Raw genomic sequence first — 50028 nt, 5'->3', positions numbered from 1 at the left:
GGTTCGAGGCTCGCTGGCGCTCGCACCTCAACCACCGGGGTTGACAGGGGGCGGGCGTGGTTTCGAGGCTCGCTGGCGCTCGCACCTCAACCAGCGAGGGCAAGCGTGGGGCCGGCGTGGKTTCGAGGCTCGCTGGCGCTCGCACCTCAACCACCGAGGGTTGACAGGGGGCAGGCGTGGTCTCGAGGCTCGCTGGCGCTCGCACCTCGACCACCGAGGGGGATGGGATGGGGGGTCTCGTGACGGGACTGCGTCCCTCCTCGAGCAACGCGGGCCTCGCGCCAGCGGCGGGGCGGTGGATCTGGGAGGGTCGGAGGATGGCTGGGGTGATACGAGTGAAGGCGATGCTGGTGGCGCCGGACGCTGAGGGGCGGACGCATGCCGTGAGCGTCCTGCCGCCGACGGCCGAGAACCCCCACGGCTTCCATCGGCTGATCGGCGGGAACGTCGAGCTCGGGGAGACGCACCGGGAGTGCATCGTCCGGGAGGTGCGTGAGGAGCTCGGGGCCTCGGTCGAGGACCTGGTGCTCGTGAGCACGATCGAGAACATCTACCGGCTGGACGGCGAGCTGGGGCACGAGGTCGTCTTCGTCTACACGGGCCGGCTCGATCCTGAGCCCGCGCGCGAGGGTGCGACGTTGACCGAGGCGGACGGGAACGTCGTACCCGTGGTGTGGCGGCCCTTCGATGACGCGGCCGAGCCGCTGCCGCTGTTCCCGCTCGGCGCGGCTGGAGCCGCGCGGGCGCGGCTACGGTGACGGCATGTCTCGAGCGATCCACCACCTCGACCTGTGGGTCGACGACGTCGAGAGGGCCGAGGGGGAGTGGGGGTGGTTGTTGGGGTGGTGCGGCTGGCAGCGCGAGGCCGGCACGGTGTCGTGGGTGCACGACGACGGGACGTACCTCTTCATGGAGCACTCGCCGGACCAGCACGGCGCGCACGACCGGCTGCTGCCCGGCATCAACCACCTCGCGATGGTCGTGACGACGCGCGAGGGGCTCGACCGGATGCGCGCGGAGTCGACGGAGCACGGCTGGCACGAGCTGTACGCCGACCGCTACCCGCATGCCGGAGGGGACGGGCACGTCGCGCTCTACCTCGAGAGCTCCGAGGGGGTCGAGGTCGAGGTGGTCGTCGGCGAGTGACGCCCGGAGGGGTGGTCGCGCGCAGCGGTCGGCGGGTCTAGGTTGTCGGGTGGCCCAACTGAATCCCGCCCCCACCCTCGGGAGGTACGCGTGTCGTCCGACACCCTGATCGACGCATCCTGGCTGGACTACCTGCTCGTCGCGATCTACTTCGGCTTCGTCCTCGGCATCGGCGTGATGGCGCGCCGGTCGGTCTCGGACTCGATCGACTTCTTCCTCTCGGGGCGTTCGCTCCCGGCGTGGGTGACGGGCCTGGCGTTCATCTCCGCCAACCTCGGCGCCGTCGAGATCATGGGCATGTCCGCCAACGGTGCCGAGATCGGCCTGCCGACGGTGCACTACTTCTGGGTCGGTGCCGTGCCGGCGATGCTGTTCCTCGGCGTCGTGATGATGCCGTTCTACTACGGCTCCAAGGTCCGCTCGGTCCCCGAGTTCATGTTCAAGCGGTTCGGCACCGGCGCCCACCTGGTGAACGCGATCAGCTTCGCCGTCGCCCAGCTGCTCATCGCCGGCGTCAACCTCGCGCTGCTCGCCGGCATCGTGCACGCCCTGCTGGGCTGGCCGATCTGGGTCGCCCTCGTCGTCGCCGGCCTGATCGTGCTGTCCTACATCACGCTCGGCGGCCTCAGCGCGGCGATCTACAACGAGGTCCTCCAGTTCTTCGTCATCGTCGCCTCGCTGCTGCCGCTGACGCTGATCGGACTGCACCGCGTCGGTGGCTGGGACGGGCTCACCGACAAGATCACCGCGGCCGCCGACAAGGCTCCGGCCGACGCCGCCGTGGCCCCGGCCGCGCAGCAGCTCGAGTCCTGGCCGGGCCAGGCGCTGTCGGGCTTCGACTCGCCGCTCCTCTCGGTGATCGGCATCGTCTTCGGCCTCGGGTTCGTGCTCTCCTTCGGCTACTGGACGACGAACTTCGTCGAGGTGCAGCGCGCGATGGCCTCGGACTCCATCTCGTCGGCCCGCAAGACGCCGGTGATCGGCGCCTTCCCGAAGATGTTCGTGCCGTTCATCGTGATCATCCCCGGCATGATCTCGGCGGTCCTCGTGCAGGAGATGATCGACCTCAAGAACGGCGGCAGCCCCGCGGGCGGTGCCTCCGGCGACGGGGTGGCCTACAACGACGCGCTCCTCCTGCTGATGCGCGACGTGCTGCCCAACGGCCTGCTCGGCCTGGCGATCGCCGGCCTGCTCGCCGCCTTCATGGCCGGCATGGCGGCCAACATCTCCGCCTTCAACACCGTCTTCTCCTACGACCTGTGGCAGCGCTACATCCGCAAGGACCACACCGACGACTACTACCTGCGCATCGGCCGCCTCGCGACCGTCGCGGCGACCGTCATCGCGATCTTCACCGCCCAGATCGCGATGGGCTACGACAACGTCATGAACTACCTCCAGACGCTGTTCGGGTTCTTCAACGCGCCGCTGTTCGCCACCTTCATCCTCGGCATGTTCTGGAAGCGGATGACCCCGACCGCCGGCTGGGTCGGCCTGGTCGCCGGCACGCTGTCGGCCATCGCGATCGACCGCCTCGCCGCGGCCGGGGTGATCGACCTGCCCGGTCAGGGAGCCGCGTTCCTCGCCGCGTCCACCGCCTTCGTCGTCGACATCGTCCTCAGCGTGGTCGTCTCGCTCGTGACCGAGCCGAAGCCTGCCTCCGAGCTCCGCGGACTCGTCTACTCCGAGACGCCGCGCGAGGACCGCACGGACCCGGAGGAGGCCTCCATGCCGTGGTACCGCCGCACGGTCCCGCTCGCCGGCATCGCACTCGCGATGGTCATCGTCCTCAACATCGCCTTCTGAGCCCGAGACAAGGAAGGGGAGCCACCATGTCCGACACCGACACGACCGACACCAGCCGCAAGCCCCACAAGGCAGGCGCCTTCGACATCCGCAACATCATCGGCGCGCTGATGGGCGTCTACGGCGTGATCCTGACGCTGGCCGGCCTGTTCGGCGACAAGGAGCTCGACAAGACCGGCGACGTCAACGCCAACCTCTGGACCGGCATCGCCCTCATCGCCGTCGCGGCGTTCTTCCTCGGCTGGGCGCGCCTCAAGCCGATCGTCGTGCCCGCCGACATCGACCGGCCGGACGACGACCCGACGCGTCCGGCGCCGCAGCGCAAGCGGCCGCCCACCCACTGACCTGACGCACCACCACCCTCTGGCGGTCTAGTGTCCCTGCATGGACAGCCGCTCGTCGGGCCTCGCCGACCTCATCGGTGGGATCACCGCTGAGCTCGACGAGCGCCTGGCGGGCGCCGACGCCGACCTGGCCCGCCACTACCCGGGCGCGCGACCCGGCCGCCAGCCGGTGCACACCGTCTACGTCCCGGCCGACCGCTTCCACGCCAGCCTCGTGCAAGAGCACGCAGACGCCGCGCTCGCCGCTGTCGCGGAGCACGAGCCGGTGCTGCTCGACCTGCTCGGCGGCGACCGCGGCCTGCTCGACCGGGTCCGGGCGAAGCTCGCCGCGGAGCCCGTCGAGGACCTGCGCATCGACCTCGAGGACGGCTACGGCACCCGGCCCGACGACGAGGAGGACCGCGACGTCGTACGCGCGGCCGGGGAGCTGCGCACCGCCCTGGACGACGGCACCGCGCCGCCCGGCACCGGCATCCGCTTCAAGAGCCTCGAGGCGCCGACCCGGCGCCGCGGGGTGCGCACCCTCACCCTCTTCCTCGAGCGCCTGGCCCGGGGCCGAGGGCTGCCGACCGGCTTCGTGGTGACGCTGCCGAAGGTGACCGCGGTGGAGCAGGTCGAGGCACTCGTCCACGCCGCCGAGCGGCTCGAGGCCGCACTGGGCCTGGGCGACCGGGCGCTCGCGTTCGAGATCCAGGTGGAGACCCCGCAGTCGATCCTCGGCCCCGACGGCACCGCGCTCGTCGCGCGGATGGTGCACGCCTCGGACGGCAGGTGCACCGGCCTGCACTACGGCACCTACGACTACAGCGCCTACTGCGGCGTCGCCGCTGCCCAGCAGAGCCTCGAGCACCCCGTCGCCGACCACGCGAAGGCCGTCATGCAGGCCGCTGCCGCGGGCACCGGCGTACGCCTCTCCGACGGGTCCACCAACGTGCTGCCGGTCGGCGGGGCCGACGAGGTGCGGGCCGCCTGGGCCAACCACCTCCGGCTGGTACGCCGCTCGCTCGAGCGCGGCTACTACCAGGGCTGGGACCTGCACCCGGCCCAGCTGCCGACGCGCTTCGCAGCCACCTTCGGCTTCTACCGCGACGGCTGGACGGCCGCCGCCCAGCGGCTGCACACCTACGTCGGGCGCCGGGAGTCCGGCGTCCTCGACGAGCCCGCGACGGCGCGGGCTCTCGCCGACTTCCTGCTGCGCGGGCTCGACTGCGGGGCGCTGACGGCGGCGGAGGTCGACGAGGCGACCGGGCTCGACACGCGGGCCCTGGCGACACTGGCGCACCGCGCCGGGGGAGAGGCAGGCTGAGCCGATGGGGATCGTCCTGGGGCCGAACCAGTACGGCAAGGCGGAGACGCGCGTGGTCCGGATCGTGCGCGACACACCGCGCCACGAGATCCGCGACCTCACCGTGTCGACGTCGCTGCGCGGCGACTTCGCGTCGGCGCACACCCACGGCGACCAGTCGCACGTGCTGCCCACCGACACCCAGAAGAACACCGCCTTCGCCTACGCGAAGAAGCACGGCATCAGCTCCCCCGAGGACTACGCGATCGCCCTCGGCGCCCGGCTGCTCGAGGCCACGCCCGCCGCGGAGGGCGCGCTCGTGCAGGTGCAGGAGCACGCCTGGGACCGCATCGAGGTCGACGGGCAGGGCCACGACCACGCCTTCGTCCGTCGTGGTGGCGAGGTCCGCACCGCCCGGGTCGACGTGACGCGCGAGCGCACCGAGGTCGCCGCCGGCGTCGAGGACCTCGTCGTCCTGAAGTCGACAGGCTCGGAGTTCAAGGGGTTCCTGCGCGACGACTACACGACGCTCCCCGACGCCGACGACCGGATCCTCGCCACCGCCCTCCGCGCCGAGTGGCGCTACCGCCACGGCGCGGACATCGACTGGAACGCGACCCACGACGCCGTGCGGGCGCTCCTGCTCTCCACGTTCGCGACGACCTACAGCCACGCCCTCCAGGAGACCCTCTACGCGATGGGCCGCGCCGTCCTCGAGGCCCACGACGAGGTCACCTCGGTCAGCATGACGGCGCCCAACAAGCACCACTTCCTCGTCGACCTGCAACCCTTCGGGCTGGACAACCCGGGCGAGGTGTTCATCGCCGCGGACCGGCCCTACGGCCTGATCGAGGCGACGGTCCTGCGCGACGACGAGGCCCGATGAGCGGCACGGAGTCCGCCCTGGCGGCGTTCAACGAGCTGCCCGCCGACGACGCGCGGGCCCGACTGCTGGTCTGCCTCGACGCACCGCGGTGGGCCGAGGCCGTCACGCTCGCCCGGCCCTACGTCGACGTCGGCGAGCTCGAGGACGCGATGGTCGCCGCCGCGGCCGTGATCACCGACGACGAGCTCGAGCAGGCGCTGGCCCGGCACCCCCGCATCGGCGAGCGCGCCGACGCGGCGCAGCACGACGCCGAGCACTCGACGCGCGAGCAGGCGGGGGTCGACCGCGGCGACGCCGACGTCGTACGCGCGCTCGCGGAGGGCAACCGTGCCTACGAGGAGCGCTTCGGCCGCGTCTTCATCGTCCGCGCGGCCGGGCGCAGTGGGCCGGAGATCCTCGACCACCTGCGGCACCGGCTCGACAACTCCGACGAGCTCGAGCGGGCCGCGACGATCGACCAGCTGGCCCAGATCGCCGTGCTGCGGATGAAGGAGGCGTTGTCCTGATGGCGTCGTTGAGCACCCACGTCCTCGACACCGCGAGCGGACGCCCGGCCGCGGGCCTGCGGATCACCCTCGAGTCGGCCGACGGCAGCATCCTCGCCGAGGGGCTCACCGACGCCGACGGGCGGATCGGCGACCTCGCCGCCGACCTGGTCGCCGAGGACCACGTCCTGCGCTTCGACACCGGCGCGTGGTTCGCCGCCCAGGGGACCACGGCCTTCTACCCCGAGGTCGTGGTCACCTTCGCCGTCGGTGACGACGAGCACTACCACGTCCCCCTGCTGCTGAGCCCGTTCGGCTACTCCACCTACCGGGGCAGCTGAGCGTGGCCGCCGACCTCCTGCTCCGCGCCCCCCGCGCGGTCGTCGGCGACTCCGAGGTCGCCTGCTCCGTGCGTGTCCGCGACGGCATCGTCGTCGCCCTCGGGGCGTACGACGACCCGGCGGGGGAGGCCGACGTCGTCGAGCTCGCAGCCGACGAGGTGCTGCTGCCCGGAATGGTCGACACCCACGTGCACGTCAACGAGCCCGGCCGCACCGAGTGGGAGGGCTTCGCCAGCGCCACCCGGGCCGCGGCCGCGGGCGGCGTCACCACGATCGTGGACATGCCGCTCAACAGCATCCCGCCCACCACGACGGTTGCCGCCCTCGAGGAGAAGCGCGCCGTGGCACGGGGCCAGGTGTTCGTCGACGTCGGCTTCTGGGGCGGCGCGGTCCCGGGGAACACCGCTGACCTCGCCGAGCTCCACGAGGCCGGCGTCTTCGGCTTCAAGTGCTTCCTGCTCGACTCGGGTGTCGAGGAGTTCCCCCACCTGGCGCCGACCGACTTCACCGAGGCGATGGCGGAGACCGCGCGGCTCGGCGCGCTGATGATCGTGCACGCCGAGGACGGCGACGTGGTCGGCGACTGCGCCCACGGGGCGGCGTACGCCACGTTCCTCGCGAGCCGCCCCGATGCGGCGGAGGAGCAGGCCATCGACCTCGTCGTCGCCACGGCCCGCGCCACCGGCGGACGGGCCCACGTCGTCCACCTCAGCGCGTCCGGTGCCGTCCCGGCCCTGCGCGAGGCCCGCGCCGGCGGGGTCGACGTGAGCGTGGAGACCTGCCCGCACTACCTCGTCTTCGACGCGGGCTCGATCCCCGACGGCGCGACCGAGCTCAAGTGCTGCCCGCCGATCCGCGACTCCAGCAACCGCGACGCGCTCTGGGCAGCGCTCGCCGCGGGCGACATCGACCTGGTGGTCAGCGACCACTCGCCGTGCACCGAGGACCTCAAGCGCCGGGACTCCGGCGACTTCGCGGAGGCGTGGGGTGGCATCGCCTCCCTCCAGCTCGGGCTGCCCGCCGTGTGGACCGCGGCGCGCGAGCGCGGGGTGCCGCTGACCGACGTGGTGCGCTGGATGTCGACCGCGCCGGCCCGCCGGGTCGGGCTGGTCGGCAAGGGCGACCTCGCGGTCGGCGCCGAGGCCGACTTCTGCGTCTTCGCCCCCGACGAGCCGTGGACCGTCGACGTCGCACGGCTGCACCACAAGAACCCGGTCTCGCCCTACGCCGGGCGTACGCTCGCCGGCACCGTGCGCGGGACCTGGCTGCGTGGCGCACCGATCGACCTGGCCGCCGACCCGCGCGGCCGCCTGCTGAGCAGGGAAGGGGTACGTGCATGAGCTACTGGGTGCCGACCGGAGGCCTGCCGGGGCAGACCGACCTGACCACCGGGGAGTCGGGCCGCGCGGTCTTCACCGAGGCTTACGCCGTGCTCCCGCGCGGCACCATGCGCGACATCGTCACCAGCCGGCTGCCGCACTGGGACGACACCCGGCTGTGGGTGATCGCCCGTCCGCTGTCCGGCTTCGCCGAGACCTTCTCCTGGTACGTCGTCGAGGTCGCGCCCGGCGGCGGGTCCGAGCGGCCGGACGACGACCCCGAGGCGGAGGCCGTCCTGCTCGTCGTCGGCGGCACGGCATCCCTGACGCTGGGGAGCGTGGAGCACCGGGTCGGCCCGGGTGGCTACGCCTTCGTCCCGCCCGGCACCGCCTGGTCGCTGCGCAACGACGCCGACGAGCCGGCGACGTTCCACTGGATCCGCAAGGCCTACGAGCGGGTCGACGGCGTCGACGTGCCGGAGGCGTTCGTGGTGCACGAGGACGACGTGGCGATCGAGCCGATGCCCGGCACCGACGGTGCCTGGGGCACGCAGCGCTTCGTCGACCCGCTCGACGTACGCCACGACATGCACGTCAACATCGTCACCTTCGAGCCGGGCGGGGCGATCCCGTTCCCGGAGACCCACGTGATGGAGCACGGGCTCTACGTCCTGGAGGGCAAGGCGGTCTACCTCCTCAACAAGGACTGGGTCGAGGTGCAGGCCGGCGACTTCATGTGGCTGCGCGCCTTCTGCCCGCAGGCCTGCTACGCCGGCGGCCCCGGCCGGTTCCGCTACCTGCTCTACAAGGACGTCAACCGCCACCCGCGGCTGCGCCTCAATTCCTCGGCATTGTGACCCGCGTCACGTACGATGGCACTGACAGGTCGTCGTTCTGCATGGACAACCGGCGGCCCATGACTCCCTGAACCATGCACGGAGGGGAGTGCCGTGTCCGAAGCGCAGATCACCGTCAATGGTCAGCCGCGCCCGCTCGCCGGGGTGCCCGTCCACACCAACGCGCTCGACCTCCTGCGCGGCCTCGGCCTGACCGGGGCCAAGGAGGGCTGCGCCGAGGGGGAGTGCGGCGCCTGCGCGGTGCTCCTCGCCCGGCCCGACGGCGCCGGCACCCGGTGGACGCCGGTCAACGCCTGCCTGGTGCCCGCGGCCGCGCTCGACGGCCAGGAGGTCGTCACCGCCGAGGGGCTCGGCAGCCCCGGACACCTGCACCCGGTGCAGGCCGAGCTCGCGGTGCGGGGCGGCTCGCAGTGCGGCTACTGCACGCCCGGCTTCGTGTGCTCGATGGCCGCCGAGTACTACCGGACCGACCGCGCGGCCCCTGCGGGTCCGGCCGCCGGCCCCGACCCCGAGCACGGCCCCAACGGCTTCGACCTCCACGCGATCGGCGGCAACCTCTGCCGCTGCACCGGCTACCGCCCGATCCGCGACGCCGCGTGGGCGCTGGGGGAGCCCGCACCCGGCGACCCCCTCGCCGAACGGCAGTCGGCCCCCGCGCCGGCACCCGTCGCGACCCGGCTCGACGGCTTCGCGCGGCCGGCCGACCTCGCCGAGGCGCTGTCCCTGCTCGCCGAGCACTCCGACGCCACGGTCGTTGCCGGCTCCACCGACTGGGGCGTGGAGGCCAACCTGCGCGGCCGCCGGGCGTCGTACGTCGTCGCGGTCGACCGGGTGCCCGAGCTGCGGGCACTGTCGACCGACGGGCCCGGCGGGGCCGTGGAGATCGGCGCGGCGCTCACGCTGAGCGAGGTCGAGCGCGGCCTCGGCGACGCGGTGCCGCTGCTCGCGCAGGTCTGGCCGCAGTTCGCGTCGCGGCTGATCCGCAACAGCGCCACCGTCGGCGGCAACCTGGCCACGGCGTCGCCGATCGGCGACCTGGCCCCGACCCTGCTGGCGCTCGAGGCGCGCCTCGTGCTCGCCTCCGCCGACGGCGACCGCGAGGTGCCGCTGGCGGAGTTCTTCACCGGCTACCGCACGACCGTCCTCCGTCCCGGCGAGCTCGTCCGGAGCGTCCGGGTGCCGAGGCCGCTCGCCGGGCTGACGACGTTCCGCAAGGTCGCCAAGCGGCGCTACGACGACATCTCCAGCGTGGCCGTCGCAGCCGCCGTCGATGTCGTTGACGGCACGGTGGTCCGGGCCCGGATCGGCCTCGGCGGCGTCGCGGCCACACCCCTGCGCGCGCGGCGGACCGAGGCGGTCCTCGAGGGCCGGGCGTGGAGCGCGGAGACCGTCGCGGCGGCCGCGACGGTGCTGGCCGCCGAGGGCACCCCGATCGACGACCAGCGGGCGAGCGCGGCCTATCGCTCGGCGATGCTCGGCAACGCGCTGCGCGCGTGGTGGGAGGAGGTGGCGCGATGAGCGTCGGCCAGCCGCTGCCCCACGAGAGCGCGGACCTCCACGTCACCGGACACGCGCTCTACACCGACGACCTGGTCCACCGGACCCCGCGCGTGCTGCACGCCCACCCCGTCTGCTCGCCACACGCCCACGCCCGGGTCACCGGGCTCGACGTCACCCCGGCGCTGGCGGTCGAGGGCGTCGTCCGGGTCCTGACGGCCGACGACGTGCCGGGCGTCAACGACGCGGGCGTCAAGCAGGACGAGCCGCTGTTCCCCGAGATCGTGATGTTCGTCGGCCACGCGGTGTGCTGGGTGCTGGGGGAGACGCTCGAGGCCGCCTGCCTCGGCGCGACCGCGGTGCGGGTCGACTACGAGCCGCTGCCCGCCATCGTGTCCCTCGCCGAGGCGATCGACGCCGAGAGCTTCCAGGGCGGTCGGCCCGTCATCGAGCGCGGCGACGTCGAGCAGGGCCTGGCCGAGGCGACCCACGTGTTCAGCGGGGTCACCGAGATGGCGGGGCAGGAGCACTTCTACCTCGAGACCCATGCCGCCCTCGCGCTGGTCGACGAGGCGGGCCAGGTGTTCGTGCAGAGCAGCACCCAGCACCCCACCGAGACCCAGGAGATCGTGGCGCACGTGCTGGGCCTGCACAGCCACCACGTCACCGTGCAGTGCCTGCGCATGGGCGGCGGCTTCGGCGGCAAGGAGATGCAGCCGCACGGCTTCGCGGCGGTCGCAGCCCTCGGCGCGACACTCACCGGACGGCCGGTGCGACTGCGCCTCACCCGCACCCAGGACATGACGATGACCGGCAAGCGGCACGGCTTCCACGCCCAGTGGCGGGTCGGCTTCGACGACGCCGGCCGGTTGACGGCGCTGGAGGCGACGCTGACCTCCGACGGCGGGTGGAGCCTCGACCTCAGCGAGCCGGTGCTCGCGCGCGCCCTGTGCCACGTCGACAACGCCTACTGGATCCCGCACGTGCGCCTGCACGGTCGGGTGGCGCGCACGCACAAGACGTCGCAGACGGCCTTCCGTGGCTTCGGCGGACCCCAGGGGATGCTCGTGATCGAGGACGTCCTGGGCCGCTGCGCCCCGCTGCTGGGGATCGACCCGGGCGACCTGCGGGCCCGCAACTTCTACGTCGAGGGCCAGGCCACGCCCTACGGCCAGGTCGTACGCCATCCCGAACGTCTCGTCGCCGTGTGGGAGCAGGTGCTGGCCGACGGCGAGGTCGAGCGCCGGCGTCAGGAGATCGCGGCCTTCAACGCCGCGCACCGCCACGTCAAGCGCGCCCTGGCGGTGACGCCGCTGAAGTTCGGGATCTCCTTCAACTTCACCGCGTTCAACCAGGCCGGTGCGCTGGTGCACGTCTACAAGGACGGCTCGGTGCTCATCAACCACGGCGGCACCGAGATGGGCCAGGGCCTGCACACCAAGATGCTCCAGGTCGCCGCGACCAGCCTCGGCGTCCCGCTCGAGCGGGTCCGGCTCGCGCCCACCCGCACCGACAAGGTGCCCAACACCTCCGCCACCGCCGCCAGCTCCAGCACCGACCTCAACGGCGGCGCGGTCAAGGACGCCTGCGAGCAGGTCCTGGCCCGGCTGCGCGAGGTCGATGCCGGGCGCGGCCTGCCCTGGGACGAGCTGGTGCGGGAGGCCTACTTCGGCCGGGTCCAGCTCTGGGCCGCCGGCTTCTACCGGACCGAGGGCATCCACTGGGACTCCACCGCGATGCAGGGCCACCCGTTCAAGTACTTCGCCTACGGTGCCGCGGCGGCGGAGGTCGAGGTCGACGGCTTCACCGGCTCCCACCGGACCCGTCGCGTCGACATCGTCCACGACGTCGGCGACAGCCTGTCCCCCCTGGTCGACGTCGGCCAGATCGAGGGCGGCTTCGTGCAGGGGATGGGCTGGCTGACCCTCGAGGACCTGCGGTGGGACGAGTCCGATGGCGCCGGCCGCGGTCGACTGACGACGCAGTCGGCCAGCACCTACAAGCTCCCCAGCGTGGGCGAGCTGCCCGACGAGCTCAACGTCGCGCTGCTCGAGCACGCCCACGAGGACGGCGTGGTCCACGGCTCCAAGGCGGTCGGCGAGCCGCCGCTGATGCTCGCGTTCTCGGTCCGGGAGGCCCTGCGTGAGGCGGCCGCGGCGTTCGGGCCGGCCCGGGTGAGCGTCGAGCTCGCCTCGCCGGCCACCCCCGAGGCGGTGTTCTGGGCGGTGGAGCGATCGCGCCGGGCGGCAGCCGACCACGTCCTCGATGGCCTGCCGGGCCGGGTGCCCGATCCGCCCGACCCGTCGGCGCCACGCCTGCACCCGGAGTCCGAGCAGGTCGACAACACCGCGGGGAGGTCCTGACGTGCACTGGCTGGCGGCGGTCCAGGCGCTCCGCGACGAGCGGCAGGCCGGCGTGCTCGTCACCGTCGCCGACGTCCGCGGTCACGCACCCCGCGACGCCGGCGCCAAGATGGTGGTCGCGCACGGACGGTCGTGGGGGAGCGTGGGTGGCGGCAACCTCGAGGAGACCGCGGTCGAGCGGGCGCGCGCGATGCTCACGACCGGCGTCGTCGAGCCCGAGCAGCTCACCCTCGGCCTGACCGACCGGGCCCGCACCGACCACGGCCGCCAGTGCTGCGGCGGCGAGGTGACCCTCATGCTCGAGCCGCTGCCCGTCGTCCCCGCCGTCGCCGTCTTCGGGGTCGGGCACGTCGGGCTCGAGCTGGCCCGCATCCTGGCCGGCCACGACCTCGACCTGCACCTCGTCGACTCACGGGCCGACCAGCTGGGCACGGAGCGTCTGGCTCCCGTCCGGGCCGGGGAGGCGCGCGTTCGGGTCCACCACGCACCCGTCCCCGAGCTCGCGCTCGGCTCCGTGCCCCCCGGCACCCACGTCCTGGTGATGACGCACGACCACGCCGAGGACTTCGCCCTCTGCGACGCGGCGCTGCGGTGTGCCCACCTGGGCTCGATCGGGCTCATCGGGTCGGCCGCCAAGTGGGCGCGCTTCCGCACCGGACTCACGGTCGAGGGGCACGACGACGCGACCGTCGGCCGCATCCGCTGCCCGATCGGGCTGGCCGGGCTGCCCGCCAAGGAGCCCGCGGCGATCGCGGTGTCCGTCGCCGCCGAGCTGGTCGGCCTGTTCGCCGCCGACCGCGTCCGGACCGGCCCTTGACCACCCCGGTGAGCGGCACCCGGGTGCTCTACCGGGCCCGCGCCTTCGACACCCCCGACGACCCCTTCGACCCGGCGACCGCCGGTCCCGGCTTCCGTCACGACGACGACCTCGGCCTGCTGGTCTCCGACGACGGCGTCATCCGGGCCCGCGGCCCGTTCGCCGCGGTGGCGGCCGCCCATCGCGACGCGGCCGTGATCGACCTGCGCGCGGGACTGCTCCTGCCGGGGCTGGTGGACACGCACGTCCACTTCCCCCAGGTCCGGGTGATCGGCGCGCTCGGCATGCCGCTGCTCGAGTGGCTCGACCGCTGCGCGCTGCCCGAGGAGCAACACCTCGCCTCACCGTCGTACGCCGCCACGATCGCCGGCGAGTTCGTCGCCGGCCTGGTCTCGGCCGGGACGACCACGTCGCTGGTCTTCGGATCCCACTTCGCTCCTGCGGTCGACGCGCTGCTCGCCGAGGCGGAGCGCTACGGCCTGCGGATGACCAGCGGCCTCGTGGTGAGTGACCGGATGCTGCCCGACCCGCTCCTCACCACGCCGCAGCGGGCCTACGACGAGGCGCTCGCGCTGGCTTCGCGCTGGCACGGTCGCGAGCGGCTGCGCTACGCCGTGACGCCTCGCTTCTCGCTGTCGGCCTCCGACCCGGTCCTGGCCGCCTGCCGGGCGGTGCTCGACTCCGTGGACGGTGCCTGCTTCACCTCCCACGTCAACGAGAACAACGCCGAGGTCGCCACGGTCGCGGGCCAGTTCCCCGACCGCGCGCACTACGTCGACACCTACGACCACCACGCGCTGCTGGGGTCGTTCGCCGTGCTGGCCCACAACGTGCACCCCACCGACCCCGAGCTCGCCGTGATGGCCGCGCGCGGGACGGCGGTCGCCTACTGCCCGACGAGCAACGCCGCGCTCGGGTCCGGGATGTTCCCGCTCACGCGCCACCTCGCGGCCGGGGTGCGGGTCGCGCTGGGCAGCGACGTCGGTGCGGGCACCGGGTTCTCGATCTTCAAGGAGGGCCTGCAGGCCTACTTCCTCCAGCACCTGATGGGGGACCAGGGGATGCCGCTCGGCGCAGGGCACCTGCTCCACCTGGCCACCGCGGCGGGTGCGGCAGCGTTGGGCCTGGGGGACACCGTCGGCGACCTGTCCGAGGGCAAGCAGTTCGACGCCCTCCTGCTCCGCCCACCGCCCGGCACCGCGCTCGACATCGGGCTCCGGCACGCCGAGACCCCCGAGGCCGCGCTGGGCAAGGTCTTCGCGCTCGCCTCCGACGCCGACGTCGCCGACGTGTGGGTCGGCGGCGAGCAGATCGCGTCGGGCGGGTTCGTGCGGCCGGTCACTCCCCGCGCGCCAGCAGGACGTCGTACGCCCGCAGGGTGAGGAAGTCGGGGAAGTCCTCGTCGAGCGCGCAGTCGACGAACAGCCGCCTGGCTTCCTCGTCCAGGTCAGTGCCGGCCTCGCGGAGCGCGGCGTGCTCCTCGGCGACGATGCGCTCGACGAGCCCGCGGGTGACCACCTCGCCGGTGTCGAGCCGGGCACCGTTGTAGACCCACTGCCACACCTGGGAGCGGGAGATCTCCGCGGTGGCGGCGTCCTCCATGAGGTGGTCGATCGCGGCGGCACCGTTGCCCGACAGCCAGGCGTGGAGGTAGAGCATGGCGATGCGCACGTTGGCGCGCAGTCCTGCCTCGGTGCGCTCGCCGGGGGTGGCGGACACGGCGAGGAGGTCCTCGGCGCCCACCGCGACGTCGTCGCGCGTGACGTCGAGCTGGTTGTCCCGGCCACCCAGCACGTCGTCGAACACCTCGGCACACAGCGGCACGAGGTCGGGGTGGGCCACCCACGAACCGTCGAAGCCGGCGCGGGCCTCGCGGGTCTTGTCCTCGCGGACCTTGGCGAAGGCGCGCTCGTTGACCTCGGGGTCACGCCGGCTCGGGATGAACGCCGCCATCCCGCCGATGGCGAACGCCCCGCGGCGGTGGCAGGTCCGCACCAGCAGGTCGCTGTAGGCCTGCATCATCGGCGCGGCCATCGTCACCGCGTTGCGGTCGGGCAGCGTGAAGGCCCCGCCCGCGTCGCGGAAGTTCTTGATGATGCTGAACAGGTAGTCCCAGCGACCCGCGTTGAGCCCGGCGACGTGGTCGCGGAGCTCGAAGAGGATCTCGTCCATCTCGAAGGCGGCGGTGATCGTCTCGATCAGCACGGTCGCGCGCACCGACCCGTGGGGGACCCCGAGGGTCGCCTCGGCGTGGGTGAACACCTCGTCCCACAGCCGCGCCTCGAGGTGCGACTCCGTCTTGGGCAGGTAGTAGTAGGGCCCGCTGCCGCGCTCGAGGAGCGCCCGCGCGTTGTGGAAGAAGTGCAGGCCGAAGTCGACCAGGGCGGCGACGACCGGACGCCCGTCCCGCGTGAGGTGGGCCTCGTCGAAGTGCCAGCCCCGCGGTCGGGGCAGGACGACCGGGGCGGACGCCGGGTCGGCCACGGCGTACGCCTTGCCGTCGGGGGAGGTGAAGGTGAGCTGCCCGCCCACGGCGTCGTGGAGCGTGAGCTGGCCGCCCACGACGTTGCGCCAGTGCGGGGTGTTGGCGTCCTCGAGGTCGGCCAACCACACCCGGGCGCCGGAGTTGAGGGCGTTGATCGCCATCTTGGGCTCGGTGGGACCGGTGATCTCCACGCGGCGGTCGCGCAGGTCGGCGGGCACCGACGCGACCGTCCAGTCACGGGCGCGCACGTCGGCGGTCTCGGGCAGGAAGTCGAGGGTGCCGGTGCGCGCGACCTGCTCGCGACGGGTGCGCCGGGCCGCCAGCAGCTCGTCGCGGCGGTCGTGGAAGCGGGCGTCGAGGTCGGCCACGAAGGCGAGCGCGTCGGGTGTGAGGACCTCCTCGGAGCGCGGCACGGACGGGGCTGCGACGACGAGGCCGGACATGCCGGTCACGATAGCCTCGAGGCGATGTCACGCGCCCGCTTCCTCCCCGTCGCGCTCGCCCTCCTCGCACCCCTGCTGACGTCGTGCGCCGAGGACGATCCGACCATCGCGCTGCTCGTCGCGGACCGCTCCGACAGCGCCTCCCGCTCGGTCGACGTGCAGGCGTTCACCGACCGGGTCGAGGCGACGTGCGACGAGTGCCGCGTGACCGTGTACGACGCCGAGGGCGACGTCGAGACGCAGAAGAGCCAGGCCCGCCAGGCCGAGGCCGCAGCCGTCGGCGCGCTGGTGGTCGTCCCGGTCGACGGGGACGCCCTGGCGTCGGTGGTCTCCGCCGACCTCCCCGTGGTCTCCCTCGGGGATCTGGTCCCGGGCTCGGACCGCTTCGTGGGCCTGTCCGGCGGGGCGGTCCCCGTCCAGCGCGGCTCGGACGTCGAGGCCGCCCGTGAGGTGCTGATGGGCGAGGAGCAGTCGATGACCTACGTGCCCACCCGGGCGATGACCGAGCAGGCGGCCGACGTCGCCGTCGCCTTCCTGGCCGACACCGTGCCCGAGGGCGGCGAGGACGTCGACGGTGTCCGGACGTGGCTCTACGACGACGTCGAGGTCACCCTCGACACCCTCACCTCGGTGCTCGTCGCGGACGGCGCGATCACGCTCGACGACCTCTGCGCGGGCACGACGGCGAAGCGCTGCGTACGGTGGGGCCTGCGATGATCGAGATCCTCACTCCAGTCCAGGTCGACCGGGCCCGCCGCACGGGTGCGCTCGTGGCCGACATCCTCCAGACGCTGCGCAGCCGCAGCCAGGTCGGCACCAACCTGCTCGACCTCGACCGCTGGACCGCCGAGATGATCGCGGCCGCCGGCGCGGAGTCCTGCTACGTCGACTACGCCCCGTCCTTCGGGCGCGGCCCGTTCGGCCACTACGTCTGCACGGCGGTCAACGACGCCGTCCTGCACGGCCGCCCGCACGACCAGCGGCTCGCCGACGGCGACCTGCTCACCCTCGACCTCGCCGTCCGCCTCGACGGCATCGCCGCGGACTCCGCGATCAGCTTCATCGTCGGCGAGAGCCGCCCCGCGGAGTCGGTCGAGCTGATCGAGGTGACCCAGCGCGCCCTGGCCGCGGGCATCGCCGCAGCCCGCCCCGGTGCGCGGATCGGCGACCTCTCGCACGCCATCGGCACGGTGCTCCACGAGGCCGGCTACCCGATCAACATGCAGTTCGGCGGCCACGGCATCGGGACGACGATGCACCAGGACCCGCACGTCTCCAACGACGGGCGACCCGGCCGGGGCTACCAGCTCCGACCGGGCCTCCTGCTCGCGCTCGAGCCGTGGATCATGGCCGACACCGCCGAGCTCGTCACCGACGAGGACGGATGGACGCTGCGCAGCGCCACCGGCTGTCGGACGGCCCACAGCGAGCACACCATCGCCATCACCGAGGACGGCGCGGAGGTGCTGACGCTGCCGACCGCCTGACCCCCGCGGGTCAGTGCACGGTCTCCAGCGGGGCCTCCGCCTCCGCCTCGGTGAGCGGGGTGTCGGCCGAGTCGAGCTTGCTCGGCCACCAGATCTTTCCGCCGAGGTCGAGGTTGAGGGCGGTGACCAGCACCGACCGGACGACCAGGGTGTCGAGCATGACGCCGAGCGCCACGGCCACGCCGAGCTCGGCCAGGAACACCAGCGGCAGCGAGCCCAGCACCAGGAACGTCGCGGCCAGCACGATGCCGGCCGAGGTGATCACGCCACCGGTGGAGGCCAGGCCGATCAGCGAGCCCTTGCGGGTGCCGTAGGTCGCGGTCTCCTCCCGGACCCGGGTCATCAGGAAGATGTTGTAGTCGATGCCCAGCGCCACGAGGAACACGAAGGCGAACAACGGGAATCCCGGATCGGACCCGGCGAAGCCGAAGACGTACTCGAAGAGCAGCGCCGAGATGCCGAGCGCGGCGCCAAAGGACAGCACCACGGTGGCGATGAGGATCAAGGGTGCGAGCACCGCACGGAGCAGGCCGATCAGGATCAGCAGCACCACGCCGAGCACGAGCGGCATGATCACCTTGCTGTCACGCTCGGACGCGATCTTGGTGTCGAGGTAGAACGCGGCACCGCCGCCGACCACGGCGTCGGCCCCCGACACCTCGTGGACCGCCTCGCGGCTGGCCTCGACGATGTCGGCGGCCTTCGTGGAGGAGATGTCGGCGTTGACGGTCGCCTCGAACCAGACCCGGTCGTCGCTGATCGGCTGGGCCTCGCCCGGCGTGCCGAGCCCGTCGATGCCCTGGAGCGACGCGGCGACAGCCTGCGCCTGGTCGGGGTTGGTGACCACCTGGATGGTGTTGGAGTTGTCGGCCAGGTCGTGCTCGGTGAGCAGCTTCTGGCCCTTGATGGAGTCGAACTCCTTCGTGTAGGTGTCCTCGGTCGACAGGCCGGACGCGTCGAGCCGGAACAGGCCCAGGCAGGCGAGCAGCAGCAGGCCGGTCGTCGTCAGCCAGACCCGGCGCGGGCGGTGGCTGATCGCGCGCCCGACGCGCGCCCACAGGCCGTTGGCGGTCGGCTCGGCGCTGCGGTAGGTCGGGCGCTTGGGCCAGAAGACCCAGCGTCCGCAGATCACCAGCAGGGCCGGCAGCAGGGTGATCATCACCAGCATCGTCACCGCGACGCCGATGGCGAGGACCGGGCCGAGGCCGGCGGTGGAGTTGAGGTCGGCGAACGACAGGCACAGCATGCCGACCGCGACGGTCGCGGCGCTGGCGAAGATCGCGGGCGCCGCCCGGTGCAGGGCGAACGCCATCGCCTCGTGGCGGTCCTCGTGGCGACGGAGCTCTTCCCGGTAGCGGGCGACGAGCAGGAGGGCGTAGTCCGTTCCTGCGCCGATGACGAGGATGCTCAGGATGGCCTGGCTCTGGCCGTTGACGGTGAGGTCGGCGTACTTCGCCAACAGGTAGACCAGGCCGGTGGCGATGAAGTTGGCCGACACCGCGCACAGGATCGGCAGCAGCCACAGGATGGGGCTGCGATAGGTGAAGAGCAGGATCACGATCACCACGGCGAGGGTGGCGAAGATCAGGTTGGTGTCGATGCCCTCGAAGGCCTCCGCGGAGTCGGCCGCCTGGCCGCCGTAGCCGGCGAGGTGGACCTCGCCGCCGTCGAGCGTGGAGATGTCCCGGATCTCCGCGGCGGCGTCGGGGATGTCGTTCCACCCGTTGGTGCCGAAGTTGAGCACGAAGTAGAGGTAGGCGACGTCGCCGTCCTCGGAGACCAGCGTCGGCACGGGTGCGCCCTGCGCCTTGGCGGCCTCGGCGGCGGCCGGGGTCAGCACGCCCTCGTCGGTGACGCCGTCGAGCGCGGCGATCTCGGGGCCGTCCTCCTCCATCGCGGCGAGGTCGGCGTCGGTCAGCCCGCCGTCGCGGTGGTAGACCACGAGGGTGGGGATGTCGTTGGGGTCGACGGTCTCGGACAGCTCCTCGAGCACCTGGGTCGACTCGGCCGACTCGGGCAGCCACGACGACGCCTCGTTGTTCTGGACCGAGGTGAGCTTGGCCGAGAAGACCGCCATGAAGCCGGTCAGGACCAGCACCGCCCCGAGGACGATCCACTTGGTCACACGGCCGGTGAGCGAACCGGCGATCTGTCGATGCATGCGCCCAGTCGAACAGCACGGTCCGACATCGTGCATCGGTAAAAACCCTGAGGTCTAGACCGGGAGCTCCCCGGTCGCACGCTCAGCGGGTCTGCAGCCGGAACGGCGACGGGGCGTCCATCGAGGCGGTGCGGGGCGCGACGGCGTACTCCATGGAGCCGTCCACGCCGAGCCGGACCACGGCCCACTCGCCGTCCTGGAAGGTCACCACGAGCACGTGCTCCGCGTCCTCCCACACCTCGTCGAAGTACGTCGCCGAGTGCCCGTTGCGGGCGTAGGTGAAGGTGCGGGTCACCGAGCCGTCGGCCGTCGCGAGGACGCCCAGGACCTTGGGGCCGAACCCGTCGGCGTACGCCGGCGTGCCGAGGACGTGTCCGTTGTCGGGCGCGATGTCGGACAGCTGGTTGTCGCAGGTGCGCCACTTCACCCGCGAGCTGCGCATCATCACGCTGCACGCCCCGAAGTCGCTCAGCGAGGTGATGCCGCCGAGCCAGCGACCGCGACCGGTGGTGGCCAGCCGGACGTGCGGGACGCGGTCGACGATGCCGTGCGAGGACGTGTAGAACGCGCGGTGCGGCCCGTTCACGACGATCGAGCAGCCCGTGCCCGGGTCCCCCTCGCCCTCCTTGCAGTTCTCGCCTGAGACGGCGACGGCGTGGGCGGTGCCCGTGACGGGGGCGGGGTTGAAGCGGAACACCCGGTCGCCCTCCTGGTCGATCGTCCACACCTTGCCGGCGCGGCCCGCGAAGGCGACCACCTCGCCGAGCGGCGAGACGGCGAGGCCGTAGCCGGTGCGCCACTCGCGTCGGCCCGGCGTGCCGTCGGCGGCGACCCAGCGCACCGTCGCCGGACGGTGGAGCGCCGTCTGCACGACGAAGCCCGACCCCATCGGCGCGAGGGCGACGACGTTGTTGGGCACGGGTGTCGTGGTGCCCTCGGCGCCGTGGATGACCGTCCGGCCCGAGCGGCGCTCGGTCCAGGCGATCGCCGGTGGCGCGCCCTGCGACAGGTGGCGCACGTCGAGCACGGTGCGCGGTGCCTTCGCGCGGGCATCCGTGCCCGCCTGTGCGGTCACGGCCGGCGCGGACGGGACGAGGGCGGCGACCGCGAGCGTGGCCGCGGCCAGGACCGTGGTCCGGGAGAGGGTCTTCATGATGGGGAGACGTCTCGCGTCCGGGGTTGGTTGCGTCAGCCGCCGGGAGACGCCGCCGGCACCTCGAGGCCCTCGGCGGCGAGCACCTCGCGCAGCCGGTCCGGCCGGTTGGTGATCAGCCCGTCCACGCCGAGCCGCACCAGGTGGCGCTGCGTCGCCTCGTCGTCCACGACGTAGGGGATGACCGCCAGCCCGACCGCGTGGGCGCGCCCGACCAGGTCGGCGGAGGCGAAAGGGACGTAGGCCGGGTCGTCCACGCCGGCCAGGAACGGCGAGCCGTGGATCGGGGAGATCGCCGTGAACCCCTCCGCCGCGGCCGTCCGGACGAAGTCGGCGTCGACCGCGATCCCGTCGAACCAGGGCGACGGGGCGTCGGCGCGTGCCTTGAGGTACTTCGGCGAGACGAGGAGGTTGCGGGCGAGAGCCGGCTCCGCATCACCGACGCGGGTCAGCACGCCCCAGTCGAAGCACTGGATGCTGGTGCGCCCGACGAGCCCGTCGATCCGCAGCGCCTCGACGACCTTCGCGACGAACGCCTCGCGCGTGGTCAGCCCCGCGGCGTCGAGGGCGTCGTACTTGATCTCGAGGTTGATCCGCACCGTGTCGGCGTCGCGCTCCTCGAGCAGCGCGGCGACCTGGCGCAGCAGCGGCATCGACGGCGGCAGGTCGGCACGGGTGAGCTGCCGGATCCGCCGCGCGTCGGCCAGGGCCGGGTCGTGGGCGACCACGACGTCGTCCTCGGCCGTGAGGTGCACGTCGAGCTCCAGCGTCGAGACGCCCAGCGCGAGGGCGCGGCCGAAGGCCTCCAGGGTGTTCTCGGGCCAGAGCCCGGCGCCGCCGCGGTGCGCCTGCAGGTCGAAGAGCCTCACCCGTAGAGTCTGTCGACCACGTCCGAGTACTTGGCGTTGACCACCCGCCGCTTGAGCTTGAGGGTCGGGGTGAGCTCCTCGGACTCGGCGGTCCACTCGGCCGGCAGCAGCTCCCACGCCTTGACCTGCTCGGGGCGGGAGAGCCGCTCGTTGGCGGCGTCGACCGCCGCCTGCGCCATGGCCCGGATCTGGGGCTTCTGGGACAGGTCGGCCAGGTCGGTGAACTCGATGCCCATCTTGGCGGCCACCAGCGGCGCGATCTCGCCGTCGAGGGTGAGGATCGCGACGACGTAGGGCTGGTTGTCGCCGATCGCCATGGCGTGACCGACGATCGGGGACTCCTTGAGGTAGTTCTCGATGTTGGACGGCGCGATGTTCTTGCCCGCCGAGGTGATGATCAGCTCCTTCTTGCGGTCCACGACCGAGTAGAAGCCGTCGTCGTCGACGGTGCCGATGTCGCCGGTGTGGATCCAGCCGTCGTCGTCGATCAGGGCACGGGTCGCGGACTCCTGGCGGTGGTAGCCGGGGGTGTTGACGGGGCCGCGGCACAGGATCTCGTTGTCCTCGGCGAGGCGCACCTCGATCCCAGGGTTGGGCCGCCCGACGGTGCCGAGCTTGAAGTGGCCGGGGCCGTTGGAGGTGAAGGCGCCGGTCGTCTCGGTCATGCCGTAGACGTCGTAGACGTGCAGGCCGAGGCCGCCCATGAAGCGGGCGACCTCCAGCGGCATCGGGGCCGCCGCGCTGGCCGCCCACCTCACCTGGTCGAGGCCGAGCAGCAGCCGCAGGAAGCCCAGGATCGCGGTGTCCGCCTGTTGGTAGGCCTCCTCGACCTCCGGCGTCATCTCGTTGCCGTACTCGTGGGCCTGGGTCCAGGCCAGGCCGGCGGCCATCGCGTCGTGGACGAGCTTCTGGTTGGCGGGGTCCGGGTCCTCGGCGAGCTTGGCCGAGATCCCGGTCTTGATCTTCTCCCACACCCGCGGGACGCCGAAGAACGCCGTCGGGTGGACCTCGCCGAGGGCGCCGAGCAGCCCGGCCGGGTCGGGGATCGCGTGCACGTGGTTGCCCAGGAACGGGGGTCCGTACGTCGCCAGCACCCGCTCGGCGATGTGCGCGAGCGGCAGGTAGCTGATCGTGCGCTGCTGGCCGCGGAGGCCGGCCGCGTCGAGCGTGGAGACGGCCTCGTACATGACGTTGTGGTGGGTGAGCACGACGCCCTTGGGGTTGCCGGTCGTGCCCGAGGTGTAGAGGTAGGTGGCCGGCAGGTCGGGGGTGATCTGGTCCATCCGCCCCTCGACACCGGACGTGTCGGCGCCACGGGCGAGGAAGTCCTCCCAGGTCATCACGCGCGGGTCGTCGACGCGGTCGGCGTCGGCGAACATCACGACGTGGCGGATCGAGTCGACCTCGGCCAGCGCGCTCTCCCAGCGCTGGTAGCGGTCGTGGTCCTCGAGGATGACCACGACCGGCTGGGACTCGCCGGCGATGAAGGCGACCTGGTCCTGGGCGAGGGTGTTGTAGATCGACATCGGCACGGCGGCCGCGGTCATCGCCCCGTAGTCGGCGAGCGTGTGCGCCGTCCGGTTCGAGGCCATCAGGGCCACGGGGTCGCCCTTCTCCACGCCGAGGTCCATCAGCGCCGCCGCGACCTGCTGGGTGAGCTCCCACGTCTCGGCCCAGGTGATCGTGGACCACGTCTCGCCCTCGGGCACGTCGAACCGGTCGGAGAACGCGGGCTCGTCGCCGAACCTGCCCGCGGCCTGGCGCACGGTGGCCGGCATGTGCAGGCCGAGGATGCGCGCCTCGTACTCCTCGCGCGCTGCCGCGACCTCGGCGGGGATCTCGTACGCCATCTCGTCGGCCATCTGGTGGCTCCTGCCTGTCTCGCACATGTCTCGGGCCATGTGGCGGGGGTCACATCATGGCGGCGACTCCTGCGGATGGCTAGGTCCGCCGCGCCCCGGATGGACCACTCGTGCAGCACGCCGGACTGGCTAGGGGTCGGGGACGTGTACAGCGACTACGCGAAGTGCTCCGTGTGCGGCTCCGAGGTCCGGCCGCGTGACACCTACCCCCTGGCCGGGAGGCGGTGCAGGGTGACGTCGTGCAGCGCGCCGTCGTACGTCGTCGCGGTCAGGTAGGTGCAGTGCGGCTGCCGCCGGCGGTCGGTGGGTGAGCCCGGGTTGAGCAGCCGGAGGCCGGACTCCGCGGTGGTGTCCCACGGGATGTGGCTGTGCCCGAACACCAGCACGTCGAGGTCGGGGAAGGCCTGTGCCATCCGCTCCTCGCGCCCCTTCGCCTGACCGGTCTCGTGCACGACGCCGATCCTCACGCCGTCGAGCTCGACCCGCGCAACCTCGGGGAGCCGCTCGCGCAGCACGCCGTGGTCGTTGTTGCCGTGGACCCCGACCAGACGCTGCGACCGTGCCTCGAGCTCGTCGAGGAGGCGTATGTCGACCCAGTCGCCGGCGTGGATGACCACGTCGGCTTCCTCGACGGCCGCCCACACCTCGGCCGGCAGGTCCATGGCCCGCTTGGGGAGGTGGGTGTCGGCCAGCAGGAGGAGTCGGGTCGGCATCGGTCCAGTCAACCGGACCGGCCCGTGCCATCCGACGGACACGGTGCAGGCAGTTCGCGTGCCGACCATCCCGGCCCCCGCGTGCTGCTGGCCGCGCAGGGCGCGAACTGCCTTCCTGGTGCTCCGCGGGGCGGCGTCCGGGTCGACCGCGTAGGTTCTGGGGCATGGCCACTGACGAGAACACGACCGACGACATCGTCGCCGAGTCGTCCCTCCAGCTGTGGGCGGCGGCCCAGACCGACTTCGACCCGTTGCAGGTGCCCTCGGCGGAGTGGCCAGACCGGACCGTGCCGGTGCGCGACGCCGACATCGCCGTCGACACGCGGCTCGAGGTCGACGAGGTGCGCGCCTCGCTCGGCCGTCTCGACGGTGTGAAGGTCGTCGTCGCCCGCGAGGCCGGCACGTGGAGCGTGGTGCGGGTGGTCCCCGAGGACACGCCGCTCTAGGCCTCCTGGCCCTGCCGGCCGCTCAATGCGGCCAGGTCGCGCTCGGCGTAGAGCCGGTGCTCCCACTCCTCGTTGAGGACCACTTTCAGGCAGTCGGCGACGGTCAGCGACTGCGCCTCCGTCATGAACGGGGTGGCGCTCGTGACCGGGCGCGCGAGGCCCTCGTCGTCGAGGTCCGCGAGCACGGCGGCGACGGTGGCCCGCCGCTGCGCCCGCAGATCGAGCACCTCGTCGAGGGTGGGGCGTACGTCGCGGTCCCACGGGACGCCGTCGAAGGTCGGCGCCTCGTCCCAGGGCAGGTCCAGCGGGTGCCACGGGGACGGGTCGGCGAGCACGACCCCGGAGACCCAGCAGGCGTGGGCGAAGCCGAGGTGACGCAAGGTCTCGATGAACGACCACTCGCCGTCGACCTGCTCGTGCAGTGCGTCGGCCGGCAGCGTGCGAGCGCGCGCGAGGGTGGGCTCCCAGAGGCGGTCGATGGCCTCGAATGCCGTGCGGAAGCCGTCGGCGTCGCTCGGCCGCATGAGCGCACGCTCGGGGTGGCGACGGCCGAGCTCGGCCTCGACCAGCGGCACGACGTCGACGCCGTTGACCACGAGCCGGCCGAGCTCGCCGTGGATCTCGAGGTCGGGGACCTCCACGCCGGTCATCCGCACGCCGTCGAGCCAGGCGGCGCGCACCCGCAGGCCGCTGAGGTCGGCGTCGTGGATGGTGGCGCCGGTGAGTCGCACCTCGCGGAGCTCTGCGCGCGAGAGGTCCACCCGTCGGAACGTCGAGCCGCTCAGGTCCTGCTCGGTGAAGTCCGTCATGGACCCCACCGTAGGGACGGTTGCGGACGATCGGCGACCGCTACGCGCTCACCAGGTGAGCTCGATCTCGACCTCGTTCGACTCGCCGAGCTCCACCTCGACCTTGAGGGCGACCTCGTCGGGTACTGCGACGGTGATCCGGCCGCCGTCACGCACGAACTCGATCGAGTTGTGCTTGGCCAGCGAGTCGGCGAGGGCACGCAGCCGGGCGGCCGCCTCCTCGCGCGTCATGGTGCGGGTCTCGTCCATCTCGAAGAGGTCCATCGGGTCTCCCGGTTCGGGGTGGGTCGCGGTGGTGGTTGTCCCTCGAACCTAGCCAGCGGGTGGGAATCGGGGCTCCCCACCGTCGGCGCTGCGTGGCACCCTGACTGCGTGACCAGCTCCCTCCGCCACACCGTCGACGTGCCCGGTGCCACGCTCAGCTACGTCGTCCGCGGCGACCTCGCCGACGCGACCGCCGACCGGCCCCCGCTGCTGCTGTGCGGGTCACCCATGGACGGCACGGGGTTCGGCAGCCTCGCCGACCGGCTCCCCGACCGGGTGCTGGTGCTCGTCGACCCCCGCAACACGGGACACAGCCTCCGCGAGGACCCGACCGCAGCGGTCACGCCCGAGGAGCATGCCGAGGACCTGCACGCCCTCGTCGAGGCGCTCGGCGCCGGACCGGTCGACGTCTTCGCCTCCTCCGGTGCGGCGGTCAACTTCCTGTTCCTGGTCGCCGCGCACCCCGACGACGTACGCATCCTGGTGGCGCACGAGCCGCCGATGGCCGGGCTGCTGCCCGACGCCGAGGCGATCGCGGCGACGTGCGACGACATGGTCGCTACCTATGACGCCTCCGGGTTCGGGCCGGCGATGGCGCGCTTCATCGGCCTGGTCATGCACCGCGGCCCCGTCACGGGTGACGAGCCGGCGCCCGACCCCGCCGCCTTCGGCATGCCCACCGAGGACGACGGCTCCCGCGAGGACCCGCTCATGGCCAACATGCGTGGTGGAGGAGTCGTCCGCGTGCCCGACCTCGACGCGGTGCGCGACGCGTCCACGCGCGTGGTGGTCGCCGTCGGCGAGGAGTCCGGTGGTCCCGAGGACGGCGAGATCGCGGGCCGGGCTGCACACGCCGTCGCCGCTGCCCTCGGGCAGGAGCCCGTCGTGTTCCCCGGTGGCCACAACGGCTTCCTCGGCGGCGAGTTCGGCCAGACCGGCAAGCCCGACGAGTTCGCGCAGCGGCTGCGCGAGGTGCTCGCCGGCTGACCCGTGGCGCGTCAGAGGCCGAGCATCCGGCCGATGATCTCCTTCTGGATCTCGGTCGTGCCGCCGTAGATCGTCTGGATCCGCGAGTCGGTGTAGGCCTTGGAGATCGGGTACTCGTTCATGTAGCCGTAGCCTCCGTGCAGCTGCACGCCCGCGTCGACCACGCGCTTCTGCAGCTCGGTGGTCCACCACTTCGCCATCGACGCGAGCGCGGTGTCGACCTCGCCGGCGTTGAGCCGCAGCACGCAGTCGTTGATGAAGACGCGGGCGATGTGGGCCTCGGTCGCCATCTCGGCCAGCACGAAGCGGTTGTGCTGGAACTTCCCGATGGGCTTGCCGAAGGCCTCGCGCTCCTTGGCGTAGGCCAGGCACAGGTCGAGGACGTGCTCGATCGCGGCGACCGCGATGCAGCCGATGGAGATCCGCTCCTGCGGCAGGTTCTCCATCAGCGAGATGAAGCCGGACCCCTCGGCGCCCAGCAGGTTCTCCTTCGGGACGCGTACGTCGGTGAAGCTGAGCTCGGCGGTGTCCTGGGCGTGCAGGCCCATCTTGTCGAGGTTGCGGCCGCGCTCGAAGCCCTCCATCCCGCGCTCGACCACGAGCAGCGAGATGCCCTGGTGGCCGGCCTCGGGGTTGGTCCGGCAGACCACGATCACCAGGTCGGACAGGATCCCGTTGGAGATGAAGGTCTTCGAGCCGTTGAGGACGTAGTGGTCGCCCGCGTCGACGGCCGTGGTCCGGATGCCCTGGAGGTCGGAGCCGGCACCCGGCTCGGTCATCGCGATCGCGGTGACGAGGTCTCCCGACACGCAGCCGGGCAGCCAGCGCTGCTTCTGCTCCTCGGTGCCGAGGGAGGAGATGTAGGGGACGATGATGTCGGTGTGCACCGCGAAGCCGGGGCCGGAGGCCCCCGCGCGGGCGGACTCCTCGGCCAGCACCATGTTGTAGCGGAAGTCCTTGATGCCGGGCCCGCCGTAGGCCTCGTCGACGTCGAAGCACAGCAGCCCGCGCTCGCCGGCCTTGCGCCAGATCTCGCGGTCGACGATGCCGGCCTCCTCCCACGCGGCGTGGTGGGGCGCGACCTCCTTGTCGAAGAAGGCGCGGGCCACGGCGCGGAAGTCCTCGTGCTCCTGCTCGAGGATGCTGGGGCGGTCAGGCATGGTGTCTCTTCTCTGTGGTGGGACGGGCGCGCGCGACCAAGCGCGCCGCGACGTAGGCGGGCTCGCGCAGGGCTGCGACGAAGGCGTACTGCTCGACCCCGGCGAGCGGCCGGGCGACGGGGTCGAAGCGGTCGAGGGTGTCGGCCTGCGACCAGACGACGTCGAGCTCGCCCAGCCGTTCCCACGGACCGGCGCCGCGGGAGACCTCCAGGACGTACGACGTCGGGGGCAGGCCGTCGTCGCCGGAGCCGCCGACCGGGCTCAGGCCGAAGGTGAGCGCCCGGCCGCCGGCACGCACCGGCAGGAGGGTCGTCAGCCGGCCGAAGCGGCGCGGGGGGCGCAGGGTCAGCAGGTAGCGGCTCCACGGGTGCTCGCCGGTGCTCGCGAACAGCAGGTCGGCATCGTCGCCGCCGGGTGCCGCCCCGGGCAGCCGGAGCGCGAGCCCCTCGATGTCCGGCCAGCCCTGGGGGAGCCCCATCGCGCGGGACCAGCGCGCCCGGCAGGACCGGGTGCCCGCCTCGTCGAGCGCCGGGATGCCGAGGCCGGGCGCGTGCTTGGCGAGGGTGAGTCGCCCGGCGCCGTGGTGCCCGACGGGGTGGAGCGCCTTGTCGCGGCGCACCAGTCCGGTCGCCGCGGCGGCCGCAGCGAGGGCGAGCCCCGGTGCCAGGCCGGTGAGGCGGCGGAGGGGAGCGGCAGGGGAGCGGTGGGTCATTGTCTCCACTACCCCGTCGCTGCCCTGGATACGCGGTTCAGGGCGTCCAGCATCGCGGTCGGGCCGAGGTCCTCGAGGCGGTAGCCGTGGGGATAGGTCGTGGGCTGGTGGACGTGTGCGGTGCGGCGGGGCGGGGCGAGCCGGAGCAGCCGGCCGCGCAGGCGCAGCCCCGCGCGGACCGCGCGCACGAACCAGGCCGGCTGGCGGGGGAGGCCGAGCACCTCGCGCAGCGGCTCGTCCATCACCGCGATCGTCACCCGGCGCAGCAGCGGTCGCAACGGGGGAGGTGCGACCTCCTGGGCGATGCGGATCGACGACTCGGCCAGCCGGGTGGCGGCCGGCGTGTGCGCGAAGAGCCGCCGCTCGTGGTCGACGAGCAGTGCGAGGTAGCCGTCGTACGTCGTGGGGAGGTCCTTGATGCCCATCAGCTCGCCGAAGCGGGTGGTCACCTTGGCGATCGCGGCCAGCTCGTGGGGGTCGAGCCGGCGCCAGCCGTAGGCGTCGATCCAGCGGACGGGTCCGACGATGGTGGTCGCCAGGACGTAGGCGAACTCGTCGTTGGTGATGTCGTAGTGGCCGTGGATCCGGTTGAGCCGGCGCAGGGCGGCGTGCGAGCGCGGGGAGTCGATGCCGTCGAGGGTGGCCTCGTCACCGATCAGGATGGTGTCGTCGTAGCGCTTGACGCCGTGGTCGGCGAACTCGCGCGTGCGGTCGAGCAGCTCGGCGATCGAGGGGATGCCGTAGTCGCGCATGAAGGCGATGCCGGTGCCCTGCGTGTAGTCCCAGGGGAACTCAAAGCGGGCCGTCAGCCGCAGGATCTCGTCGTGGTCGACCTCCGGGTCCAGCGACTGGATCCGGCGGAGGTTGGCGAGGCGACCCGGTGCGTGCACGGGCTCAGGACACCCATTCCTTGACCTGCGCGACGGTGGCGGCAGGGTTGTCGGAGACCGGCGTGATGTTGAGGTCGGTGACGCCGGCCTCCTGGAACGCGGCGATGCGCTCCTTGACGTAGGACTCCGGGCCGACGAGGTTGGCCGCCTCGAGCCACTCGGTGGGGATGAGCGCCTCGGCCTCCTTCTTCTTGCCGGAGAGGTAGAGGTCCTGGATCTCCTCGGCCTCCTTCTCGTAGCCGTAGGCGCGGGCGACATCGTTGTAGAAGTTCTTCCCCTTGGCGCCCATGCCGCCGACGTAGAGGGCGAAGATGGGCCGCGCGAAGTCGAGCAGCGCCTTGGTCTCGGGCCCCTCGCCGATGGCGACCATGCCGCCGGCCATCACCTGCAGCGGCGCGAGGCCCTCCTGGCGCTTGGCGTTGCCGGCCTCGAGGGCGTCGCCCCACACAAGGTGGGCCTTCTCGGGGTGGAAGAGGTGGGGGATCCAGCCGTCGGCGATCTCGGCGGTCTGCTCGACGTTCTTCGGGCCGAGGGCGGCGATCCAGATCGGGATGGTGTCGCGCTCGGGCCTGGTCAGCAGCTTGAGCGGCTTGCCCAGCCCCGTGACAGCCCCGTCGTCCTTGGTGAGCGGCAGGTGGAAGACCCCGTCGGCCGTCAGGGGCTCGCGCTTGAGGCCGCCGCGGATGATCTCGACGACCTCGGCCGTGCGGGCCATCGGCTTCGAGTACGGCACGCCGTGGAAGCCCTCGATCACCTGCGGGCCGCTCACGCCGATGCCGAGGATCGCGCGGCCGCCGCTGACGTTGTCGAGACCGGCCGCGGTCTGGAGGAGGGCGCCCGGCGTCCGGGAGTAGATGTTGAGGATGCCCGAGCCGATCTTCACGGTCTCGGTCTTGGCGGCGAGGTAGCCCATCAGCGTGGGCGAGTCGAAGCCGTAGGCCTCGGCGACCCAGACGCTGTCGAGGCCCGCCTTCTCCAGCGCGACCACCTGGTCGGCCGCGGTGCGGGGGTTGCCGTCGTACATCAGCAGGGTGGCGAGACGCATGGCTCAATCGTGACAGTGACACTGTCACGATGGCAAGAGGCGCCAGATCGCGGCGGCGTCGTCGTCCGGCAGCTCGAAGAAGCCGAACCTGATCCTGCTGGTGGGCAGGTGGTCCTTCACCTCGGCCAGCGGGATCGGCTCGACCTCGCGCAAGGCTGCCGCGCGACGCCACCCGCCCTCGATCACGGTGCTGGGCTCCGGCCCCTCGCCGGTCACCTCGCCGGCGAACGTGATCGCGCGCAGCGGCTCGCCCTTCGGGTACGTCGTGGTGGGGGAGTAGATCAGCACCCGGTCGCCGACGCTCATCCGGGCGACCGGGGCGCGCTTGCCGTGGTTGGCCATCACGAACCCCTCGGCCAGCCCGCGACGGGCGTGGTCGCGGGAGGCCACCAGGACCCAGGTGCGCGTCATGCCGTCGAGGCTAGGGCCGGGGTCCGACAGCCACACGTGTCCGGGAAGTCGCCCTGCGATCGCGGTCCCGGGGGCGACATCTCGGACACGTGTACGCCGTCAGCGACGGAGGCGGTCGAGGATCCCCTGCGCGCGGGGCGAGGGGTGCCACACCGGTGCCGTCCGGTCGGACGGCAGCGCGGGGTAGAACCGCCGGCACTCACCGGGGACGACGACGAGGTCGCCCCAGGACGTCTGACCGACGAGGGTCTGGAAGTAGAGCCTGCGCAGTCCGCCGGGACAGCGCAGGTCGTGGGGGTCCGCGGACGTCGAGGACCGGCGGGCGAGGTCGCGGGTCAGGACGCGCACGTCCCCTGCCGGCACCACGGTCTCGCTCAGCTGCCCGAGCTCGGGCGCGTCGGGCTGCCAGCACGACACCATCCGGACGATGTCGGCGGCCTCGCCCGTGAGTGACCGCGCGGGCCCGGGAGGGACGAGGACGGCGTCGCAGGACAGGTCCGCGGTGCGTGACGCCGAGGTCGGCGGGGTCCGCCCCGCGCGCTCGCGCTCGACGAGGGCGAGGGCCGTGTCGAGCACGTCCGAGGCCCCCAACCACCTACCGGCAGCCGTGGTGACGAACCCGCACGTGCCGGTGTCACCGTGGACCTTCGCCGCTCGGCCGCGCGAGAACCGCAGCACCAGGTCGTACGCGGGTCCCCCCTGCATCGTGCAGGCGACGTCGCCGTCCGGAGCGGGGGCCAGGCTCGACAGCCGGTCGACGAGCTCGGCGAGGTCGCCCTCGACCAGCTCTGCGGGTGCGGTCCACGGGAGCGAGGAGTCAGGGTCCGCGCAGACCAGCAGCGCCACCGGCTCGGCCTCCAGCGGCAACGTCGGCACGTCGTGGACCTCGGTGGTGCACGTCAGCTGGCCATCGATCCGGTAGTGGTCGTCGGCCGAGGTCATCGGCACGGCGTCGTCCTCGCGGTCCAGGACGCGGGGTACGACGGTGATCGCGGTGAGGACCAGGACGACGGCGCCCAGGGCCCCGGCGACGTACCCCCGTCTCGTCATGCGCCGAGCATGGAACGGGCGAAGCCGCGACGGAAGGCTCGTCACCGAACCGTGATCGTGGAGTCCTCGTGCCACCAGGTGGCCTCAGGGCTCCACGATCCTCCCCACCGGCTCGGCTGGGTCTCGATACGCCCGCTCGCCGGCTACTCGACCGCCTTCGAGGCCCCGTGCCAGGACTCCCAGAGGGCGGCGTAGGAGCCGCCGGCGGCGACGAGGTCGTCGTGGGAGCCGAACTCGGAGATCACGCCGTCCTCGACGACGGCGACGCGGTCGGCGTCGTGGGCGGAGAAGAGCCGGTGCGCGATCGCGATGACCGTCCGTCCCTCCAGCACGGCCGCGAGCGAGCGCTCGAGGTGGCGGGCGGCGCGGGGGTCGATGAGCGAGGTGGCCTCGTCGAGCACGAGGGTGTGGGGGTCGGCGAGCACCAGCCGCGCGAGCGCGACCTGCTGGGCTTGCGCCGGCGTGAGCGAGCGGCCGCCCGACCCGACGACGGTGTCCAGCCCCTCGGGCATCGCGTCCACCCACTCGAGCGCGTCGACGGCCGCCAGGGCGGAGCGGACGGCGTCGTCGGACGAGCCAGGGCGTGCCAGCACGACGTTCTCGCGCAGCGTGCCGACGAAGACGTGGTGCTCCTGGGTGACGAGCGCGACGTGGCCGCGCAGGTCGTCGAGCGGCAGCTCGACCAGGCCGACGTCACCGACGGTCACCCGGCCGGTGCGCGGCGGGTGGATGCCCGCGAGGAGCCGGCCGAGGGTCGACTTGCCGGCGCCCGAGGGCCCGACCATCGCGATGCGCTCGCCGACCCCGACGTCGAGGTCGACGCCGTGCAGGACGTCGCGGCCCTCGATGTAGGAGAACCGCACGTCCTCGGCGTCGAGCTTCTCGGTCGTGGGCACGGCGCCCGACACCGAGCGGTCGTCGGGCACCTGCGCGACGCCGAGCAGCCGCGCCAGGGAGGCGGCGCCCATCTGCAGCTCGTCGAGGATCGCGACGATCGTGTCGACCGGGTTGATCAGCATCTGGATGTAGAGCGTCGCCGCGGTCACCTCGCCGAGGGAGACGTCGCCGCGGGTGTAGAGCCACCCGCCGAAGAGCAGCGTGCCGACGACCGGCAGCAGATAGCTGATCTCCATGCTCGGGAAGAAGACGGTGCGGAGCTCGAGGGTGTACTTCTCCGCGGCGAAGGAGTCCGCGCAGTCCGCGTCGCCTGCCGCGATGCGCTGCGGCCCGAGCCCGAGCGCCTCGACGCTCCGGGCACCCTCGACGGTCTCGGTGAGGGTGGCGTTGATCTGGGAGTACGACGCCGACTCGCGTAGGTAGCCGTCCTTGGCCCGGGCGAGGTACCAGCGCAGGCCGACGACCAGCGGCGGGACGGCGAGCAGGCACGGCAGCGCCACCCACCATCCGACGCTCAGCGCGGCCACGAAGATCATCACCGCCGAGACCACGGCGATCGTCCACTCCGGCAGGGCCCACCGCACCGACCAGCCGAGCTGCTCGACGTCGCGGTTGGTGCGGGTCAGGAGGTCGCCCGAGCCGGCCGACTCCACGGTGCCCACGGGCAGGCCGAGCGTGTGGTCGACGAAGTCCTCGCGCAGCTCGGCCAGCACCTGCTCGCCGAGCACCTGGCTCAGGTAGCGCGCGAAACGGGTCAGCACCGTCTGGGCCAGCAGGAAGCCGGCGAGGAGCAGGGCGATGCGGTCGACATGGGCGATCGTGGTGCCGTCCTCGACCGCCTCGACGAGGCCGCCGAGGAGGCGCGGCGCGGCCAGGGCGGCCGCGGCTGCGGCCACGTGCAGCGTGAGCGCCGACCAGAGCAGCCGAGGGTGGCGCCGCGCCACGCCCTGCGCGTAGCGGCGCACCTGCGGGCCGTCGGCCACGGGCAGCGCGGTTCCCGGGGTGCTCACGTCGCCACCTCCGCGACGTCGCGCACGACGACCGCCCGGTAGCCGGGGTCCGTCTCCAGCAGAGAAGCGTGGGTGCCCGTCGCGACGACGCGCCCGCCCACGAGGAACGCGACCTCGTCGACGGTGTCGAGCAGGAGCGGACTGACCGTCGTGACCACCGTCGTACGACCGGCGCGGTGCTGGCGCAGCCGGGAGGCGATCCGGGCCTCCGTGTGGGCGTCCACGGCGCTCGTCGGCTCGACCAGCACCAGGACCTCCGGGTCGCTGGTGAGTGCGCGAGCCAGCACGAGGCGCTGCCGCTGGCCGCCGGAGAAGCTGCGACCCCGCTCGGTCACGATCGTGTCGAGGCGCTCCGGGAGGCCGTCGAGGATGTCGTCGGCACTCGCGGTCCACAGCGCCGCGGTGACGTCGCCGCGGCCCGTCACGTCGAGGCGGTCGGCGAGCCGGCCGGAGAAGAGCTGGGCCGAGGTGTCGGAGACGACGATCCGACGACGGACCTCGGCGCGCGGCAGCGCGGTGAGGGGTACGCCGCCCAGCGTCACGTCGTCGTCGACCTCGGCCGCGGCGAGCCCGAGGCGGTCGGCGAGCAGCGCCGACTCGTCCGGGTCGTCGGACACGATCGCGGTGAGCCGCCCGGGGGCGACGGTGATCCCCGACCTGGCGTCGTGCAACGGCGAGCCGGCGGGCGGGGACGGCAGGGGGGACTCCGGGTCGGTCAGGTCCGGCTGCAGCGCCAGCACCGTGCACACCCGCCGTGCCGAGACGCGGGCGCGGATGAGCTTGTTGGCGAACTCGGTCGCGGTGCGCAGCGGGATCATCAGGAACGCGGAGTAGCCGTAGAAGGCGACCAGCTCGCCGGCGGTGATCTGTCCGGCGACGGCCGAGCGGGCGCCGAGCCAGACGACCAGCACGACGAAGACGCCGGGCAGGAAGACCTGCAGGGCGTCGAGCACCGACTGCAGCTTGGCGACCTGGACGCCGGCGGCGCGGGTGGCCTGCGACTCGCGGCGGTAGCGCTCGAGGAAGACCTGCTCGCCGCCGATGCCACGCAGGACGCGCAGCCCGCCGACGATGTCGGTGGCGGTGTTGGACAGGTCGCTCATCATCTGCCGCTGGTGGGCGGCGCGGCGCTGCAGCGGCGAGAGCATCGGACCGATCATCGCCATCAGCAGCGGGACGCCGATCAGCACGACCAGGCCCAGGGTCACCGAGGTGCTCAGCAGGATCACCGAGACCAGGAGGAAGCTGACGATCGCCCCGGCGAAGCGGGCGGTCACGTCCATCACGTTGCCGAGGTGAGAGAGGTCGCTGGAGCCGACCGCGACCACCTCTCCCGTGGACACCTTGCGCGGGAGCGCGCCGCCGACGTGGACCGCCTGGCGGGTGACGAGCTGGACCGTGCGGTAGGCGGCGGTGAGCCAGTTGGTCACGGCGAACCGGTGGCGCACGATCCCGCTGACGGCCTGCACCACACCGATCGCGAACATCACACCCGCCCAGAGCACCAGCTCGCGCGCGTCCTTCGCCGCGACCCCGCGGTCGATGGCCCGTCCGAGCACGGCGGGCATCACCGCCTGGCACGACATCCACACGATGCCGAACGCCATGCCGCCGAGCAGGGTGCGCCGCTGGCCCATCGCCAGCCACCAGAGGAACCGCCCGGGCGTGCGATGGTCCGCGACTCCGGGATCGTCGAGGGGAAGGCTGCGCACCGGTAGAGCCTAGATTTCCGGTCCCGTCGCGGACGAATCCTTTTCCGACCGCGGCTCAGCGCCCCAGGCCGGGCACCACCTCGGCGCCCGGCAGGTCGGCCAGCAGCCGTCCGGGCACCAGCAGCTTGGAGCGTCGTACGCCACTGCCCAGCACCACGACCGGCTCGTCGAGCAGCGCCTCGTGGACCAGCACCCGCCAGCCCTCCGGGAGCCCGAGGGGCGTGATGCCGCCGTACTCCATGCCGGTCTCTTCGACGGCCCGGTCCATCGGGAGGAAGGAGCACTTGCGGACGTCGAGCAGCTTGCGCACGAGCGTGTTGACGTCGGCGCGGGTGTCGGCGCGGACGACGCAGGCCGCGATCCGCTCGTCACCCGCTCGCGAGCCCGCCACGACGACGCAGTTGCCGCCCGCCGTCATGGGGACGTCGTAGGCCTCGCTCATCGCCGCCGTGTCGGCGAGGTCGGGGTCGATCCGGACCACGGCGACCTCGGCCGCCCCCGCCCACCCGGCCAGCGCGGCCGCGACGGGCGGGGCCACCGCGTCGGGGTGCTCGGCGGCCGGGAGCGAGGTGAGGGTGGGGAAGGAGGGGAGCGTCACGCGGTCATCATGCGGCATTCACCCGGGCGTCATCCCCCCGTCCCGTCGGCCGTGCACGCTCGGACCATGACGGTGACCCGCGAGGCACCCCAGGACCGGGCCGGCACGGCCCCGTCGTTGGTCCTGACGCCCGCCGTGGTTGCGCACCGCGGCGCCAGCGGGCACCGTCCCGAGCACACCCTCGACGCCTACCGGACCGCGATCCGGATGGGCGTCGACGACATCGAGCTGGACCTCGTCGCCACGCGCGACGGGGTCCTGGTCGCCCGTCACGACCTCGAGCTCAGCACGACGACCGACGTGGCGTCGCGTGCCGATCTCGCCCACCTGCGCCGCACCCGGGTCGTCGACGGGGTGGTGCAGAGCGGGTGGTTCGTGCAGGACCTCACCCTGCCCGAGCTCAAGACGCTCGCCACCCGCGAGCGGATGCCGGCGACCCGCCCCGGCAACACGGCGTACGACGGGGCGGAGGGCGTCCCGACGCTCACCGAGGTGCTGGCCATGGTCGGCGCCGAGTCGGTCCGGCGGGGACGGCCGGTCGGCGTGCTCCTCGAGCTCAAGCACGCCGCCCACCACGATGCAGCGGGCCTGCCGCTCGACGTCCCCTTGCTGCGCGCCCTGGCGCGGCACGGGCTCGACCACCCGTGGGCGGGGGTGGTCCTCATGTCGTTCGAGGCCCCCATCCTGCGCCGCCTCGCCGCCCGCTCCCGGCTGCCGATCGTGCAGCTCCTCGACGCGGGCGAGCAGCCGACGGAGGAGCTGCTCGACCGCATCGACGAGTACGCCGACGGCATCGGCCCGCACACCTCGCTCGTGCTCCCGCGCGACGCGGTGGGCGCCATCGGCGCGCCGTCCTCGCTCGTGCGCGACGCGCACCGGCGCGGCCTCACGGTGCACGTGTGGACGGTGCGCGGGGAGAACCGCTACCTGCCCAGCAACCTCCGTCTCGGCGGGGCCCCCGACGCGCTCGGGGACATGGCGGCCGAGGTGCGTGCGCTGCTCGCCGCCGGGGTCGACGGGGTGATCACAGACCACCCCGAGGCGGCGCTCGCGGCCCTGCGGGAGGTGCGGCCCTGCTGATGACGGACGCGGCCGCGCACCGGCGTACGCTCGGCGCGTGACGCACGCCACGGACCGTTCGCAGGCCCTCCTCGAGCGCATCCGCGCGTCCGTGATCGGCGACGACCAGGTGATGCAGGGCCCCTACGGCCCGCGCCGGGTGACCTACGCCGACTACACGGCGTCGGGGCGCAGCCTGGCCTTCATCGAGGACTTCATCCGCGAGGAGGTGCTGCCGGCCTACGCCAACACCCACACCGAGGCGAGCGGCACCGGCCTGCAGACCACCCGCCTGCGCGAGGACGCCCGGCGCATCATCCGCGACGCCGTGGGCGGCGACGAGGAGACCGTCGTGGTCTTCTGCGGCTCCGGCAGCACGGCCGCCATCGACAAGCTGATCGGCATCCTCGGCCTGCGGGTCCCGTGCGTGCTCGAGGACCGCTACCACCTGACCTCGCTGATCCCCGCCGACGAGCGACCGGTCGTGTTCATCGGCCCCTTCGAGCACCACTCCAACGAGGTCAGCTGGCGCGAGACGATCGCCGACGTCGTGACCATCCACGAGGACGCCGACGGCCGGGTCTCCCTCGACCACCTGCGCGAGGAGCTCGAGCGCCACGCCGGCCGGCCGCTGAAGATCGGCTCCTTCTCCGCCGCCTCCAACGTCACCGGGATCGTCACCGACACCGAGGGCGTGGCCGACCTGCTGCACGAGCACGGCGCCCTCAGCTTCTGGGACTTCGCCGCCTGTGCCCCCTACGTCGACATCGAGATGTACGGCCCCGGCAGCTCCCGCAAGGACGCGATCTTCATCAGCCCGCACAAGTTCATCGGCGGCCCGGGCACCCCCGGCGTGCTGGTCGTGCGCCGTGAGCTGATGGCCAACCGGGTGCCGGTCGTGCCCGGCGGCGGCACGGTGATGTACGTCAACCCGACCGACCACCGCTACCTCGACGACAAGGCCCACCGCGAGGAGGGCGGCACCCCCGCGATCGTGGAGTCGATCCGCGCCGGGCTCGTCTTCCAGCTCAAGCAGGCCGTCGGCGTGGAGACCATCCAGGCGCACGAGGAGGAGCTGCTCGAGCGGGCCGTCGCTGCATGGGTGGCCGAGCCGACCATCCAGATCCTCGGCAACCTCGACTCGCAGCGGCTCTCGATCGTGTCCTTCGTCGTGAAGGCTCCCGACGGGACCTACCTGCACCACAACTTCGTGGTGGCGCTGCTCAACGACCTGTTCGGGATCCAGACCCGCGGTGGCTGCTCGTGCGCGGGCCCCTACGGCCACCGGCTGCTCGACATCGACCTCGACCACAGCCACCGGTTCGAGGCCCAGATCGCGACCGGCTGCGAGGGCATCAAGCCCGGCTGGGTGCGGGTGAACTTCAACTACTTCGTCGACGAGGAGGTCTTCACCTACGTCGTGGAGGCCGTCCGCCTCGTGGCCCGCGAGGGCTGGCGGCTGCTCGGCGACTATCGCTTCGACCCGCTCACCGGCCTGTGGCACCACCGCACCGGCCCGGTCGAGCCGCCGCTGCGCCTCGCTGACGTGTCCTATGCCGACGACGGCACGATGACCCACCCCCGGCACACGACGACGGCCCCCGTCTCGGTGCTCAGGGAGCACCTCGACGAGGGCCGCGCGATCATGGCCGCCGCATCACCGCCGGACTGGTCGGACACCGCGCACCTGACCGAGGACTTCGACGACCTCAGGTGGTTCGCGCTGCCGGCCTGTTCCTTGGGCTAGATCGCGCGTGACCTCCGCGACGGCCACACCGTCGCGGCCAGGCCGGCGGCGCCCGCCGCGAGCCACGGGATCGGCATCAGCCAGCGCAGCTCGTCGGTCTCGACGACGTTGCCCTGGACCAGGGCCCACACCAGCACCATGCCGGCGAAGGCGACGCCCATCACGAGCTGGCCGATGTTGACCGGGTGGAAGCCCGTGGGCTTCTCCGGCGCGTCGAGCGGGCCGACCATCGGCTCGTCGTCGGGCCCGTAGACGTCGGTGTCCCACGCAGGGTCCCGATCGGCGTCGCGGGTGCTGTCGTACGTGCTGTCGAACTCGTTCATCCCGGGCTCCTCAGGCGGCTTCACGGACGATGACCTCGCCCGCGACCAGGTCGATGTTGATGGACATGTCGGGCACCCCGACCCCGCCGTCGCGGGAGCCGTCGACGTTGATGTCGAAGCCGTCGTTGCGCTGGTCGAAGACCCGGCTGTCGCCGGCCACGACCTCGGTGGTGACGTCGACGTCCATGCCGTCGGGGACGACCACCTCGATCCGTCCGCCGACGCCGTCGATGGTGATGTCGCGTCCGTCGAGGGCGTCGACGTCGCTGACCGCGGACAGGTCGAGCAGGAACTCGCCCCCGCCGAAGTCGTAGCTGTCCTCGACGGCACCGGGCGAGGTCGGCACGTAGGTGTGGTGGTCGTCGGGGAACTGGTCGCCGATGGAGGCTCCGGCGGTGGCCAGTGCCGCCACCAGGCCCAGCGCGATCAGGCCGCCGGCGCGGCCCCAGAACGATCCGACCAGGAGCATCAGCGCGATGATCCCGAGGGCGAGCGCCGGGTAGGCGCTGTCGGTGACCGTGGCGCCAGCCAGGTCGACCACGCCGAGCACACCCTCGGCGAGCGCGACCAGCGCGACGGTGAAGAAGAACAGCAGCGGCCCGCGGCGGCGTGGGTTGCGGGGACGGCGCGGCCCCCTGGCGTACGTCGCCGGCGGGACCCAGCCCTGCTGGACGTGCGCCTGGTCGTACGCCTGGTCGTAGGCCTGGACGTCCGTCTGGTCGTACGGCTCGCCGGTGACGCCGTCGGCGGCCGGCGCGCCCGGCGTGGTGACCGGTGCGCCCCGCGTCGGCGGCGCCCAGCCGTAGCCGCCGCCGGAATCGGACTTCTGCTTGCGGTTGAGGAACCACACCACGAGCACGGCGACGATCGCGAGCGGCCACGGGAACCAGAAGGCGCCGGCCCAGTCGCCGAAGGCGCACACGACGGCCAGCACGCCGACACCGGCGAGGGCGAGGGTGCGGCTGCGCTGGTCGAGGCCGAGCGGCTCGTCGTTCGTGCCCTCCTCGGGCACGAGGACCCAGGCGCCGATGTAGGCCAGCAGGCCTGCGCCGCCGAAGAACACGGCCACCACCAGCGCGACCCGCACGATGATCGGGTCGATGTCGAGGTGACGGGCCAGACCGCCGGCGACACCCGCGATGTGGCGGTCGGTGACGCTGCGACGCAGGCGGCCGAGGTCCTTCATCTCCTCGCGGGTGACGCGAGGACCGTGGCCGCCGCTGGGCGGCGTGGGCTGCTCGGTGGTGGGGCTGGCGTTGTCCATGGCTCCACTCTGGTCCGCCGCACGCCTCCGGACCATCGGGGACAGCCCTGATTCCTCGCCCTGGTTCCTCCCACGTGCACCGGGGAGCGACTCAGGGTCGGGTCGGGGTCGATCCTCATGGTTCGGCGGGTGCGTGCCTGCGACGATGGATCCACGATGAGCAACACCACCCCCGGCTCGACCCCCCACGCCGCGCCCGGCGGCGTCCCCGCCTGGCGTGCCGCGCAGCCGCGCCGTGCCCACCGCGACCTCACCGCTCCGATCGCCGGTGGCGTCGCGTCCGGCCTGGCCGCCCACCTGGCGGTGCCGGTGCTGTGGGTGCGGGTGTTCTTCGTCGCGACCGCGCTGCTGGGCGGCTTCGGCCTCATGCTCTACGCCGGGCTGTGGGTGTTCCTGCCCGCCGACCGGGGCTTCGAGGTGAGTGCCCCCGGCCTCGAGAGCGCGACCCGCACCGGCAAGCGTCCCGGGCGCCGGTCGCGGCTGCGTGACGCCGGCCCGGCGATCGCGATCGGCGCGCTGCTCTTCGGCGTGGTGCTGGGCTTCGAGGGGATCTTCGGCCAGGGCGCGCTCTTCTGGCCCGTCGTCCTCGGCATCGCCGGCATCGGCCTGCTGTGGCGGCAGGCCGACGAGGCCCAGCGCGAGCGCTGGATCGACTCCTCGGGCCGGATCGACCCGTTCCGGGCGGTCTTCGGCAACGGCGGGTGGGCGGCCTACACCCGCTTCGCGGCCGGGCTCGGCCTGATCCTGACCGCGCTGATCGTCTTCGCCGTGGCCGCGGGCCAGGCGACCTTCGCCGTGCCGGTCCTGGTCGCCGGGCTGCTGGGGCTCGTCGGCCTCGCGATCGTGGTCGGACCGTGGGCGATGCGACTGATCGACGACCTCGGCGCCGAGCGCGCCGAGCGGGTCCGCACCCAGGAGCGCGCCGACATGGCCGCCCATCTGCACGACTCGGTGCTCCAGACGCTCGCGCTGATCCAGAAGAACTCGCACGACGCGACCACCGTCGCCCGGCTGGCGCGCTCGCAGGAGCGCGACCTCCGGCGGTGGCTGTTCGAGGCCGACAGCTCCGACGCCACCACGCTCGCCGGCGCGCTCAAGGAGATGGCGGCCGACGTCGAGACCCAGCACCCGGTCGTGGTCGACGTGGTCACCGTCGGTGACTGCGACCTCGACGAGTCGCTCCGCCCGCTCGTGCTCGCCGCACGCGAGGCGGTGGTCAACGTCGCCAAGCACGCCGGCACCCAGCGCGCCGACGTCTACGCCGAGACGACCCCCGGTGCGGTCGACGTCTTCGTCCGCGACCGCGGGGCAGGGTTCGACGTGGACGGCGTCGCCCACGACCGCCAGGGCGTCCGCAACAGCATCGTGGACCGGATGGCCCGCCACGGGGGGAGCGCGGACGTACGCTCTGCTCCCGGCGAGGGCACCGAGGTCCGTCTGCACATGCCCCGCAGCCAGTCCCGGTCGCAGGACCACACCACCGACGAGGAGAACCGATGAGCCAGGCCAGTCCGAGCGGCCCCGTGCGGGTCGTCCTGGTGGACGACCACGCCATGTTCCGGGCCGGGGTCCGGGCCGAGCTGGCCGCGGCCGGTGCGGGTGTCGTCGAGGTCGTCGGCGAGGCCGCCGACGCCGACGCGGCCGTCGCCGTCGTGCGCGAGCTCCAGCCGCAGGTCGTGCTGCTCGACGTGCACCTGCCCGGCGGCGGCGGGGTCGAGGTGATGCGTCGCCACCCCTCGCCCGACACGCTCTACCTCGCCCTGTCGGTCTCCGACGCCGCCGAGGACGTGATCGGCACGATCCGCGGCGGCGCCCGCGGCTACGTCACCAAGACCATCACCGGTCCGGAGCTGGTCGACGCGATCGCCCGGGTGGCCGGGGGAGACGCGGTGTTCTCGCCGCGGCTGGCCGGCTTCGTGCTCGACGCCTTCGCCGGGTCGATCGACGTCGCGGCGGTCGACGAGGACCTTGACCGGCTGACCGAGCGCGAGCGGGAGGTGATGCGCCTGATCGCCCGCGGCTACGCCTACAAGGAGGTCGCCAAGGAGCTCTTCATCTCGGTGAAGACGGTGGAGACCCACATGTCCTCGGTGCTCCGCAAGCTCCAGCTCTCCAGCCGCCACGAGCTCACGAAGTGGGCCTCGGACCGCCGCCTGCTCTGACCCGAGCGGCGCCCCCAGGGGTGGGTTGACGTTTGACATCGCGGTGTCGAGGGGATGGGGTCGGGGTCCGACATCCTCTCTCGGGAAGCGAGTCCCCCGTGGCCGACACCGCCACCGTCCCCCGTCCGGACGAGGAGGACAGCGAGCTCAAGCGGTCCATCACGGGCCGGCTCCTGTTCTTCTACACGCTCGGTGACGTGCTCGGGTCAGGCATCTACGTCCTGATCGGCCTCGTCGCCGCCGCGGTGGGCGGCGCGTTCTGGATCGCCTTCGCCCTGGGCGTGACCGTCGCGGCGATCACCGGTGCGGCCTACGCCGAGCTGGTGACGAAGTACCCCCGCGCAGCCGGAGCCTCGCTCTACGTCAACAAGGCCTTCGGCAGCCGGCCGCTCACGTTCCTCGTCACCGTGTCGTTCCTCGCCGCGAGCATGGCCGCCTCCGGCTCGCTCGCCACGGGCTTCGCGTCGTACTTCGCCGAGCTGTGGTCGGGCCCGCCCGCGCTGCTGGTGTCGCTGCTCTTCATCGCGGTGCTGGTCGTCGTCAACTACATCGGCATCACCGAGTCGGTGGTCATCAACATGCTGATGACCTTCGTCGAGGCCGCCGGCCTGGCCATCATCATGGTCATCGGCATCGTCCACGTGGCCAAGGGCGACGCGGACTTCGGCGTGCTGACCCACATCGACACGGGGGGCGACTACAGCAGCCCGGCCCTCGCCGTGCTCGCCGGCATCTCCTTCTCCTTCTTCGCGATGACGGGCTTCGAGAACACCGTCAACGTCGCCGAGGAGACCATCGAGCCCTACAAGGCGTTCCCGCGCTCGCTGGTGGGCGGCATGCTCGTCGCCGGCCTGGTCTACGTCCTGGTCTCGATGGCCGCCGCGCTCACCGTGCCGACCGACACGCTCGCCGAGTCCGACGCGGCCCTGCTCGAGGTCGTGAAGGCGGGCATCCTGCCGTTCTCCACCGAGCTGATGACGACGCTGTTCTCCCTCATCGCGCTGGTGGCCATCACCAACACCACGCTCGTCACGATCGTCACCCAGCCGCGCATCCTCTACGGCATGGCCCGCGAGGACGTCGTCCCCGGCATCTTCGCCAAGGTCCACGTCACCCGCCGCAGCCCGTGGGTGGGCCTGATCTTCAGCGGGGTCGTGGTCAGCCTGCTGCTCGTTGTCGGCACCCTCCTCACCGAGGCCGGTGGCGGCATCGACCTGGTGGGCCGGCTCGCCACCGTGACGGTCGTGCTGCTGCTCGCGATCTACGCGCTGGTGATCGTCGCCTGCCTCATGCTCCGCGGGCACGACGAGCACGACGACATCTTCCGTGCGAACACCCCACTGCTGTTCGTCGGCCTCATCGGCAACCTCGCCATCCTCGGGTTCACGGTGTTCGACGACCCGGCCTCGCTGCTCTGGTGCGCGGCGCTGCTCGCGATCGGCGGGGTGCTGTTCCTCGCCGAGCACTTCTTCGGCGACAAGGGCACGGCCGACCGCACGCCCGACCTCGACGACGTCCCCACCGGATCCCAGGAGGTCTGAGATGCACGTCATCGTCGCCACGGACGGCTCCCGGCAGTCGCTGGCCGCCGCCAAGCACCTGAAGTCCTTCGCCGACCCGACCAAGGTGAGCGACGTCTCCGTCGTGGCGGTCGTCCGGCCGCTCGCCTCGGTGGCGTTCGCCGACGACCTCTCCGAGGGCAGGCTCGACGGCTCGTTCCGCGACGCCGCCCAGAGTGCTGTCGACACCGTCGCCGCGGTCTTCGACGGCTGGGGCCCGAAGGTGCACAAGCGCATCCGCAGCGGCTCGGCCGCCAACGAGATCATCAAGGCCGCCAAGCAGTACGACGCCGGCCTCGTCGTCGTGGCGGCCGGCGGTCGTGGGCTCAGCGACAGCGTGCTGGTCGGCAGCACCGCGCAGCGGGTGCAGCACTACGCACCCTGCCCGGTGCTCGTCGTACGCCCGGCGCCCCGCAAGCGGCGCAAGGGCTGAGGCGGCCCGCCCGGCCCGACTCACTAGGGTGTCCGCCATGGAGACCCTGCGGCTGGTGCTGCTGTTCGTACACATCCTGGGCTACGCGGCCCTCCTCGGCGGGCTGCTGGTCCAGGTGCGCGAGGAGACCAAGTCGGTCAACTCGCTGATGCGCGACGGCATCGGCACGGCCTTCCTCGCCGGCCTGCTGCTCGTCGGGGTGCTGGAGAGCCTCGGCTCGCCCGACCACGCCAAGATCGGCGTGAAGTTCGCCATCGGCCTGGTGATCCTCGTGCTCGTGATGGCCAACATGCGCAAGCCCAGCATCCCGCAGGGCCTCTACGTCGGCCTGTTGGTGCTCACCTTGGCCAACATCGCAGTGGCCGTGTTCTGGTCCCCGGTCCACGCCTGATCCGGACCCTCACCGCGGGACGGCACCTGTCGCACCCGCCGCATAGGCTGGGGTCGACATGAGCCCCACAGATGCACCGGCAGACCAGGCCCTCTTCGAGCACCGCGACAGCCCTCTCCTCGAGGGACTCAACGAGCCGCAGCGCGCGGCGGTGACCCACGCCGGCGCGCCCCTGCTGGTCGTGGCGGGTGCCGGGTCGGGCAAGACCCGGGTGCTCACCCGACGGATCGCCTGGCTGATCAACGAGCGCAAGGCGCACCCCGGGTCGATCCTGGCGATCACCTTCACCAACAAGGCCGCCGCGGAGATGAAGGAGCGCGTCGAGGAGCTCGTCGGCAAGCGCGCCCGGATCATGTGGGTCTCGACCTTCCACTCCGCCTGCGTGCGCATCCTGCGCAAGGAGATCGACCGGATCGGGTTCAAGTCGAACTTCTCGATCTACGACGCCGCCGACTCCAAGCGGCTGATGACGCTCGTGCTGCGTGACCTCGAGCTCGACCCCAAGCGCTACCAGCCCAACGCAGTGCTCCACTGGGTCTCCGACCAGAAGAACGAGCTGCGCGACCCCGAGGACGTCGCCAAGGAGGCGCGCAACTCCTTCGAGGAGGCCTATGCCAAGGCGTTCACCTCCTACCAGCTCCGGTTGCGCGAGGCCAACGCCCTCGACTTCGACGACCTGATCATGACCACGGTCCACCTGCTGCAGGCGTTCCCCGACGTGCGGGAGTTCTACCGCCGGAGGTTCCGGCACGTCCTCGTCGACGAGTACCAGGACACCAACCACGCCCAGTACAGCCTGATCCAGCAGCTGTGCGGACAGTCCCTGGAGGAGGGCCACCAGGAGTCGGTCGAGCCCAGCGAGCTGATGGTGGTCGGCGACGCCGACCAGTCGATCTACGCCTTCCGTGGTGCCGACATCCGCAACATCCTCGACTTCGAGCAGGACTTCCCCGACGCCACCACGATCCTGCTCGAGCAGAACTACCGCTCGACCCAGACCATCCTCACCGCCGCCAACTCCGTCATCGGCAACAACCGCGGACGCAAGCCCAAGCGGCTGTGGACCGATGCCGGGGACGGCGAGCGGATCGTCGGCTACGTCTCCGACGACGAGCACGACGAGGCCCGCTTCGTCAGCGAGGAGATCGACAAGCTCGTCGACAGCGCCGGCACCAAGCCCGCCGACGTCGCGGTGTTCTACCGCACCAACGCGCAGTCGCGCGTCTTCGAGGAGGTGTTCATCCGCACCGGCCAGCCCTACAAGGTCGTCGGCGGCGTGCGCTTCTACGAGCGGCGTGAGGTCCGCGACGCCCTGGCCTACCTCCGGATGCTGGTCAACACCGCCGACGAGATCTCCCTGCGCCGGGTGCTCAACACCCCCAAGCGCGGCATCGGCGAGCGCGCCGAGGCCTGCGTCGCCGCCCTGGCCGACCGCGACCGCACCACCTTCTGGGAGGCGCTCACCCGCGCCGCCGAGGCGCCCGGCCTGGCCACCCGCAGCCTGAAGAACATCGAGGCGTTCGTCGCGATGATCCAGGAGCTGCAGTCGATGGTCGAGGCCGATGAGCGCCCCGACGTGATCCTCGAGTCGGTGCTGGAGCGCTCGGGCTACCTCGCCGAGCTCGAGGCCAGCGACGACCCCCAGGACGGCACCCGCGTGGAGAACCTCGCCGAGCTCGTCGCCGTGGCCCGCGAGTTCGCCGAGGACCCCCAGCCCGGGCCGAGCGCAGACCCGGCCGACGTCGAGGCCGGCACCGTGGCCGTCGGGCTGGGCGACTTCCTCGAGCGGGTCGCGCTGGTGGCCGACGCCGACCAGATCCCCGACGCCCCCGACGGCGACGACTCGGGGGTGGTCACGTTGATGACGCTCCACACGGCCAAGGGGCTGGAGTTCCCGGTCGTCTTCCTCACCGGCATGGAGGACGGCGTCTTCCCGCACCAGCGCTCGCTCGGCGACCAGCCCGAGCTCGAGGAGGAACGGCGCCTGGCCTACGTCGGCCTCACCCGCGCCCAGCAGCGGCTCTACGTCTCCCGCGCGCTCGTCCGGTCCGCGTGGGGCGCACCGTCCCACAACCCCGCGAGCCGGTTCCTCGACGAGCTGCCGGTCGACCTCGTCGACTGGCGGCGCACGGCGTCGGAGCAGACCCGCTGGGGTCGTCCCGACCACGCGGGTGGCGGTTCCACGCGGCTCGGCACGCCCACCGACGCCGGGCGCCGCAACTTCAGCTCCGCCGCGCTGCGCGCCGACGCCGCCTCCAAGGCCAAGCCCGCGCGCGAGATCCCGAGCCTGGCACCCGGTGACCGGGTCGCGCACGACTCCTTCGGCCTGGGAACGGTGGTCGCCGTCGACGGCGTCGCGGAGAAGTCCGTGGCCTCGATCGACTTCGGCTCCGAGGGCGTCAAGCGGCTCCTGCTCCGCTACGCGCCGGTCGAGAAGCTCTGAGGCCACCACCCCACTCGGTGGTTGAGGTGCGAGCGGAGCGAGCCTCGAAACCAAGGTCTGGGCGACTCCGGCGGCTCCGCCCACTGGTCGAAGATTTCGACGCGCCCGTCGCGGCTTCGTTCCTCAGCCGCGGGGCTTGCTCAATCTCCCCTGACTGCCGACGCGCTCCGCGCGTCGGTCAGGGGACGATGCCGTGCTCGACGAAGGCCTGGAACGGGTCGACAGGGCCGCCGCCGCCGGGGCGCACCTCGAGGTGGAGGTGCGAGCCGGTCACGTGGCCGGTGGCTCCGACGGTGCCGATGACCTCGCCACCGGTGACGCGGTCGCCGACCGAGACGTAGATGCTGGTCTGGTGGCAGAACCAGATCTCGGTGCCGTCGTCGAGGGTCACCACGGTCTTGTTGCCGTAGGCGCCGTCGTAGCCGGTCGAGGTGACGGTGCCGTTGGCGATCGCCATGATCGGGTCACCGGTGTTGCCGTTGAAGTCCAGGCCGGTGTGGTAGTTCGCCCAGAGGCCGTACTGACCGAAGGTGGCGGTGATCTGGTAGCTGGCGAGGGGGAGAACCCACTTGTTCTCCTTGATCTTGGCCGCCTGCTTCTCGGCCTCCTTGCGGATCTCCGCGAGCTTGGCGGCGCGCTCGGCCATCTGCTTCTCGGCCAGCGCGACGAGCTCGGGGTCGGTCTCCTCGACCTGGACGTCGGAGTCGCGGGTCTCGCTGCGGCTCACGACCTCGCCACGGCGGGCGAGGGCGGTGCCGGCAGCGCCGACCGCGTTGGTGGCATCGAGGGACGCACCCGAGGAGGCCAGGGAGGTCGCTCCCGCGCCGGCGGTGACGGCTCCACCCGCGGAGATCGCGAGGACGGCGACGCCTGCCACGAGGGGCAGCGACGGCAGGCTGCTCACCATCGAACGGCGCGGGGGCGGGGTGGCCCGACGCTTGCCGGTCGTGGGTGCAGCCGGTGCCGAGGTGGCGCGACGCTTGGGAGCGCGCTCCGCTCGGTGGTTTCCCATAGGGGTAGTTACCAATCTGCCGGGTCAGGGGGGTCGGGTCGGCAAGACCGCGCACGACTGTAACGGAAAGATCACGGGTTGGTGCAACCCTCGATCAAATTCCTTGTGGAAGCGCTCGCAATGGTCGGTATCCGGACATCAGGCGCGCGCGGCCTGGTAGCGCTCGAGGGCCTCCGTGCGCTCGTCGGCGTGGTCCACGATCCGCAGCGGGTAGTCCTGCTCGTAGCCGGTGTCGGACTTCCACGGCTCGTGGGCGGCCTTGCCGGGCAGGTGGTCGAGCTCGGGCACCCAGCGGCGCACGTAGTCGCCCTGGGGGTCGAACTTCAGTCCCTGGGTGATCGGGTTGAAGACCCGGAAGTACGGCGAGGCGTCGGTGCCGGTGCCGGCCACCCACTGCCAGCCGTGGTTGTTGGAGGCGACGTCGCCGTCGATGAGCTGCTCGAGGAAGTGCTTGGCGCCCACCGGCCACCACACGTGGAGGTCCTTGGTCAGGAAGGAGGCGGTGATCATCCGGACCCGGTTGTGCATCCAGCCGGTCTCGCGCAGCTGTCGCATCCCGGCGTCCACGATGGGGAAGCCGGTGGTGCCGGTGCGCCACGCCTCGATCGCGTCCTCGGGGTCGTCGTAGCGCATGCCCTGCAGCGCGGGCTTGAGGTCGGCCCACGCCGACTCCGGGTGGTGCCAGAGCACGTCGGCGTAGAACTCCCTCCACGCGAGCTCATCGGCATAGGTCGAGGAGTGGTCGATCTCGGCGAGCAGCGAGCGCGGGTGCAGCACGCCGAGGTGGAGGTAGGGGGAGAGCCGGGACGTGCCGTCGCGGTCGGGGCGGTTGCGTGCGGTGGGGTAGTCGCGCAGGCCGTCGGCGCGGAAGGACCGCCACCGCCGCCAGGCCGCCTCCTCGCCGGCCCCCGGCAGCTCGAACGGTGCATCAGCGACCGCCTTCTCCAGCATCTCGACCGCCGTCGCCCGGGAGTCGGCGGCCACGAGGTCGGGGGAGCGCGGGGTCGCGGCCGGCTCGGGCCACCCGTGCTCGCGCCAGGCCCGGGCGAAGGCGCTGAACACCTGGTAGGGGCCGCCGCTGCCGTTGAGCACGCGCCCCGGCCCGACGGCGTACGGCGACCCGGTGGGCACGAGGTCGACGGACCCACCGACCGCGCGGTCGCGCCGCACGCCGTAGGGCGTCGTCTCGGCCGAGACGTGCACCCGGCGCTCACCGGCCACGCGCGGCACCACCTCCCGCGGGTCGCCGTGGTGGATGCTCAGCGGGATCCGCTCGGCGAGCGCGAGGACGTTCGCCGCGAGCCAGGCGCGTCGGGCGGGACCGG

At 72.5% G+C, this 50028-nt stretch carries 47 protein-coding genes (1 of these 47 running past the window's edge); 26 read left to right on the top strand and 21 right to left on the bottom strand.

Features of this window, described 5'->3' with window-relative positions; all coding sequences use genetic code 11:
* Positions 1-326 precede the first annotated feature (326 nt).
* The 14 genes from ASC64_RS18445 (at position 327) to ASC64_RS18380 (ending at position 14528) form a co-directional block, all read left to right on the top strand.
* Positions 327-758 carry an NUDIX domain-containing protein gene (locus ASC64_RS18445; RefSeq protein ID WP_162245823.1) on the top strand — a complete coding sequence of 144 codons (432 nt, stop codon included), beginning with the start codon at positions 327-329 and terminating at the stop codon, positions 756-758.
* A 4-nt stretch (positions 759-762) separates the two neighbouring features.
* Positions 763-1146: a VOC family protein gene (locus ASC64_RS18440; RefSeq protein WP_056908995.1), complete on the top strand. Its 384-nt coding sequence runs from the start codon at positions 763-765 to the stop codon at positions 1144-1146.
* 90 nt (positions 1147-1236) lie between these two features.
* Positions 1237-2952 (top strand): sodium:solute symporter family protein, encoded by a 1716-nt coding sequence (locus ASC64_RS18435; RefSeq protein ID WP_056908994.1) that lies wholly within the window; start codon positions 1237-1239, stop codon positions 2950-2952.
* A gap of 26 nt (positions 2953-2978) precedes the next feature.
* Positions 2979-3296, top strand: coding sequence for a hypothetical protein (locus ASC64_RS18430; RefSeq protein WP_056908993.1), 318 nt, complete (start codon positions 2979-2981; stop codon positions 3294-3296).
* 40 nt (positions 3297-3336) lie between these two features.
* Positions 3337-4602: a DUF6986 family protein gene (locus tag ASC64_RS18425; protein ID WP_056908992.1), complete on the top strand. Its 1266-nt coding sequence runs from the start codon at positions 3337-3339 to the stop codon at positions 4600-4602.
* A gap of 4 nt (positions 4603-4606) precedes the next feature.
* On the top strand, positions 4607-5467 hold the full coding sequence (gene pucL, locus ASC64_RS18420; RefSeq protein ID WP_056908991.1) for a factor-independent urate hydroxylase: 861 nt from the start codon (positions 4607-4609) through the stop codon (positions 5465-5467).
* Entirely contained in the window at positions 5464-5973 is a 510-nt protein-coding gene (uraD, locus tag ASC64_RS18415) for a 2-oxo-4-hydroxy-4-carboxy-5-ureidoimidazoline decarboxylase (RefSeq protein ID WP_056908990.1), read from the top strand. Before pucL ends, uraD begins: the two co-directional genes overlap by 4 nt.
* Positions 5973-6293, top strand: a complete 321-nt coding sequence (gene uraH / locus ASC64_RS18410; RefSeq protein WP_056908989.1) for a hydroxyisourate hydrolase — start codon at positions 5973-5975, stop codon at positions 6291-6293. The genes uraD and uraH overlap by 1 nt, the downstream gene beginning before the upstream one ends.
* 2 nt (positions 6294-6295) lie before the next feature.
* Positions 6296-7633 carry an allantoinase AllB gene (allB, locus tag ASC64_RS18405; RefSeq protein WP_082550622.1) on the top strand — a complete coding sequence of 446 codons (1338 nt, stop codon included), beginning with the start codon at positions 6296-6298 and terminating at the stop codon, positions 7631-7633.
* A complete protein-coding gene (locus ASC64_RS18400; RefSeq protein WP_056908987.1) occupies positions 7630-8469 on the top strand; it encodes a bifunctional allantoicase/(S)-ureidoglycine aminohydrolase in 840 nt (279 codons plus the stop codon). The genes allB and ASC64_RS18400 overlap by 4 nt, the downstream gene beginning before the upstream one ends.
* Before the next feature lie 93 nt (positions 8470-8562).
* Positions 8563-9987, top strand: coding sequence for a xanthine dehydrogenase small subunit (locus ASC64_RS18395; RefSeq protein ID WP_056908986.1), 1425 nt, complete (start codon positions 8563-8565; stop codon positions 9985-9987).
* The gene (locus ASC64_RS18390) at positions 9984-12329 is read left to right on the top strand and encodes a xanthine dehydrogenase molybdopterin binding subunit (RefSeq protein WP_056908985.1); all 2346 of its coding nucleotides are present in this window, start codon (positions 9984-9986) and stop codon (positions 12327-12329) included. Before ASC64_RS18395 ends, ASC64_RS18390 begins: the two co-directional genes overlap by 4 nt.
* Before the next feature lies 1 nt (position 12330).
* Positions 12331-13146: a xanthine dehydrogenase accessory protein XdhC gene (xdhC, locus tag ASC64_RS18385; protein ID WP_056908984.1), complete on the top strand. Its 816-nt coding sequence runs from the start codon at positions 12331-12333 to the stop codon at positions 13144-13146.
* 8 nt (positions 13147-13154) lie between these two features.
* Positions 13155-14528: a guanine deaminase gene (locus tag ASC64_RS18380; protein ID WP_235563819.1), complete on the top strand. Its 1374-nt coding sequence runs from the start codon at positions 13155-13157 to the stop codon at positions 14526-14528.
* On the opposite strand, the gene aceB is transcribed toward ASC64_RS18380, so the two are convergent.
* Positions 14485-16074: a malate synthase A gene (gene aceB / locus ASC64_RS18375; RefSeq protein ID WP_056909030.1), complete on the bottom strand. Its 1590-nt coding sequence runs from the start codon at positions 16072-16074 to the stop codon at positions 14485-14487. The two genes, ASC64_RS18380 and aceB, sit on opposite strands and share 44 nt — an antisense overlap.
* Positions 16075-16098: 24 nt before the next feature.
* On the opposite strand from aceB, the gene ASC64_RS18370 reads away from it, so the two are divergent.
* Positions 16099-16791: a hypothetical protein gene (locus tag ASC64_RS18370; RefSeq protein WP_056908983.1), complete on the top strand. Its 693-nt coding sequence runs from the start codon at positions 16099-16101 to the stop codon at positions 16789-16791.
* A complete protein-coding gene (gene map / locus ASC64_RS18365) occupies positions 16788-17561 on the top strand; it encodes a type I methionyl aminopeptidase (protein WP_056908982.1) in 774 nt (257 codons plus the stop codon). Before ASC64_RS18370 ends, map begins: the two co-directional genes overlap by 4 nt.
* A 10-nt stretch (positions 17562-17571) precedes the next feature.
* On the opposite strand, the gene ASC64_RS18360 is transcribed toward map, so the two are convergent.
* The 5 genes from ASC64_RS18360 to ASC64_RS18340 form a co-directional block, all read right to left on the bottom strand.
* A complete protein-coding gene (locus ASC64_RS18360; RefSeq protein WP_056908981.1) occupies positions 17572-19722 on the bottom strand; it encodes an MMPL family transporter in 2151 nt (716 codons plus the stop codon).
* 82 nt (positions 19723-19804) lie between these two features.
* A complete protein-coding gene (locus tag ASC64_RS18355) occupies positions 19805-20875 on the bottom strand; it encodes a hypothetical protein (RefSeq protein WP_056908980.1) in 1071 nt (356 codons plus the stop codon).
* Positions 20876-20910: 35 nt separating this feature from the next.
* On the bottom strand, positions 20911-21744 hold the full coding sequence (locus tag ASC64_RS18350) for a glycerophosphodiester phosphodiesterase family protein (protein ID WP_056908979.1): 834 nt from the start codon (positions 21742-21744) through the stop codon (positions 20911-20913).
* Positions 21741-23606, bottom strand: a complete 1866-nt coding sequence (locus ASC64_RS18345; RefSeq protein WP_235563818.1) for an AMP-dependent synthetase/ligase — start codon at positions 23604-23606, stop codon at positions 21741-21743. The genes ASC64_RS18350 and ASC64_RS18345 overlap by 4 nt, the downstream gene beginning before the upstream one ends.
* Positions 23607-23809: 203 nt before the next feature.
* Positions 23810-24319 carry a metallophosphoesterase family protein gene (locus ASC64_RS18340; protein WP_056908978.1) on the bottom strand — a complete coding sequence of 170 codons (510 nt, stop codon included), beginning with the start codon at positions 24317-24319 and terminating at the stop codon, positions 23810-23812.
* Between the two features lie 164 nt (positions 24320-24483).
* On the opposite strand from ASC64_RS18340, the gene ASC64_RS18335 reads away from it, so the two are divergent.
* Positions 24484-24765 carry a hypothetical protein gene (locus ASC64_RS18335; RefSeq protein WP_056908977.1) on the top strand — a complete coding sequence of 94 codons (282 nt, stop codon included), beginning with the start codon at positions 24484-24486 and terminating at the stop codon, positions 24763-24765.
* Here the strand turns inward: ASC64_RS18335 and ASC64_RS18330 are convergent.
* Both ASC64_RS18330 and ASC64_RS18325 read right to left on the bottom strand, forming a co-directional pair.
* The gene (locus tag ASC64_RS18330; protein WP_056908976.1) at positions 24762-25574 is read right to left on the bottom strand and encodes a DinB family protein; all 813 of its coding nucleotides are present in this window, start codon (positions 25572-25574) and stop codon (positions 24762-24764) included. The two genes, ASC64_RS18335 and ASC64_RS18330, sit on opposite strands and share 4 nt — an antisense overlap.
* Before the next feature lie 48 nt (positions 25575-25622).
* Entirely contained in the window at positions 25623-25838 is a 216-nt protein-coding gene (locus ASC64_RS18325) for an amphi-Trp domain-containing protein (protein WP_056908975.1), read from the bottom strand.
* A 108-nt stretch (positions 25839-25946) separates the two neighbouring features.
* Between ASC64_RS18325 and ASC64_RS18320 the strand changes: the two genes are divergently transcribed.
* Entirely contained in the window at positions 25947-26825 is an 879-nt protein-coding gene (locus ASC64_RS18320) for an alpha/beta fold hydrolase (RefSeq protein WP_056908974.1), read from the top strand.
* 11 nt (positions 26826-26836) lie between these two features.
* On the opposite strand, the gene ASC64_RS18315 is transcribed toward ASC64_RS18320, so the two are convergent.
* The 9 genes from ASC64_RS18315 to ASC64_RS18275 form a co-directional block, all read right to left on the bottom strand.
* Positions 26837-27985, bottom strand: a complete 1149-nt coding sequence (locus tag ASC64_RS18315; protein WP_056908973.1) for an acyl-CoA dehydrogenase family protein — start codon at positions 27983-27985, stop codon at positions 26837-26839.
* A complete protein-coding gene (locus ASC64_RS18310; RefSeq protein WP_056908972.1) occupies positions 27978-28697 on the bottom strand; it encodes a hypothetical protein in 720 nt (239 codons plus the stop codon). Before ASC64_RS18310 ends, ASC64_RS18315 begins: the two co-directional genes overlap by 8 nt.
* A gap of 8 nt (positions 28698-28705) precedes the next feature.
* Positions 28706-29587: an oxygenase MpaB family protein gene (locus ASC64_RS18305; protein ID WP_056908971.1), complete on the bottom strand. Its 882-nt coding sequence runs from the start codon at positions 29585-29587 to the stop codon at positions 28706-28708.
* Positions 29588-29591: 4 nt separating this feature from the next.
* Entirely contained in the window at positions 29592-30632 is a 1041-nt protein-coding gene (locus ASC64_RS18300; RefSeq protein ID WP_056908970.1) for an LLM class F420-dependent oxidoreductase, read from the bottom strand.
* A gap of 24 nt (positions 30633-30656) precedes the next feature.
* Positions 30657-31043, bottom strand: a complete 387-nt coding sequence (locus tag ASC64_RS18295; protein ID WP_056908969.1) for an EVE domain-containing protein — start codon at positions 31041-31043, stop codon at positions 30657-30659.
* Positions 31044-31142: 99 nt separating this feature from the next.
* The gene (locus ASC64_RS18290) at positions 31143-32093 is read right to left on the bottom strand and encodes a hypothetical protein (protein WP_056908968.1); all 951 of its coding nucleotides are present in this window, start codon (positions 32091-32093) and stop codon (positions 31143-31145) included.
* A gap of 143 nt (positions 32094-32236) precedes the next feature.
* Positions 32237-34000 carry an ABC transporter ATP-binding protein gene (locus ASC64_RS18285; RefSeq protein ID WP_056908967.1) on the bottom strand — a complete coding sequence of 588 codons (1764 nt, stop codon included), beginning with the start codon at positions 33998-34000 and terminating at the stop codon, positions 32237-32239.
* The gene (locus ASC64_RS18280) at positions 33997-35712 is read right to left on the bottom strand and encodes an ABC transporter ATP-binding protein (RefSeq protein ID WP_056908966.1); all 1716 of its coding nucleotides are present in this window, start codon (positions 35710-35712) and stop codon (positions 33997-33999) included. The genes ASC64_RS18285 and ASC64_RS18280 overlap by 4 nt, the downstream gene beginning before the upstream one ends.
* Before the next feature lie 55 nt (positions 35713-35767).
* Positions 35768-36310, bottom strand: coding sequence for a YbaK/EbsC family protein (locus tag ASC64_RS18275; protein ID WP_235563817.1), 543 nt, complete (start codon positions 36308-36310; stop codon positions 35768-35770).
* Positions 36311-36376: 66 nt separating this feature from the next.
* Between ASC64_RS18275 and ASC64_RS18270 the strand changes: the two genes are divergently transcribed.
* Positions 36377-37390 carry a glycerophosphodiester phosphodiesterase family protein gene (locus tag ASC64_RS18270; protein WP_056908964.1) on the top strand — a complete coding sequence of 338 codons (1014 nt, stop codon included), beginning with the start codon at positions 36377-36379 and terminating at the stop codon, positions 37388-37390.
* A gap of 37 nt (positions 37391-37427) precedes the next feature.
* Complete coding sequence (locus ASC64_RS18265) at positions 37428-39116, top strand: aminotransferase class V-fold PLP-dependent enzyme (protein ID WP_056908963.1); 1689 nt, start codon at positions 37428-37430, stop codon at positions 39114-39116.
* Here the strand turns inward: ASC64_RS18265 and ASC64_RS18260 are convergent.
* Both ASC64_RS18260 and ASC64_RS18255 read right to left on the bottom strand, forming a co-directional pair.
* Complete coding sequence (locus ASC64_RS18260) at positions 39113-39439, bottom strand: hypothetical protein (protein ID WP_056908962.1); 327 nt, start codon at positions 39437-39439, stop codon at positions 39113-39115. The two genes, ASC64_RS18265 and ASC64_RS18260, sit on opposite strands and share 4 nt — an antisense overlap.
* 10 nt (positions 39440-39449) lie before the next feature.
* Entirely contained in the window at positions 39450-40703 is a 1254-nt protein-coding gene (locus ASC64_RS18255) for a PspC domain-containing protein (RefSeq protein ID WP_056908961.1), read from the bottom strand.
* A gap of 156 nt (positions 40704-40859) precedes the next feature.
* On the opposite strand from ASC64_RS18255, the gene ASC64_RS18250 reads away from it, so the two are divergent.
* From ASC64_RS18250 to pcrA, 6 genes are all read left to right on the top strand, one after another.
* Positions 40860-42203 carry an ATP-binding protein gene (locus tag ASC64_RS18250; RefSeq protein ID WP_082550618.1) on the top strand — a complete coding sequence of 448 codons (1344 nt, stop codon included), beginning with the start codon at positions 40860-40862 and terminating at the stop codon, positions 42201-42203.
* A complete protein-coding gene (locus tag ASC64_RS18245) occupies positions 42200-42865 on the top strand; it encodes a LuxR C-terminal-related transcriptional regulator (RefSeq protein WP_056908960.1) in 666 nt (221 codons plus the stop codon). Before ASC64_RS18250 ends, ASC64_RS18245 begins: the two co-directional genes overlap by 4 nt.
* 98 nt (positions 42866-42963) lie before the next feature.
* Positions 42964-44406, top strand: a complete 1443-nt coding sequence (locus ASC64_RS18240; protein WP_056908959.1) for an APC family permease — start codon at positions 42964-42966, stop codon at positions 44404-44406.
* 1 nt (position 44407) lies between these two features.
* Complete coding sequence (locus ASC64_RS18235; protein WP_056908958.1) at positions 44408-44857, top strand: universal stress protein; 450 nt, start codon at positions 44408-44410, stop codon at positions 44855-44857.
* Positions 44858-44894: 37 nt separating this feature from the next.
* Positions 44895-45248, top strand: coding sequence for a hypothetical protein (locus ASC64_RS18230; protein WP_056908957.1), 354 nt, complete (start codon positions 44895-44897; stop codon positions 45246-45248).
* A gap of 58 nt (positions 45249-45306) precedes the next feature.
* Positions 45307-47691 (top strand): DNA helicase PcrA, encoded by a 2385-nt coding sequence (pcrA, locus tag ASC64_RS18225; protein WP_056908956.1) that lies wholly within the window; start codon positions 45307-45309, stop codon positions 47689-47691.
* A gap of 178 nt (positions 47692-47869) precedes the next feature.
* On the opposite strand, the gene ASC64_RS18220 is transcribed toward pcrA, so the two are convergent.
* On the bottom strand, positions 47870-48703 hold the full coding sequence (locus ASC64_RS18220; RefSeq protein WP_156385280.1) for a M23 family metallopeptidase: 834 nt from the start codon (positions 48701-48703) through the stop codon (positions 47870-47872).
* A 138-nt stretch (positions 48704-48841) separates the two neighbouring features.
* Positions 48842-50028: the 3' portion of a cryptochrome/photolyase family protein gene (locus tag ASC64_RS18215; RefSeq protein WP_056908954.1), read on the bottom strand. Its footprint extends 136 nt past the window's final position; the window shows 1187 of its 1323 coding nt (coding positions 137-1323); the start codon falls outside the window, past its right edge; it ends in the stop codon at positions 48842-48844.

The organism is Nocardioides sp. Root122, from assembly GCF_001425025.1.
In the GTDB taxonomy this organism is placed as follows: Bacteria; Actinomycetota; Actinomycetes; order Propionibacteriales; family Nocardioidaceae; genus Nocardioides.
Note: the sequence above shows the minus strand (reverse complement) of the source record. Positions and strands in the feature narration are given on the sequence as shown.

Coding starts and splice junctions, on each gene's coding strand:
- ASC64_RS18440 (WP_056908995.1), top strand. CDS start 763: ATGTCTCGAGCGATCCACCACCTCGACCTGTGGGTCGACGACGTCGAG.
- ASC64_RS18430 (WP_056908993.1), top strand. CDS start 2,979: ATGTCCGACACCGACACGACCGACACCAGCCGCAAGCCCCACAAGGCA.
- ASC64_RS18425 (WP_056908992.1), top strand. CDS start 3,337: ATGGACAGCCGCTCGTCGGGCCTCGCCGACCTCATCGGTGGGATCACC.
- pucL (WP_056908991.1), top strand. CDS start 4,607: ATGGGGATCGTCCTGGGGCCGAACCAGTACGGCAAGGCGGAGACGCGC.
- uraD (WP_056908990.1), top strand. CDS start 5,464: ATGAGCGGCACGGAGTCCGCCCTGGCGGCGTTCAACGAGCTGCCCGCC.
- uraH (WP_056908989.1), top strand. CDS start 5,973: ATGGCGTCGTTGAGCACCCACGTCCTCGACACCGCGAGCGGACGCCCG.
- ASC64_RS18400 (WP_056908987.1), top strand. CDS start 7,630: ATGAGCTACTGGGTGCCGACCGGAGGCCTGCCGGGGCAGACCGACCTG.
- ASC64_RS18390 (WP_056908985.1), top strand. CDS start 9,984: ATGAGCGTCGGCCAGCCGCTGCCCCACGAGAGCGCGGACCTCCACGTC.
- aceB (WP_056909030.1), bottom strand. CDS start 16,074: ATGTCCGGCCTCGTCGTCGCAGCCCCGTCCGTGCCGCGCTCCGAGGAG.
- ASC64_RS18370 (WP_056908983.1), top strand. CDS start 16,099: ATGTCACGCGCCCGCTTCCTCCCCGTCGCGCTCGCCCTCCTCGCACCC.
- map (WP_056908982.1), top strand. CDS start 16,788: ATGATCGAGATCCTCACTCCAGTCCAGGTCGACCGGGCCCGCCGCACG.
- ASC64_RS18360 (WP_056908981.1), bottom strand. CDS start 19,722: ATGCATCGACAGATCGCCGGTTCGCTCACCGGCCGTGTGACCAAGTGG.
- ASC64_RS18355 (WP_056908980.1), bottom strand. CDS start 20,875: ATGAAGACCCTCTCCCGGACCACGGTCCTGGCCGCGGCCACGCTCGCG.
- ASC64_RS18345 (WP_235563818.1), bottom strand. CDS start 23,606: ATGGCCGACGAGATGGCGTACGAGATCCCCGCCGAGGTCGCGGCAGCG.
- ASC64_RS18340 (WP_056908978.1), bottom strand. CDS start 24,319: ATGCCGACCCGACTCCTCCTGCTGGCCGACACCCACCTCCCCAAGCGG.
- ASC64_RS18335 (WP_056908977.1), top strand. CDS start 24,484: ATGGCCACTGACGAGAACACGACCGACGACATCGTCGCCGAGTCGTCC.
- ASC64_RS18330 (WP_056908976.1), bottom strand. CDS start 25,574: ATGACGGACTTCACCGAGCAGGACCTGAGCGGCTCGACGTTCCGACGG.
- ASC64_RS18325 (WP_056908975.1), bottom strand. CDS start 25,838: ATGGACCTCTTCGAGATGGACGAGACCCGCACCATGACGCGCGAGGAG.
- ASC64_RS18315 (WP_056908973.1), bottom strand. CDS start 27,985: ATGCCTGACCGCCCCAGCATCCTCGAGCAGGAGCACGAGGACTTCCGC.
- ASC64_RS18310 (WP_056908972.1), bottom strand. CDS start 28,697: ATGACCCACCGCTCCCCTGCCGCTCCCCTCCGCCGCCTCACCGGCCTG.
- ASC64_RS18300 (WP_056908970.1), bottom strand. CDS start 30,632: ATGCGTCTCGCCACCCTGCTGATGTACGACGGCAACCCCCGCACCGCG.
- ASC64_RS18295 (WP_056908969.1), bottom strand. CDS start 31,043: ATGACGCGCACCTGGGTCCTGGTGGCCTCCCGCGACCACGCCCGTCGC.
- ASC64_RS18290 (WP_056908968.1), bottom strand. CDS start 32,093: ATGACGAGACGGGGGTACGTCGCCGGGGCCCTGGGCGCCGTCGTCCTG.
- ASC64_RS18270 (WP_056908964.1), top strand. CDS start 36,377: ATGACGGTGACCCGCGAGGCACCCCAGGACCGGGCCGGCACGGCCCCG.
- ASC64_RS18260 (WP_056908962.1), bottom strand. CDS start 39,439: ATGAACGAGTTCGACAGCACGTACGACAGCACCCGCGACGCCGATCGG.
- ASC64_RS18255 (WP_056908961.1), bottom strand. CDS start 40,703: ATGGACAACGCCAGCCCCACCACCGAGCAGCCCACGCCGCCCAGCGGC.
- ASC64_RS18250 (WP_082550618.1), top strand. CDS start 40,860: ATGAGCAACACCACCCCCGGCTCGACCCCCCACGCCGCGCCCGGCGGC.
- ASC64_RS18245 (WP_056908960.1), top strand. CDS start 42,200: ATGAGCCAGGCCAGTCCGAGCGGCCCCGTGCGGGTCGTCCTGGTGGAC.
- ASC64_RS18235 (WP_056908958.1), top strand. CDS start 44,408: ATGCACGTCATCGTCGCCACGGACGGCTCCCGGCAGTCGCTGGCCGCC.
- ASC64_RS18230 (WP_056908957.1), top strand. CDS start 44,895: ATGGAGACCCTGCGGCTGGTGCTGCTGTTCGTACACATCCTGGGCTAC.
- pcrA (WP_056908956.1), top strand. CDS start 45,307: ATGAGCCCCACAGATGCACCGGCAGACCAGGCCCTCTTCGAGCACCGC.
- ASC64_RS18220 (WP_156385280.1), bottom strand. CDS start 48,703: ATGGGAAACCACCGAGCGGAGCGCGCTCCCAAGCGTCGCGCCACCTCG.